The 48525-nt window shown below is 31.7% G+C and carries 39 protein-coding genes, 2 rRNA genes, 1 pseudogene and 1 other annotated feature; of the genes and pseudogenes, 7 read left to right on the top strand and 35 right to left on the bottom strand.

Translation table 11 applies throughout. The annotated features are described in order from the left end of the window. Window positions 1–113 precede the first annotated feature (113 nt). Window positions 114–1058: an ABC transporter substrate-binding protein gene (locus tag ACREVU_RS01565; RefSeq protein WP_431549881.1), complete on the top strand. Its 945-nt coding sequence runs from the start codon at window positions 114–116 to the stop codon at window positions 1056–1058. A gap of 137 nt (window positions 1059–1195) precedes the next feature. Here ACREVU_RS01565 and gpmA read toward each other — a convergent pair whose 3' ends face one another. Further along, a complete protein-coding gene (gene gpmA, locus ACREVU_RS01560; protein WP_431549880.1) occupies window positions 1196–1933 on the bottom strand; it encodes a 2,3-diphosphoglycerate-dependent phosphoglycerate mutase in 738 nt (245 codons plus the stop codon). 292 nt (window positions 1934–2225) lie between these two features. On the opposite strand from gpmA, the gene ACREVU_RS01555 reads away from it, so the two are divergent. Then, window positions 2226–3302, top strand: a complete 1077-nt coding sequence (locus ACREVU_RS01555; RefSeq protein WP_431549879.1) for an NAD(P)-dependent alcohol dehydrogenase — start codon at window positions 2226–2228, stop codon at window positions 3300–3302. Between the two features lie 124 nt (window positions 3303–3426). On the opposite strand, the gene ACREVU_RS01550 is transcribed toward ACREVU_RS01555, so the two are convergent. From ACREVU_RS01550 to ACREVU_RS01475, 16 genes are all read right to left on the bottom strand, one after another. After that, a complete protein-coding gene (locus ACREVU_RS01550; RefSeq protein ID WP_431549878.1) occupies window positions 3427–4545 on the bottom strand; it encodes a TFIIB-type zinc ribbon-containing protein in 1119 nt (372 codons plus the stop codon). A gap of 64 nt (window positions 4546–4609) precedes the next feature. Then, on the bottom strand, window positions 4610–5740 hold the full coding sequence (locus ACREVU_RS01545; protein WP_431549877.1) for an SPFH domain-containing protein: 1131 nt from the start codon (window positions 5738–5740) through the stop codon (window positions 4610–4612). A 289-nt stretch (window positions 5741–6029) separates the two neighbouring features. Beyond that, window positions 6030–7403: a sensor histidine kinase gene (locus ACREVU_RS01540; protein WP_431549876.1), complete on the bottom strand. Its 1374-nt coding sequence runs from the start codon at window positions 7401–7403 to the stop codon at window positions 6030–6032. Next, window positions 7394–8053, bottom strand: a complete 660-nt coding sequence (locus tag ACREVU_RS01535; RefSeq protein ID WP_431549875.1) for a response regulator transcription factor — start codon at window positions 8051–8053, stop codon at window positions 7394–7396. Before ACREVU_RS01535 ends, ACREVU_RS01540 begins: the two co-directional genes overlap by 10 nt. A gap of 115 nt (window positions 8054–8168) precedes the next feature. Next, window positions 8169–8912: a lantibiotic immunity ABC transporter MutG family permease subunit gene (locus tag ACREVU_RS01530; protein ID WP_431549874.1), complete on the bottom strand. Its 744-nt coding sequence runs from the start codon at window positions 8910–8912 to the stop codon at window positions 8169–8171. 1 nt (window position 8913) lies between these two features. Next, window positions 8914–9648, bottom strand: coding sequence for a lantibiotic immunity ABC transporter MutE/EpiE family permease subunit (locus ACREVU_RS01525; protein WP_431549873.1), 735 nt, complete (start codon window positions 9646–9648; stop codon window positions 8914–8916). After that, window positions 9648–10370 carry a lantibiotic protection ABC transporter ATP-binding protein gene (locus ACREVU_RS01520; RefSeq protein WP_431549872.1) on the bottom strand — a complete coding sequence of 241 codons (723 nt, stop codon included), beginning with the start codon at window positions 10368–10370 and terminating at the stop codon, window positions 9648–9650. Before ACREVU_RS01520 ends, ACREVU_RS01525 begins: the two co-directional genes overlap by 1 nt. A gap of 221 nt (window positions 10371–10591) precedes the next feature. Continuing rightward, a complete protein-coding gene (locus ACREVU_RS01515; RefSeq protein ID WP_431549871.1) occupies window positions 10592–11974 on the bottom strand; it encodes a sensor histidine kinase in 1383 nt (460 codons plus the stop codon). A gap of 14 nt (window positions 11975–11988) precedes the next feature. Then, window positions 11989–12672 (bottom strand): response regulator transcription factor, encoded by a 684-nt coding sequence (locus tag ACREVU_RS01510; protein WP_431549870.1) that lies wholly within the window; start codon window positions 12670–12672, stop codon window positions 11989–11991. 21 nt (window positions 12673–12693) lie between these two features. Then, window positions 12694–13881, bottom strand: a complete 1188-nt coding sequence (locus ACREVU_RS01505) for a tetratricopeptide repeat protein (RefSeq protein ID WP_431549869.1) — start codon at window positions 13879–13881, stop codon at window positions 12694–12696. A gap of 159 nt (window positions 13882–14040) precedes the next feature. Then, window positions 14041–15183 (bottom strand): YecA family protein, encoded by a 1143-nt coding sequence (locus ACREVU_RS01500; RefSeq protein WP_431549868.1) that lies wholly within the window; start codon window positions 15181–15183, stop codon window positions 14041–14043. A gap of 113 nt (window positions 15184–15296) precedes the next feature. Further along, window positions 15297–17291 carry a methyl-accepting chemotaxis protein gene (locus ACREVU_RS01495; protein ID WP_431549867.1) on the bottom strand — a complete coding sequence of 665 codons (1995 nt, stop codon included), beginning with the start codon at window positions 17289–17291 and terminating at the stop codon, window positions 15297–15299. Window positions 17292–17518: 227 nt separating this feature from the next. Continuing rightward, window positions 17519–18733: a hypothetical protein gene (locus tag ACREVU_RS01490; RefSeq protein WP_431549866.1), complete on the bottom strand. Its 1215-nt coding sequence runs from the start codon at window positions 18731–18733 to the stop codon at window positions 17519–17521. Window positions 18734–18903: 170 nt separating this feature from the next. Then, window positions 18904–20394 carry a nicotinate phosphoribosyltransferase gene (locus ACREVU_RS01485; protein WP_431549865.1) on the bottom strand — a complete coding sequence of 497 codons (1491 nt, stop codon included), beginning with the start codon at window positions 20392–20394 and terminating at the stop codon, window positions 18904–18906. 51 nt (window positions 20395–20445) lie between these two features. Beyond that, the gene (locus ACREVU_RS01480; protein WP_431549864.1) at window positions 20446–21087 is read right to left on the bottom strand and encodes a cysteine hydrolase family protein; all 642 of its coding nucleotides are present in this window, start codon (window positions 21085–21087) and stop codon (window positions 20446–20448) included. Window positions 21088–21181: 94 nt separating this feature from the next. Then, on the bottom strand, window positions 21182–22105 hold the full coding sequence (locus ACREVU_RS01475) for an NUDIX hydrolase (protein ID WP_431549863.1): 924 nt from the start codon (window positions 22103–22105) through the stop codon (window positions 21182–21184). A gap of 262 nt (window positions 22106–22367) precedes the next feature. Here ACREVU_RS01475 and ACREVU_RS01470 point away from each other — a divergent pair, with 262 nt between their 5' ends. Beyond that, window positions 22368–23093: a YARHG domain-containing protein gene (locus ACREVU_RS01470; RefSeq protein ID WP_431549862.1), complete on the top strand. Its 726-nt coding sequence runs from the start codon at window positions 22368–22370 to the stop codon at window positions 23091–23093. A gap of 335 nt (window positions 23094–23428) precedes the next feature. Here the strand turns inward: ACREVU_RS01470 and ppaX are convergent, their stop codons facing one another. The 14 genes and pseudogenes from ppaX to ACREVU_RS01400 form a co-directional block, all read right to left on the bottom strand. Further along, window positions 23429–24076 (bottom strand): pyrophosphatase PpaX, encoded by a 648-nt coding sequence (gene ppaX / locus ACREVU_RS01465; protein WP_431549861.1) that lies wholly within the window; start codon window positions 24074–24076, stop codon window positions 23429–23431. Window positions 24077–24251: 175 nt separating this feature from the next. Further along, window positions 24252–24416, bottom strand: a complete 165-nt coding sequence (locus ACREVU_RS01460; protein ID WP_431549860.1) for a hypothetical protein — start codon at window positions 24414–24416, stop codon at window positions 24252–24254. 511 nt (window positions 24417–24927) lie between these two features. After that, entirely contained in the window at window positions 24928–25218 is a 291-nt protein-coding gene (locus tag ACREVU_RS01455; protein WP_431549859.1) for a DUF2651 family protein, read from the bottom strand. Between the two features lie 165 nt (window positions 25219–25383). Then, on the bottom strand, window positions 25384–26829 hold the full coding sequence (locus tag ACREVU_RS01450) for a DEAD/DEAH box helicase (RefSeq protein WP_431549858.1): 1446 nt from the start codon (window positions 26827–26829) through the stop codon (window positions 25384–25386). A gap of 47 nt (window positions 26830–26876) precedes the next feature. Next, window positions 26877–27731 carry a DUF1186 domain-containing protein gene (locus tag ACREVU_RS01445; RefSeq protein ID WP_431549857.1) on the bottom strand — a complete coding sequence of 285 codons (855 nt, stop codon included), beginning with the start codon at window positions 27729–27731 and terminating at the stop codon, window positions 26877–26879. Window positions 27732–27952: 221 nt separating this feature from the next. Beyond that, window positions 27953–29011: a serine hydrolase domain-containing protein gene (locus ACREVU_RS01440; RefSeq protein ID WP_431549856.1), complete on the bottom strand. Its 1059-nt coding sequence runs from the start codon at window positions 29009–29011 to the stop codon at window positions 27953–27955. Window positions 29012–29163: 152 nt separating this feature from the next. After that, window positions 29164–29289: pseudogene (locus ACREVU_RS01435) on the bottom strand (ice-binding family protein); the annotation flags it as partial. Between the two features lie 21 nt (window positions 29290–29310). Continuing rightward, a complete protein-coding gene (locus ACREVU_RS01430; RefSeq protein WP_431549855.1) occupies window positions 29311–30093 on the bottom strand; it encodes a folate family ECF transporter S component in 783 nt (260 codons plus the stop codon). Window positions 30094–30170: 77 nt separating this feature from the next. Continuing rightward, window positions 30171–30791, bottom strand: a complete 621-nt coding sequence (locus tag ACREVU_RS01425; RefSeq protein ID WP_431549854.1) for a cyclodeaminase/cyclohydrolase family protein — start codon at window positions 30789–30791, stop codon at window positions 30171–30173. Window positions 30792–30817: 26 nt separating this feature from the next. Then, window positions 30818–32497, bottom strand: a complete 1680-nt coding sequence (locus ACREVU_RS01420; RefSeq protein WP_431549853.1) for a formate--tetrahydrofolate ligase — start codon at window positions 32495–32497, stop codon at window positions 30818–30820. Between the two features lie 43 nt (window positions 32498–32540). Further along, window positions 32541–33437 carry a glutamate formimidoyltransferase gene (gene ftcD, locus ACREVU_RS01415; RefSeq protein WP_431549852.1) on the bottom strand — a complete coding sequence of 299 codons (897 nt, stop codon included), beginning with the start codon at window positions 33435–33437 and terminating at the stop codon, window positions 32541–32543. A gap of 39 nt (window positions 33438–33476) precedes the next feature. Next, complete coding sequence (gene hutI / locus ACREVU_RS01410) at window positions 33477–34730, bottom strand: imidazolonepropionase (protein ID WP_431549851.1); 1254 nt, start codon at window positions 34728–34730, stop codon at window positions 33477–33479. A 21-nt stretch (window positions 34731–34751) separates the two neighbouring features. After that, entirely contained in the window at window positions 34752–36779 is a 2028-nt protein-coding gene (gene hutU / locus ACREVU_RS01405) for a urocanate hydratase (protein ID WP_431549850.1), read from the bottom strand. 173 nt (window positions 36780–36952) lie between these two features. After that, the gene (locus ACREVU_RS01400; protein ID WP_431549849.1) at window positions 36953–40006 is read right to left on the bottom strand and encodes an AAA family ATPase; all 3054 of its coding nucleotides are present in this window, start codon (window positions 40004–40006) and stop codon (window positions 36953–36955) included. A gap of 385 nt (window positions 40007–40391) precedes the next feature. Here ACREVU_RS01400 and ACREVU_RS01395 point away from each other — a divergent pair, with 385 nt between their 5' ends. Next, window positions 40392–41699, top strand: a complete 1308-nt coding sequence (locus ACREVU_RS01395) for a Na+/H+ antiporter family protein (RefSeq protein ID WP_431549848.1) — start codon at window positions 40392–40394, stop codon at window positions 41697–41699. A 60-nt stretch (window positions 41700–41759) separates the two neighbouring features. Then, window positions 41760–43289 (top strand): histidine ammonia-lyase, encoded by a 1530-nt coding sequence (gene hutH / locus ACREVU_RS01390; protein WP_431549847.1) that lies wholly within the window; start codon window positions 41760–41762, stop codon window positions 43287–43289. Between the two features lie 91 nt (window positions 43290–43380). Here hutH and hutG read toward each other — a convergent pair whose 3' ends face one another. Then, entirely contained in the window at window positions 43381–44394 is a 1014-nt protein-coding gene (hutG, locus tag ACREVU_RS01385) for a formimidoylglutamase (RefSeq protein ID WP_431549846.1), read from the bottom strand. Between the two features lie 283 nt (window positions 44395–44677). On the opposite strand from hutG, the gene ACREVU_RS01380 reads away from it, so the two are divergent. Then, the gene (locus ACREVU_RS01380) at window positions 44678–46126 is read left to right on the top strand and encodes a glycosyl hydrolase family 28-related protein (RefSeq protein ID WP_431549845.1); all 1449 of its coding nucleotides are present in this window, start codon (window positions 44678–44680) and stop codon (window positions 46124–46126) included. Between the two features lie 70 nt (window positions 46127–46196). Here ACREVU_RS01380 and ACREVU_RS01375 read toward each other — a convergent pair whose 3' ends face one another. After that, window positions 46197–46358 (bottom strand): YvrJ family protein, encoded by a 162-nt coding sequence (locus ACREVU_RS01375; RefSeq protein ID WP_431549844.1) that lies wholly within the window; start codon window positions 46356–46358, stop codon window positions 46197–46199. Window positions 46359–46520: 162 nt separating this feature from the next. Then, window positions 46521–46756: a binding site (T-box leader), on the top strand. A 54-nt stretch (window positions 46757–46810) separates the two neighbouring features. Here ACREVU_RS01375 and ilvA point away from each other — a divergent pair. Next, window positions 46811–48055 (top strand): threonine ammonia-lyase, encoded by a 1245-nt coding sequence (gene ilvA, locus ACREVU_RS01370; RefSeq protein WP_431549843.1) that lies wholly within the window; start codon window positions 46811–46813, stop codon window positions 48053–48055. 155 nt (window positions 48056–48210) lie between these two features. Here ilvA and rrf read toward each other — a convergent pair. Next, window positions 48211–48327: ribosomal RNA gene (gene rrf / locus ACREVU_RS01365) — 5S ribosomal RNA — on the bottom strand. A gap of 82 nt (window positions 48328–48409) precedes the next feature. Next, a 23S ribosomal RNA gene (locus tag ACREVU_RS01360) occupies window positions 48410–48525 on the bottom strand; the annotation flags it as partial.

Raw genomic sequence — 48525 nt, 5'->3', positions numbered from 1 at the left:
AACTAGCAATGTAATAAAAGATATATTGACTAGAGAGGCTGGAATAGCCTTGATAGCTTGGGTAAACTTGCTACAGTAGTAGTATTGACCAAGAAGCTCCCACCTCTTAGGTGGTGAGTAGTTCACGTACCCTAATTATTTTAACTTCTTTTGCTGGATGTGCAGCAAAAAAAACAGAAACTGTATCAAAAGTAGAAAACCCCAAGGTTCTTAACATTTCCTATGTAAAAGCACCCCTAAATGTACCATCCATAATTGAAAAGAAAAAACAGCTTTTTGAAAATGAATTTTCAAAAGATGGTATTACTATCAAATATCCAGAAATAACAGAAGGTTCTAAGATGACAGAGGCACTAGCAGCTGGCTCACTTGATTTTTGCAATGCCATTGGTGCAACTTCAGTTATTCTCGCAGGCGCCAATGGGGTTGATATTAAAATTATTGGAATATACAGCAGAGCTCCAAAAGCCTTTACAATAATGGTAAAGGATCCCGCTATAAAAACTATAAACGATCTTAAGGGTAAAACAGTAGTTGGTCCTAAGGGAACAATACTTCATCAGTTACTTCTTGGTGCCCTTACAAAAGAAAATCTAAAAGCAGATGATGTGCAGTTCAGCAATATGGCAATACCCGCTAGTGTATCCGCTCTTCTAGCTGGAAAAGTAGATGCAGCTCTTGTGGCAGGTCCCTCAGTGGCAAATGCTGAGAAAAATGGTGCACGAGTACTTACAACCGGTGAAGGAATTTTAGATGCAACAATTGTAATAGCAGCAAGTGGAAAGTTTTTAGAAAAATATCCAGACATAGCAAAAAGGTATCTTGCAGTTCATGAAAAAAGCCTTCAATTTATGAACGATAGTAAAGATGAAACTTATAAGTTAACTGCCGATGAGACAAAGCTTACATTGGATCAGGTTAAAAGTATGTATGGCTTATATGACTTCAATCCTACCATCACAGAAAAAGATATAGCTGAACTAAATAAAACTCAAGATTTTCTAAAACAAAATGGAATGTTAACTAAAACTATTGATATTAAAAGCTTAATAGAATAGTGCCACCCACGTGGCAAGTGGCAAAAGTGACAAGCTTTAACTACAGCCACTTCCACAAGCCGTTTCCTATATAACTAGAAAAAACTGCTGAAATATATTTAAATATTTCAGCAGTTTTTTTTATTGCGTCAAGTATTTTATTCCGCAAATGTTTTTGGAATTGCCTCTTCAGGCAATTCGCCATGTAGCTCTAAATAATAGTGCCTGATAGGCTTCAAATTATCATCTAGTTCATATACAAGTGGAACTCCCGTAGGTATGTTCAAACTTACTATATTATCACTTGATATATTATCCAAATATTTCACTAATGCTCTTAGTGTATTTCCATGTGCAGAAATTATAATCTTCTTGCCCTGTTTAATTTGGGGTGCTATTTCCTGAAACCATTCTTCCATTACCCTCTTTATAGTATCCTCTAAATTTTCAGTAGTAGGAATCTGATCTTCTCTTAATTCGCTATACTTTAATTCCGTGCCAGGATATCTGTCATCAGTTTTCAAAAGTTCAGGTGGTCTTACATCTACATATCTTCTCCATCTATGAACTTGTTCATCTCCATATTTCTTTGCTGTTTCAGCCTTATTTAACCCTTGCAAAGCGCCATAATGTCTTTCATTTAGCTTCCATGACTTAATTACAGGAATCCACATCAAATCCATCTCATGCAGTGCAATCCAAAGAGTTCTAATTGCCCTTTTTAATACAGAAGTATATGCTAGGTCAAAAGTATATCCATTTTGTTTTAGTATTTCACCCGCTTTCCTTGCTTCAATTAAACCATTCTCTGATAAATCTACATCTGTCCAACCGGTAAATCTATTTTCTTTATTCCAAAGACTTTCGCCATGTCTTAATAAGACTAACTTAATCAACCTAATCCCTCCCCTTATAATTTAAATATTTTGATTATTTGTATTTAGATTATTATACTCCAAATCATTATACATATCCATTAATTGTGAAAACGTAATATTTATAAAATGAATAGTTTCTTGATTTTATAATAGGTAAAATAAATAGGCTTTATACTTATATAGCTTAAACTAATATTCCAAATTATAACATGAAAAAGTTTTTCCTATATATCGCCTTATGATTGATATTATTTTGTCAAAGTTGTACAATAGTGGTATTAATAAAAAACATTGAAAGAAGGCCTATATTATGAAAGTATTAGCTTTAATAGAACCAAATAGAATTGCTTGGATAGATAAAGAAAAACCTATTGCAGGACCATATGATGCAATTATTCGTCCCACTGCAATAGCTCCATGTTCCTCAGATGTTCATACTGCTTTTGAGGGTGGCGCTCAAAAACCTTCTGGTTTTGTTCTTGGACATGAAGCACTTGGAGAGGTTGTTGAAATTGGCAACTTAGTACAAGACTTTAAAGTTGGCGACAAGGTTGTTGTTCCTGCTGGAACTCCTAATTGGCGTTCCAGGGGAATTCAAGAAAATAATTTTAAGCACTCTGATGGTCCATTCTCTAGTCTTAAATTATCTGGAACAAGGGATGGAGTTTTTGCTGAATTTTTCATGGTAAATGATGCTGATAATAACATGGCTTTGCTACCAGAAGACGTTTCTGTTGATGATGCTATTATGGCCGTTGACATGGTAACTACAGGTTTTAGCGGTGCTGAAATGGCTGACATTAAATTTGGTGATTGTGTTTGTGTTATTGGGATTGGACCTGTTGGTCTAATGGCAATTGCAGGAGCTAAACTTCGTGGTGCTGGTCGTATTTTAGCAGTAGGCACCCGTCCTAATTGTGTAGCTTTAGCTAAAGAATACGGTGCAACAGATATCATCAGCTACAAAGAAGGTAATATTGCAAAGCAAGTTCTTGCTCTTACTGGTGGGCGCGGAACTGATGCAACTATCATCGCAGGTGGCGATGCTGAAACCTTTGGTTTAGCAATTGCAATGACACGTTTTGGTGGCGGAAATATCGCAAATATAAACTATTTTACTGGCTCAGAATATTTACCAATTCCGACTCTAGCCTTTGGTCGAGGAATGGCAGGTAAAACCATCCGTGGTGATCTTTGCGAAGGTGGACGTGTTCGTATGGAACGTATTCTTAATATGATTCGTTATGGACGTATTGAGCCAGGTAAAATGATTACTCATAAATACTACGGCTTACACAAGCTTGAAGAGGCTTTTTATGTTATGAGGGACAAGCCTAGGGATTTAATCAAGCCTGTGGTTTATATTGATTGGAGTAAAGAAAAATAGTATTCTATCTAATATTATGAAAATAAAAAAGTTGCCTTACCAAGAAATTTTTTCTAGGTAAGGCAGCTTTTTTTATTTGCAGTTTAGTTCTTACACAAAGCTTATTTACGAAATAGGCATTAACCTACTTATTTGAAAAATAGAAATACCCTCCACCAATCACAGCTAAAATAAGTATAATTAGTAGCATTACTTTTATAATACTAACTGGAGATTCTCCATCAACTTCGCCTGTTTGTCCGTTTACCATAAATCTATAAACTTTAACTTTATAAACATATGCAGAGATCCATATAGGGAGTAAAATATGTTTAAATTTTATTGCATCATAGGAAGTTGAAAAGTTTAAGCTTCTCACTTCATCTCCACCTATATGATGCCTAATCTCACCCCTTAAATCACTCTCTATTTTCCCCTCTGCTAGTTTCCAACCTGATTTTAAATCTATACTATATCTTTCTGCTAAAAAACCTGATAAAAATTCTGGTTTATACTGGACCAGCTCATTTAAATTAAAGGGTTCTAATTTACTTATTATATGCTTATTAATTTGCGATGACGCATTAATTAATATATCATCGAAGAACTTAGAATAATCACCACTTACATAGCTCCATGATGTTTTTCTAACTTGCTTTGAAACCTGCTTTCTTTCAGCGCCCTCACCAACCCATTCAGTTTCTGTTACATAATAGTAGGTGCCTCTTTCTGCAGTATAATCTGAAAAGGTATTGCTATCATATGTCCAGAAAGGTATGTATACCCCATTCATTTTGTTCATGTTATAACTAGATTTAAGTGCCCTGGGGGCAAAAAATAGTTTCTTTATCCAGTTTGTAAACAATTCACCCGCTTTATCTTTGGATATAACAAAGGGAATTAGTGACTCTGGTACTATACCTGCTGCTTCCTGCGTTTTTACTATATGTGAAGAACCACAAAAGGCACAAAATTGTGCTGTACTATTTTCATCTAATATCGTCTCAGCACCACAACTCTCACACTTAATTATTCTTTTTTCATTTCCCCAATTTTTACTTTTAGTATTCTCTGCAGTGTAAAAGTCATTTTCAATTATATTTGTTTTATCAAATTTAACTTCATTTTCATTTGAACAATACAGGCAAACTAATTTTTGTTTTTTAGGCTCAAATACCATATTACCACCACAAGCGGGGCAAAGAAAACGTTCTGTTTGTTCCTGCTTTATATTACTATTTTCAACACTAGGTGTTTCCCCCATATACTCTCCCCCTAATATATTGCTTAAAAAAATTGTTAGTATTTTATATTGTTTTTATGAAAACTTAATCATTTGCGTTACCACATTCTGGGCAGAACTTTGCAGTTGGAGACATTTTAGCATTGCATTTTGAGCATAGCTTTTCTAAGCTTTGAGCACAACCACATTCTGGACAAAATTTTGTATTCTTATTAATTTCTGCTCCACATTTATTACATTTATTCTTTATTTCTTCTAATGGTTTTCCACATTCCGGGCAAAATTTATTATTGCTTGGAACCTGTGAATGACAGTGAGGACATTCAATAGTACTAACCTCAGGCTTATTTTGTGAATAGGAATTTCCTTTTAATGATTCTGTCATAACATTTCCAATAGCAGCACCAGCTCCTATAGATGCTCCTATTCCACCCATACCTGGATTTTGTGCGGCATCTCTTATTGCCTCTGCTGCTTGATACTGAGCATATTGATTTAGATTTCCTAGTACCCTCATAGAGGTCCTCTTGTCCAAAACTTTTTCAACTTCTTCAGGAAGAGATAAATTTTCTATTATTAGAGTTTTAAGCTCAAATCCAAACTCATAGAATTTGGGTTGTAATTTATTTTTAGCTTGCTCACTTAACTCATCATAATTCATAGCAAGATCCAGTGCAGGAATTTTAGATTCACCTATTAAATCTGTAATACCTGATAGAATAGTACGTTTTAATTGTCCTGAGATGCTTTCCGTATCAAACTTCTGATTAGTTCCAAAAACCTCTTTTAAAAATATTTCGGCATTAGTAACTCCATAGGAATAAATGCCATATCCTCTTAATCTAAGCATGCCAAATTCTTTGTCACGCATCATTATAGGATTTGAAGTACCCCATTTTTGATCTGTAAATTGTTTTGAATTAACAAAATACACCTCTGCTTTAAAAGGAGAATTAAAGCCAAACTTCCATGATTTTAGTTTAGTAATTATAGGCATATTTTCAGTAGATAATGTATATCTGCCTGGATAAAATACATCTGCTATAACTCCCTCGTTAATAAACACTGCTATTTGAGATTCTCTTACAGTTAACTGCGCTCCCATTTTTATCTCTTTGTTTTCTACCGGAAATCTATATACCATTGTATTTGTAGTATTATCAGTCCATTCTATTACCTCAATAAATTGACTTTTTATAAATCCAAATAATCCCATATTTACGCTCCCCCTTGTATTCCTTAAATGTACATTTATTCCATAGTATAAATATAATACTATATATATTATTTTCAATTATATATATAGAACCACGGATAATTCTAAATTAACCTTATCTATTAATTATACCATAACCTGCTGTTTATATAGCACTTATATTGTCGAGTTTAGTCTTATTGACATAAACAAAAAACTTGTAAATGCCTAGTTTAATGACATTTACAAGTTTCAAAACCATTATCAACTGCTTTTTTTATGATTCTTTCCAGACCGCATGTCAAATGTTCTATTTGCAAATTGGGATCTCTATTGTTACCTGTCCGCCACCAGTGACAGTGGAGTTATCCACATGAAGTGTTCCCCCATGGAGGTTAACAAATGATTCTGTAATGTACAAGCCTATCCCATAATGGCTTTTCGATGCACGACTAGAGTCTCCCATATAAAATTGCTTTGTGGCTGATTTAATATTCTCGCTTGAAAATCCTTTACCGCTGTCTGTTGTAATAAAACATATTTTATTATCAAACGATTTTACCTCAAAATAAATTTTTCCGCTATTGGGGGAGTAATCCACCGCATTTGAAATAACATTCATAATGGCACGGTAAAACAGAGCTTTATCAAGTGTAATTGACTTAGGCACTTTATTTTTAGTAAATTCAACTTTTAGTCCCTTGGTATTTGCAATGGCTTCAAGCTGCTGGTGAATTGTATTAATAAAATTCTCAGAATCTATGCTTTCCAGTTGTAGAAAAACAGCCTTTTCTGAATTTGAAATCTCAAGCAATGTTTTGATATATTTATCTATTTGACCAGCATTTTTTGAAATATAATCAATGTATTCCCTCTGCTGCTTATCTAATGTTGAATCAGAAAGTAGTTCAGCATTTCCTTTGATAATGGTTAAGGGAGTTTTAAGGTCATGGGCAAGAGCTGAGATTTGCTCCTTCTTCGCTCCTTCAAGATTCCATTGCTGCTCTAAAGATTTTTTTAATTCTGTTTTCATGTCGGAGATTGATAAAAGCACATCATTGAATTCTTTAACCCCTGAATATTCTATGTCAAATTCTAAATCTTGTTCCTTAATTTTTTCAGTAGCCCTCAGGAGAGGCAATAGATTTTTATTTAGTTTTTTTGCATGAATAGTAGTAATTATTAAAACAATGAAAAAATATAAGACCATAAAGGTTACAGTCATACTTATTTCTGGATCTGGTAAATGTTGATTTAAAAACTCAGATTTGTAGCTCATTCTAATATAGTATTGTAAAATACAAAACCCATCTTGCCTTTCAATGAAATAGTAGTACTTTTTGCTTTCATTCTTTGAGAAAGTACCCTTAGCATATTCTGTTGCGGTGATTAAGTCCTTACCCTCTAAATTTGTTTTTACAACTTTATATTTTTTATCAAGAACAGCAAATTTACATCCATAGGGTATCATATTCTCTGTTATTCGGGGTGCAGATGTAAGTAATGCTTTAGCACCTCTAGCCAAATCCTCGCTGTAACTCGGTATAAAAATCACTCCGCTTTGTGTGCATAAGCCCAAAACCACAAAATATAATCCAGCGAACAAAATAAATGTAACTCCTAAAGTTAATAGGTATTTAAAAAGGACTGTCTTTAGAGTAAAAGCTTTTTTCTTTATTTCCATTTGTATCCTATCCCCCATGCTGTCTCAATGGGTAACAGTTCAAAAACAGCCAGCTTTGCCCGTATGTTTTTAACATGCTCCGTAATAGTTGAGCTATCACTTTCACCATCATACCCATAAACACCTTCATATATTTTGTCCTTTGAAAAAACCTGTCCCTTATTTCTGGCAAGAAATTCGCATATGTTATATTCACTTTTGGTAAACGGAATTTTTTTATCATCAACTAAAATTTCCTTACCAGCTAAATCAAACTTCACCCCGGATACGCAAAGAGTACTTCGCCTTTCACGGTTTTCCCGCCTAAGATAAGCATTTACTCTAGCTCTAAGTTCCCCCATACCAAATGGTTTTGTAATGTAATCATCCGCACCAAGGCCTAGTCCGTACATAATATCTGCTTCCATGGTTTTTGCTGTAAGAAAAATAATAGGGCAATCCACAATGCCACGAATTTCCTTGCAAAAGGTGAATCCATCCATACCAGGCATCATGACATCCAGTAAAATCAAATCAAAATTTGAAAATTCACTAGATAAAATTTTTTCAGGATTTACAACTGTAGTTACCAAATGATTATCTTTATGAAGAATATTTTTAATTAAAGCCAATATATCCGGTTCATCATCGATAACCAAAATTTTTGCCATGCTTCCCACCCCTTTATGTTGTCTATAAATAGTATAACGTCAAAATATTTTCAAATCAACCTTTATTATCCATAGATTTCAAAACAAAACTCAGATTCTAATTAACAAATTATCCTTAATCATTGGACTTTCTGCCTTCCCACTTTCTAAACCAAAATAGACTTACTAATACGGAAAGACAGGTGACAGGTACTAGCACAAGAAAACCTTTATGCATTTCTGGTGATACAAAAGCAGAAAGAGATGGCTCTGCTATTTTCACAGTAATATAATCACAAAGCCTAACGCCCCAGGCACAAGGTATCCACTGCCATCGCCCATTACCGAGGCCAGTGATCATAAGCGCAGAAATAAGACTTTCTGCAACTCCAAGGCCTACGGAGGCTCCCATTCCAAATTGAAAGCTTATAAATATGTGCAGTATATAAAGAAATAAGTTTCCAATCAATAATGCTACCGCTACTTTCAAGTAAAATATTGGAGGCGCTGTTTTATATACAAGTGCAAAGGTTCCAACAGCAAGTGTAATAGAGAAACTTCCAAGTGAAAATAAAAGAATTAACTTGCTTAAGTATGTTATGGCTTTTGATTTTATACTACATAACAACACTTGAAAATTTCCCGCCTGTTCCTCCTGTTCAATTACCATGCTAGTTAGCAATCCTATCATAAATGGAAATGCAACTGCTAGTACCTCAATATATGCATTTACTTTGGAAATCGAAGGCGCTCCTACTAAGGCATAATATCCCAAAAACATTAAAACTCCTGCCATTGGTATTATTAGGTGAAGCCATAGAATAGAAATATGTTTTAATTTATAAAAATCAGACTTTATACAACGAAGTAAAACACTCATATTATTTTACCTCCTGATTTTTGAACCAATTAGAGGTGAGGACCAGTAACAACGCAAACAAGGCAAGGGACAGAACAATTCCAATAGGAATAACTATAGGATTTAATAAATTGCTTCCAGCTTCTACAGGTAGTCCATTGGGTAATATACCAAGAGTAGCACACATAAGTCGTGATGCCCAACTATAAGGACAAATCCACCATAACTCTGTGTTTGCAACGCTTATACTTAATAAAATTCCACCACAAACATTGATTAAGAGGGTTGCCATAAATCCGAATTTTTTAGCAAGAAACAGACAAAGAGGGATTTGCCATAAAAATGTAATTGTAATTAAAACAGCTGCAGCCAATGCATGAAAAATTGTTATGGTGACAGTAACTGGCAAAATAAGACCTCCTAAAATAATTTCAACTGACAAAACTATGGAGGCGAAAAGGACATAAATAGCAATTACTAAATTTTTTGAAATCCATACTTTTTTTAAAGAAATTGGCAAAGTAAATACAGCCTGATAGTGCAACTTTTTTTCTTCCTTTTGGTTAATCAAGGCTGCCATCAAAGAAATGTATCCAAATAGTATTAGCATGTACCAAGAATTGAATGCATTGGATTGAACTCCAGAAAAAGATAAAAATGCTATAATCAAAGTCGCTACTGGTGCAAGAAAAATCATTTTTTTTATAAAAGTTCGCTTGTATTTTAGATTTTCAGCTTGCAAATATTTTAGCATCATTACTCCTCCTCCCTGTTCTTTTTCACAACCTCTGTGAAAAGCACTTCCAGATCTTCCCCAAGATTAATTTTGCCGTTATACCCGAGCACCCCATTACTTATAATACCGATATGATCTGCAATAAGTTCAACCTCAGACAATATATGGCTAGATAAGATAACTGTTATTCCCTGCGCCGGAAATGAACGTATTAACTCCCTTAAATCTTGTATTCCAATAGGATCAAGACCATTTGTAGGTTCATCTAAAATCAATAATTTAGGTTTGTTTAGTAGTGCAATTGCGATTCCAAGCCTTTGCTTCATCCCCATAGAAAACTGTCCCGCTTTCTTCTTGCCTGTATTCGTCAAAGCCACCGTTTCCAGTACTTCTTTAATACGAGAATCGGGTAGCCCTAAAAGAATAGTTCGTACTTTCAGATTTTCAACGGCCGTAAGATTTTCATAAAGAGGTGGCGATTCAATCAAAACTCCTATATCAGAAAGATCCTTCCTACTCCAAGGATGCCCTTCAAAAATAATTTCTCCTGATGTGGGGTGAAGCATTCCCGTAATCATTTTTAATAGAGTTGATTTCCCGGCACCATTTGGTCCTAGCAATCCATATACAGAATTTTTCTCAATGGATAGCGAAATGTTATTTACCGCAGATTGTTTTTTAAAAGACTTGCAAAGATTTTTTGTTTGTAAAATGTAATTATTCTTATTCATAATCTTAATCATCTTCCTCTCATTTACTATAGTTTTATAATACTAAGTAATTATAAGGATTCTATAAGGATTTCAAAAATTCTTCTTTTACATCATAATCTGCGTATAAACAGAAAAAATATATAGACTAGCTTCTTAGCTAGTCTATATATTTTTTGTAAATCATACTAAACAAGGTCACCTTATCACTAATAATTCATTTACCACAATAAAAATGACAGTTTATGCTCTATTTATTTCTTAGGCAATTTCACTTCTACCACAGTTCCCTTTCCATACTCACTTTCAAAACTTAATTCACCTTTATGTAGGTTTATTATTTCATTTGATATTGCAAGTCCCAGTCCACTTCCTGATTTCTTAGAATTTCCTTTGTAAAACTTTTTAGTAATGTTTTTTAAATCTTCTTCACTTATTCCTATACCATTATCTTTTATGGTTATTGCTATACTTTCCTTATTCTCTACATAGCATATACAAATTTCATCCCCCTCCTTTGTAAACTTCAATGCATTATCTAGTATATTGATAAAAACTTGTTTTAGCCTGTTTTTATCACCATCAATAAGTTCAGTTTCATAAATATTATACGTTAATATAATTCCATTTTTCAGTGCTCTTGGCTCTAACTCCATAATTATATTTTTTAAAAGTTTACCTATATCAATTTCATCTATATGAAGAGTAATCCTACCAGATTGAAATCTTGAAAAGTCTAAAAGTTCCTCAACCATTAGTGATAATCTTTCACTTTCTTCAACTATAATATTAAGTGCCTCTGCTTTTTTAATCTCATCTGTAAATTCTTTTCTTTTTAATGTTAATGCCCAGCCTTTTATAGAGGTTAATGGTGTCCTAAGTTCATGGGATATGGATGAAATAAATTCATTCTTCAATTTATCATTTTTTAATATTTCCTCGGACATATAATTCAAAGTATCCGCCATTTTACCTACTTCGTCATTATATTTTTTATCTACTCTTATTGAAAATTTACCGCTGGCCATTTCATTAGCGGCATTTGTTACAGTTTTTAAAGGTTCTATAATAGTTTTAGACATAATGAGACTGAGTATTGTTGTAGCTAAAATAACAAAGATTCCTATTAACACAAATATGAAAAATATATTTTCAAGCAGTTTATTTACCATTTCCATTGAGGTTATAAATCGTATAACTCCAACTGATCTACCACTTGATGTTAAAACCTTTGAAACTGCCATTACACTTTCGCTACTTTCTTTATATTCGCCCTTGAATACTGCTATTTCACCATTTAGTGCTTCATCAATATCTGGTGAATTTATCTTAATTCCAGTTGAAACACCTTTACTATCATTAATTACTACTCCATTTAAATCCACTATCTGAATTTCCGAGTTTGTTAAATAAGAAAAATTATCTAATATATCATTAGATGCCTTTGAAATATCTGTATCCGCAAAATATTTCTTGTAAAAGTTACTTGAAATTTCAGCTTGATTTTTCAATGTATTTTCAATGCTATTGTAATAATATTTTTTTATACTAACCATAAATATAGTCTCAAATGTAACTACAATTAAAATTATAAGTATTAAGTAACTTACTGTAAGCCTGGTCTTAATACTTCTCAATGCACTGCCTCCTCTCATTTTCCAAACCTATATCCCACTCCCCAAACCGTTTGTATATAAATAGGTTTTGATGAATTATCTTCTATTTTTTCTCTTATTCTCCTTACATGCACATCAACAGTTTTTATTTCCCCAAAAAAGTCCTCTCCCCAAGATAAATCTAAAAGGTTTTCCCTAGAAAGTGCTTTATTTATATTTTCCATAAATACTTCTATAAGTGAAAACTCTCTAAAGGTGAATTCTATTTCAACACCATTTTTATAAAACTTTTGTGATGATTTATTAAGTTTCAATTCTCTATAGGTAAGCACATCTGAAGTAATGTTATTTCTTTTTGTTTTTCTTAAATTAGCATTTATTCTTGATATAAGTTCCATAGGATTAAAGGGCTTGACCATATAATCGTCAGCCCCAATATCAAGCCCTATTATTTTATCCATATCCTGTGCCTTTGCTGTTAGCATAATTATACAACAATCGTAACACTTTTCTCTTAATCTTTTACATACCTCATAACCATCCATATTAGGTAGCATTATATCGAGAATTACTACATCTGGTTTTTCAGCTTCACACTTAATTAATGCTTCTTCCCCCGAGGATGCTTCTATAACTTGAAATTTACTTAAAGATAAATTTAAGGTTATAAAACCCCTAATATGTTTTTCATCCTCAACAACAATAACTTTTTCATTCATTTACCCCCACACCCCGAATTATTATTTTATTTCACCCAACTCTACATGGTCTTTTACAATTTCATTTTTAAAATATTCCTTTTTTTCAAGGTTACTAATTACGTCCAAATATTTTTGATAATATCCCATTCCCTTATCATCTTGTTTTAGCTTATAGCATGACTTTGCAAGTTCCAAATAAATATCTCCTAATGTCACTTCTTCTTTGCTGTATTCAAGACTATCTTTATTTTCTTTATCCTTTTTATTTACTTCTATCTTCTTAAGTTGTTTTGCTGCTGCATCTTCCAAAACATTCTTTGCCTCATCATATTTTTTGAGCCCATTTAGTGCCTGTGCCTTTAGCACATAAAATTCAGTGTCAGTAAAAAATTTAAACGTTCCATTTTTATCATTATTTGCATCAATACCTATCTTTATAGAGTTAATAGCATCATTGTACATATTTGCTTTCACCTGTGAATCAGCTAAATAGTACCAGTGTGTAACATCCTTAGAGTTCTTAGCCATTATATCTTTATAGTATTTCACTACATTTTTGAAGTATTCTGGATATAAATCTTTAGCATAAGTAAATTTCCTACCATCATATCTAATTAAGTCAATTCCATAGGATTTATCTGGTCCACATACTCTCCACCCTGCAAAAACAAATCCCTTTTTATCATTTTCTAAAGAAGTATTTAATATCTCCATCTTATTCCATGATCCTAAATCTACTTTATTCATTTCATCATCATTAAACGTAAATAAGTTATAGTTCACCCCTGCAAGAGTAGAAATTAGATTCCCAAACAGCAAAGTTTTTTTACCATTTCCATATAAATCTATAAATTCACTTTTTAATATATTATTTCCTTGACTTTTGTACTCATATATTTTATTCCATTTTCCGTCTTTTTCTTTAATTACCACAAACCCCTTTTCAAAGGATTCTGGAATATCAAAAAATCCTATAATTTCATCTTTTTTATCATTATCAAAATCCACCTTAATAACAGTCTTTCCTGTAGCTATTTTTGATACATCCACTAGCTTCGATTTGTTAGGTAAAAATTGTTTTGCTATTGCGCTTATGTCTTCCTTTTTAACCTGTGATTCTAAAATTTTAGGTGACTTTATTAATGCACTTGGACTTGATGCACTGCACCCTCCTGTAAACATTAAAGATGCCACTAGTGACAAAATTATTATAGATTTTCTATTCATTTAAAACACCCCTTAATTGTTTTTTTCTTTCTATGTTACTATTCTAAACCTTATTTGTTATTAAATAGTTACGTAGAAGTAAAGAATTGATAAGGGACTATCTCAAAATAGAAATTAACTTCTATTTTGAGATAGTCCCTTTTTAAGAGATGACAAAACTTATTTTAAACAACAATTTTTATATTTCTTACCGCTACCACAGGGACAAGCATCATTTCTGCCAACTTTAGTATTTAAACCCTGTATAGTACTACTTAAGATGGGCTCAATTTGATTTTTTTTTGTTTTTGAAACATTTCTGGGACTATGCCCCTTTAAAACCCATTGTATAGAATTATTATAAACTGCAATAATCAAATCTATTGGTTGCTTTAACTGTTCTAGATTTTCCACTTCAAATTTTACTGAAAATTTTTCTACTATATCATTAAATTCATATCCAATTTTAAAACTCAATTTAATACCTTGGATATAGTCTAAAACTTGGTCTTTTGAAACTTCAAAATTATCACATAGAAAAGTACTTAATTCTCTATCATATTCGTTCCATTCCACAAAATCAAATCCAGCGGCATCTAGTACTTGCTTTTCAGTAAGCGACATATAATTAATATTACTTTTAATTTCCTGTTGATTAATTAATTTTTCTGGATCAATAACTTGTTTTGAACACCAATAATTATCACGAAGATATACTTCATCGTCTTTTTTACAACTTTCGTAAATAATATTAAATATAGTAACCATATCGTAATGTTTTTTGGTATAGTTAGTTATCATATCATGAGCTTTCTGAAAAGGTATCACTCCATAATAAAACAACAGTCCCTTTAAAAGTTTAGTTACTTTTTCATTTTGCTTTATTTCTGAAACAATATTTAGATTGTTTATTAATAAACTACTACTCATTAGTATATCTTCAGGTATAAAAATATAATTTTCATCATTGTTATTTTTAAAGCACCCTATTATACCAAATCGTCTTAAATAAGAGAAAACATCAGAAAATTCATCTTTATATTTTAGTATCCCCTTATGTTTCATCAGCTTTTTGAGTAATTTATATTCACTATCCGTAAATTTTTTCAATATTTCAGGAAGTAATGCTTTAATATTAGCATCAAGAGCCATAGCAAGCTTTTGCTTATTTAATGAGCTAATCCCTGAAATACATAAATTCTTCCTTACCTCATCCAAATCGTTTTTAGTATATGTAGCAAGTGTTTCATATAACGATACTTGTTTGTTTAAACTTGCAAACATTTTACAAAAATTATTAGCATTTAATTGATTTATATTCATTTCTATCACCACCACTACATACATTATTAACTTTTATAGCTAATAAATCAAGTATTAACATAATTAATATTATTTATTCCACTAATTTTGGGTGTTTGATAGTTAATAAATTATTACAATTTAAAATTTCTCATAGAATTTTGGAGCTCGGCGGCCATTTTAGTTAAATTTTCAGCCGCATTAGCTACTTCCTTCATTAATGCTGTCTGCTCCTCAGAGCCAGCTGCCACATTTTGAGAGTTCCCTGATGCCTCACTAGATATTCTCGATACATTTTCAACACCCTCAAGCATATTATGAGTACCTGCACTTATTTCTTCTACTACAGCCGATACATCTTGCATCTCGGATGCCATATAATTAACATCATGCAATATATCACCAAATGATTTGCCAGCTTCATTAACCTTCCTAATCCCATCATCTACCGCTAAGGTGCCATTATTCATAGCTTTTACCGCATTTATAATTTCATTTTGAATTTCATGTATTAACCCAGAAATATTTCCTGCTGCCTCTGCCGATTGCTCTGCGAGTTTCCTTACTTCATCAGCAACAACAGCAAATCCTCTACCTTGCTGCCCTGCTCTAGCCGCCTCAATAGCTGCATTTAAAGCTAATAAATTAGTTTGCTCTGCAATAGATGTTATTGATGATACTATGCCTCCTATCTTAGTAGACTTATCTCCGAGTACTGAAACTACCTGCGAGGAAACAGCCACTTTTTCACTAATATTATTCATATAATCAATAGCAGAATTTATAATTTCATTACCTTTTTCAGCTTTAGCAGATGTGGCTAGAGATGCATTGGTAACACCTTGCACATTTTGCGATATTTGCTCTATACCCGTAAATATCTCTTTTGCTACTCTTGATGCATCAAGGGCAATCACTACCTGTTCTTCGCTTCCCTGAGCAACCTTTTGAATAGCTAGTGATATCTCTTCTGCCGACTGCTGGGTTTGGTCTGAACTTGCTGTAAGCTCTTCTGATGTTGCTACAACCTGCTCTAAGCTTTCTATAGTACTCTTAACTAACACTCTTAAATTATTAGTCATTTTATTTAAATGACTTCCCATTTCCCCTAGTTCATTTTTATTATTAACCTCTAATGTTTTCGTTAAATCACCTTCTGCAATAGCAAAAGAAAGATCATTTACTCTCTTTATATTTCTTGTTATATATGAACTAAATAAAAGAACTACAACAATAACTAAAACGGAAGCCACTAATAGAATTGAAATAATTTTTATTAATAAACTTTGAAGTGATGCATAAAGCTCCCTTTCAGGCATTACTAATGCAACTATCCATCCAGTTTCAGGAATTACTTTATAATAAACTTGTTTTTCACCATCTACATCCTTGTACCCAGCATTACCATTTTTATCTTTTGTAATTTTTTTACCTACCTCAGCTATATTTTTATTAGGATTTTCAGCAATCTTCATTTTCATTATCTTTTCAGCGCTGTCTCCTGCTAAATATGTGCCATCACCACTCAAAAGCACAGCCTTCCCAGTATTACCAACTTTGATTTCAGATATTTTCTTTTGAATTTGTGCTAACCCCATATCAGCTGTTGTAACTCCAATAAAATTATTATTTTCATCATAAAATGGTGCTGTGGCTGTTACCATAGCAATCTTAGTTACAGGATCAACATATGCAGAGGACCACACAACAACCTTATCAGTATTTTTGCCTAAAGTATACCATTCTTCTTTAGTGTACTCATATTGTGTTGTTATGTACTCATCTGAATATTTTGCTTTTCCATTTTCTTTAAATGCATATGGAGAAAAATACTTTAAAGCCTTATCATATTTATAAGGTTCAAACCATATTCCAAGTCCAAAAGTATCTTCATTGATACTTATACTCTTTTGTGTAAGAGAAACAAAATTATCTTTTTTCATTATTTTATCCATAGATTCCACACTTCTCGATACTGAAGCCGGAATTTGACCATGTTTTTCTAAGTCTGTTTGAATGGAGTTTACTGTTTCCTTTAATTGATGATTCATTTTTTGCTCAATCTCAATATTTATCGTTTTTTTCGAATTACTATAAGCAAAGATTCCTATAGCCGTAAAAGTTAACAAAAATACTGGTAAAATTGAAGCTAATATAATTGTATTTATCTTTCTTGGCTTTATTTAAAAATTTAAAATTTGTATCTTTTGTTTTTTTCATATTTTTCCCCCAATATTTTTTCTTTTGTTATATTATCGTTTTTATTTTTAAATTCTTTAGATGTTTTTTTACCATAATACTGGTAACTCAAAAAACTGCTGAAATATTTGACTATATTTCAGCAGTTCCAGAATCCCTAATATAAAATTAAATACTCATCAAAGACTTTACTCTCTCTATTAAAACTTTTTATGCTATTATTTTCAACATCTATTACAGAAGTTTTTTTATTATTCACACAGGCAATTAAATATTTTTCTTCAATGTAATTTTGGATAGTTCCCAAATCATTTGAGTAAGTATAGTTAATATTTCCATTAATAACTTCTTTCATTTCAATTTTATCATTTGTCAAATTCTTAAGTTGAAAAATAGATTTATACTTATCCCCTAAGCAGCATATATATCTAAAATTCTTAATTTCTTCCTCATCATATTCTTCAGGCAATTTTATTGTTTTCTTTGATAAGTCCTGCTTATTAAGCATAACCAAAACATTTGCTTCTTCTTCTCCAAAATCTCCCACAAGATAATATATATTATTTTCGTCAGTTCCAGAAAATATCTCAAATCCTTTAATGCCCCTTGATTCAATATCTATAAAATATATCTTCTCTTTTCCCGACTTAACCTCTGTTAAAAACGTTTTCAAAGGAGAATACTTAAGACAATCTTTGTAAAAGAATTTTTCTTTTTTCGGTACCCTATTCATATGATCAAACATATATATTTCTTCTTTTTCAAAAGATTCCAAATAATTTTCTTCATACACCACACACATCTCATTCATAATTGTACTTTTAAAAAAAACCAGGCGAAATCCTCTTAAAAAATTAGTATCTTTGATTTCATATTCTTCCCCATTACTAATATTATAAAGGATACCCCTATCATAACCATAATGATCTTTACCGTAATCAAAGTTTTCAAAATCATATACTTCTTCCGGTTTATAAAAAACTAAAATATGATTATCATCTAAAACCTCAAATTCTAAATTTGGATACTTGTTATCCATTTTAAATTCAAAAATAGTATCTGATTTTTCCTCTTCAATACCAATCTTATTTAAAAAATACTGATTTTCAAATAATTGCTTTTTCATGGTTATATAATAGTGGGCATCCTCTCCATCTATCTTTTTTTCATGAAAGACATCCGCTAATATTGGATATTTATTCCTATCGATTTTACTTAATTTTTCATCCTTAAAATTGTAAAAATAATAATTTAAAATCCCTGACTCAGTAAATTGATACTCTTTATTCTCACTAATTAATAGTAAATCACCATACTTACTAATTGGCATCAATTTATTTTTAGAATATTTCTTCAAATCTATAATTTCCATAAACCCACCCCTACATATAAATAATTTAAGAGCAATGCTCTCCCTAATGATTATTTACATATATTGAGATATTAATCATATTTACTATAATTTTCATGTAATAATATTATAATACTTACTATATAACTAAGTGCCCTTTTTTCTCAGCTACAATAACAGTAGAAATTTTTTTATACTTCGTTTTCGTCTTCTGAATTTTTATACCTTTTAATTAATTCCTGTTTAACAAGCCAAAGTTCCAGAGATAAATCCACATAGTATTTATGAGGATTAGAGAATCTTCTAACTTCCTCCCATATACTGTCTACTTGAGTTTTACAATACGATCTTATTTCTTCTATTGTTGGTAATTCATATACACATTCTCCCTTAAGGAAAACTGGAACTTGAAGCTTTTTAGCATAAAAATTAGTGACTTTTTTCTTCTTCCAAATAGAAACTGGATCAAAGATAGTATAAGATGCTGCTTCATTTATAGACTCGCCAGCCAATGTGATAACATCAGCAATTGCCTTATGTGTGTTCTTATCATACAATCTCCAAATCATTTTGTATCCTGGATTAATAATTTTTTCTTCATTTTCGCTTAATTTAATTCTAGGCGAAATCTCTCCATTTTCTTCAACAGCTACTAATTTATAAACTCCACCAAATACTGGTTCTGATTTAGCGGTAACCATTCTTTCACCAACACCAAATATATCTATTTTTGCATCTTGGTTTAATAAATCCGTAATTATATATTCATCTAGACTATTTGAAGCTACTATCTTACAATCTGTAAGTCCAGCTGCATCAAGCATTTTTCTTACTTTTTTAGATAGATATGCAAGGTCTCCACTGTCTAACCTAATTGCTTTTAATCTCATTCCAATTGGTTCAAGCACATCTTTCGATACTTTAATCGCATTCGGAATACCACTTTTTAAAACGTTATAAGTATCAACAAGCAGTGTGCAGGAATCTGGGTAAGTTTTTGCATAGGTTGCAAATGCCTTATATTCATCTCCAAATAATTGTATCCACGAGTGAGCCATGGTACCCATTGCAGGGACTCCAAACATTGTTTCTGCCATTACAGTGGCTGTGCCCGTTACGCCTCCAATATAAGAAGCTCTAGCACCCATTATAGCTCCGTCCGCTCCATGCGCTCTTCTAGCTCCTAGTTCCAAAACCGGTCTTCCCTTTGAGGCTCTAACTATTCTATTGGCTTTCGTAACTATTAAACTTTGATGATTAATTGATAACAGAAGCATTGTTTCAATAAGCTGTGCATCAATTACCTTTGACCTAACAGTTACAAGTGCTTCATTTGGAAATACTGGTGTTCCTTCAGGTATAGCATAGATATCTCCAGTAAATTTAAAAGTTAATAAGTATTGTAAAAATTCTTCTGATAAAATTCCTTTACACCTTAAGTAATCAATATCTTCTTTCGTAAACTTGAGTTTTTTAATAAAATCAATAAGTTGCTGGAGTCCTGCTACTATTGAGTAGCCTGCTCCATCTGGATTTTTCCTGTAAAACATATCAAAATAAACGATAGTATCTGAAAGCCCATTTACAAAATATCCATTTGACATTGTTAATTCATAAAAATCCATTAACATTGAAAGGTTTCTTTCATCTTTAATATTGAATTTGGTTATTGTATTACTCATTTGCATTTTTCTCCTTAAACGTATTTTTTATTTTATCATTCTTTTAATATTTTATAATATTGTATCAACTACCTCTATACCATTGGACTTCATTTCCCAAAGGGATATAACTTTCATCAAATCTCCATCATGAGTTTCAAAATCAAAGGTTTCTACTGAATCTATCGGCACAATAATTCTTCTATCAAGATTCTTTTCATTAAAATATGTTTTTAATGTTTCTGCAAAATGCTTAACACATATATCACTGGAGCATCCTTCTATTATATAATTTTCGATTTGCTGCTCATTTTCATCTAACCACATTTTAAATTCTGGTGCATGAAATCCATTAGTACTATTCTTATGAATTATTGTGGTATTACTATGAAGTGTTGCTCCACAATTCAATGAAGGTATAAGTTCTGCCTCTTCACTATTTTTTATGCAATGCTTTGCGTAAGTTTTAAACTCCGTAGAATCTTCATCATGTTGTTCTAAAAAGAAAATCTTCTTATAAGCATATGTTCTTTCATTAATAGCTACAATATTATCTATGATTTTTACAACTCTAGGTGAAGACATTATTCCTGCATGAACAAATCCATTCACCATGTCTACAACTATTAATGCTGTTTTTTCTTTAGGTAGGTCAGTTAAATTAATTACTTCACCCTTTATTTCATTTTCCATATCAAATATCTTATTTATCATTAAATTTATCATTTATATCATTTCCTTTCAAATATATCTGGTGTAGAACATGCTACACAGATTGATTTTATAAATTGGGCTACATATAATCTCTTTATTCATCGAAAAAGCTGTGTTCCCATCCTTCATTAAAAGTATAGCAAATTGCAGGTCTTCCTGAAGTTAACTTTTCTTTTTCAGTCTTTATCACCATTTTTTTAATCTTTCTTCTAAAATTAGCCCTTGAAAATGGCTTTTCTAAATGTAATATTGTCTCATACAGTTTTTGAGCCTCTCTTAAAGTAAAATATTCAGGTAAAAGAGTAAATGCTATTGGTGTATATTCTATTTTATTTTTTAATCTTTCAATAGCATAATATACCAAATTAATATGATCAAAGGCAAGTTCCTCACTGCTCCATTCCAGTGGTTCATAAGAGGGTACTTTAATTGAAATAATTCCGTTTTTAATAAATCTTTCAGTGACCAGGTATCCTATCTTAATATCATCATCATCAGAAATAAAGGTTAAATTGTAAGAATCAACTCTAGAAGTTCCTGAATTATTAGAAGAAATAAAATCTTTTCTTACGGTAAACCATTTAGCCTCTGTAGCATCATCTCCGGCTATCGGCTTAATACTCGCTTTATTAGCCAAGGCCAAATAAGCTATTGACATAACTCTCATTCTTGGATCTCTTTCTACTGAATCACCGAAAGTTTTTAGTTGTTCAAAATATACATTATCAATATTAGTTTCTTCTTTTAATTCTCTAAAGCAAGCATCATTTAAAGCTTCATCAATATGTACAAACCCTCCTGGAATAGCATAGCAACCAAGGTATGGATGATCTGCCCTCTTTATTAAAAGTATTTTAAGTGCTTTATCAGGATCTTTTCCCTCTACAGGTACATCATCTACTGTAAAAAGCAACATATCCACAGTATTAGATGGTCTATCATAGTTCCCTGGTATGTAACTGTCTAAAAACTCTTTTTCTGTTAACCCATCTTTATTTTTTATATTTATATTTCTCATAATCATGTTCCCTTTCTTATTTATATTTTTTATTTTATGACTATGTACGTCAAAATGCTTTGTACTACTTTGATACTATAACCTTAGCACCATTATAGTACAAAGTCAATACCTTTTCTACTTTCTTCTTTTAATACTTAGAATTTATTAACTTAGTATAAATTCAGCATAATTCATTAGTTTTTTCCTGCTATAACCTTTAAACACTAGCTTTTTTTTAGTATAATATTTATTATAAAGCTCAAAAAGGAGAAGATTATTTATGTATTGTTCTAAATGTGGTTATGAGTTGGAAGATGGCACAAAGTTTTGTAGAAAATGTGGTAGTAAAAACATATATAATAATTTAATACCTAATGAAAAAAAGTCAACTTTAAACACAAATATCACTTCAAAAGAAAATAATATTAAACAAAATAATTTAGAAGAACCCATTATTAAAAAATCTATTTTAAATGAAACTAATTCAAAAGAAATTGTTACTAAACAAAATAACCATAAAGGTTTTATTATACTTGGTATTTTAATAGTAGTATTATCTGTAGGCTTTGGAAGCTATTATGTATCGATTTCAAAATTTTTCTCTGATAATTCTAAAAGTTCAGATAAGACTTCCACCAAAAATAATGTTAGTCCTAATAATAACACCACTAATAAAAGCTCTGAAATAAAAAAAGAGGTTGTTCCGACTAAAAATAATAATGATATAAATAACATTGATTCCCCTACCTATTTTATTTTCCCTAAAAGTGAAAGTGAGAAACTTTTAGTTTCTGACGTATCCGTATTAGAAAAGGACAATCTAACACTAGCTAGAAATGAAATCTATGCTAGACATGGATTTGTATTTAAAACAGAAGCATATAGGAAATATTTTAATGGGAAATCTTGGTACACAGAAAACCCTAATTTTAAAGGGTCTGATGGAGAATTAACTGATGTAGAAACATATAATATAAAAATAATTTCAGAATATGAAAATAAATAAAAAATAAAAAGTATATATTACTACTAATGCATTCATTTCGCTAAGAACTACTAATTTTATTTTAAATTAAGCTGCTAAAAAATATAAACTCGCTTCGCTCAAACATATATTTTTCTTAACGCAGCTTAATTTAAAATAAAATAAGAAGTTCTAAAGCTTATTCAAATGCATTATACGTAATATATACTTTTTTTGCGACTAAAAACATTTGATAGAAATATTAACTCTCATCTATAAAAAAGTTATCCACATTATTTTCCGCAAGCTGTTTCCTATATAATAAAAAAAGCGTATAAAAAGACTGAATTTTACCTTTCTGCCGAGTAGTGCCATTATTAATCCTTTAATTTCCGCACCAATTCCACTAGTTCTTCCATACTTTCTACAACATAGTCAGGTTCATATTTGAGAAGCATGTCCATAGGTAGCGCGCTCCACCCAACAATCACCGAGGTAATCCCTGCATTTTTTGCGCATAATATATCATAGGGACTATCCCCCACAAGCATGGTTTCCTCTGGTTTTCCTTTAAGTTCCTTTAAAGCCATAAATGCTGGAGTAGGGTCTGGCTTATGTATTTCTGTGTTATCTGCTCCTACGATACTTTCAAAGTAATCTACAAGTCCAAAATGATTTAATCCCCTCATAGCGGAATCATTAAGACGAGAAGTGACAATTCCCAGCTTGTAGCCTTGGTTATAAAGCTCAATTATCCCTTCCTTTATCCCACTGCGAATGGTAATTAGCTTTTCAAAGTTCCCAACTTGGAAACTCCGATATGTTTTAATAGCTTCTCCTCCAGCATCACCAAATTCTCTGTCTAATGTAATTTTTAAAATTTCTCCAAAGTTTTTAATAATTTTCTCTCTATCTACCTGTTTATTCAAATGTGTTTGATAAGTATGTTGAAACGATTGTATAATTAACTCATTGGTATCTACTAGCGTCCCATCAAAATCAAACAAAATATTGCGAATAGCCATAATTTTTTCTCCTTCTTAACTCCTGAGCAGCTGAGTTATTATGATAATTTCATTTTATCAAAAATCCAGCAGTTTTAAAAGAAAAACTTGAATCGGTGTTTTAGCATAGACTTTGGATATTAACGACTTCAAAAGGACAGTCGTTAATATTGTTCTTATCAAGAAGATATCTTTTCTAATGAAATTTATCATTTATATGAGGTACCTGATTAACCCATACCTTCTCTAAATAATCCTTTTGTTCCACTATATTTTCCTCCAAATTTTCTACTGCAGCTTTAGTAAAGTTACCTACCTTTGCAATATTAACTAATTTCTCTTCATTACTTTTTGGGTTCATAAAAAGTCCTCCCTGCTAAATTATTTTTTTAAACATCTATATAATATTTCAAGTAAAAAATATTTATTAGTAGTATATCCCATGAATTAATATTTTATAACTATTTACTGTAGTAAATAAAACAAACGCCATTCATTAGTAGGAATACCTGCCATTTATAATCCTCCCTTATTTTTTACATAAAATAAATTTTTAGGTATAGAAAAATAGGCCTCTTGCCCATTGGGGCGAAAAGTCTATCGCGATACCACCCATTTTTATATCTTCATTTAATAACGATATATAATTACTATACACCTGCACAGCTTAGCACATATTATGTTTTCAGCCTACAACTCAAGGGTGAGATTCAACATCTGAAATTATGGGTTCACAACGCTGCCCACTCTCTGAAAAATATGCAAGATGTTTACCTAATCCATCTCAGTTTTCTCAATATTTAAATTTATTCTATGTATTGTTGACTAGTATACTGCGCTAATTTTTTTTGTCAATACTTATTTATTTATATTTATAATTTTTCCCTTTTGCTAATTACAACTTCCTTATGTATAATAATTAAATCTCCAATAAGTGTTCCAAACATAGAGATAAACGTATATATAAAGCACCAAATCAAAAAACTGGAATTAAATATAGTAAATGTAGCAATAACCCAAAATACAAAGTTAATCATTAAAATAACAAACATTTTCTTAAATATAAGTTGCATTGCTAAAGATACTATAAGGACTAATACTGGGTATGTGAATAAAATCATTTCCATTGATTCATTGGTATAAATATTAAAGCTATTAAACATATCAGTATCACCGCCTTTAATTATTCTAATAATTAAAGTTTACTTTTTATTTTTATATAATACAACTCATGGACCTCATAACGTATGTTTTAGTACATAAACGGAATATAATAGGTAAAAAATATAGAGTAGAAACTGTATTCAGTGTCTACTCTATATTTTTTATTAGTATATAACTTTGCTTACGCTACGAAGTCTTCCTTTAATAGGTGTTTCTTGCAACTCCTGAAATACTAGTTCACCTTTGTTATTTAATATCTCCACAAAGGTAGATATATCAATTATATTGATAATCCCTATATCATCCTTAGTCATGCCCTCAATACTGCAAAGTGTACCTACTATATCCATGGCCCTCATCTTTGTTTTCTTACCTGCATTAATATGTAGTTTCATAATTTCTTTGCTTAGCTCCGCACCTTTTTCTTCTTTAAGTTCAGGTCTAGTATTCATCTTGTCTTGGAATTCTTCCTTGGCATCATTTACAATTTCAACTTCAGGTTTCGTCTTAAGTGGAATCTCTTTACCGATATATTCTTGTACATCATCTAAAAACCTGTTTTCATTTGGCGACACAAAAGTAATTGCGTGGCCAAGCTTACCTATACGGCCAGTTCTTCCTATCCTATGAACATAACTTTCCTTATCTTCAGGTATATCGTAATTAATTACAAGTGAAATATCATCTATGTCTATCCCTCTAGCTGCAACATCTGTAGCTACCAAATATCTAAAATAACCCTTCTTAAAATCATTCATTACTTCTAATCTATCGGTTTGCTCCATTCCACCGTGGATTTTCTTACAAGTATAGTTAAGATTTACCATATCACCATAAACCTCATCTACCTTAAGTTTTCTATTACAGAATATCATACAACTATCTGGGTTTTCTACTACAGTTATATCTCTTAAAAGTTTTATCTTATCCTGCTCATTTACGTTATATCTTTCTTGCAATATACTGTCTGCTGCTTTATTTTCATCTTCTATATCAATACGTATAGGATTCTTCATGTATTTGCTACACAAATTCTTTATATTTTTAGGCATTGTGGCTGACAATAACATGGTGACACGATCTTTGGGTAAGCTGTTTATTATGATTTCAATCTGATCTACAAATCCCATATTCAGCATTTCATCTGCTTCATCTATGACAAGATACTTTATATTTGACATATCAATTGTGCCTTTATCTAAATGATCTATAATACGACCAGGTGTGCCAACTACCACATGTGTCTTTTGTTTAAGTTCTTTTTTTTGATTGTAAAAAGAATTCTGCCCATAAATTGCCGCTACTTTAAGTCTTTTAAACCTACCGATATTAAAAATATCTTCTTTGACTTGGATAGCAAGTTCTCTAGTTGGTGTAAGCACTAATGCTTGAGGTTTATTTTCTTCCCAATCTACAAGCTGACAAATAGGAATGCCATATGCTGCAGTCTTCCCACTGCCAGTTTGGGACTTTACTACTACATCCTTACTCGCCAATACAGCAGGTATAACCTGCTCCTGGACCTTTGTTAAATCTGTGAAACTCAGCAGACTAATTGCTTTTAATAAATCACTGTTTAGTTCAAAATCTTCAAAATTTGCTTTTGTCATTAGATCATCTCTTTTCTTATATTTCCATTACTTTTAGACCTTCTCGATTATTTTTTTCTTTGCTTTTTTTTAGTAGCTTTTACTTGCTTTTTTTTACCTTTATTTTTATTGTTTTTATTCATCTTATTAATTCCTTGCATAAATTGTGATTTAGGATCATTACTCTCTCTTTTAAAACATCTCCAGCATCCTAACTCTTCTATAGTATCCATAACAAATGAATACCCTTCATCTTTTAATTTCGGGAATTTTTCTTTATCATGGATTTTTACAGCACCCTCCACTTCTTCTAGGGATATACACTCTACGTCAACTAATTCATCTACATACGCTTTTTTTATGTATTCATACAATTCACTAGGACCCACTTCACAAGAATCATATATAAGCTCATTCCAAACTTGTGAAAATTCTCTCTCAAGTTTTCCTTCAAATAAACTTTTATAGTACTCAAGAACTTCACTTTGAGATATATCCCCTTCGCCTAGTAGTACAATAAAGGATTTAATAGCAGCACATCTAACATATTCATTAACATTACTATCTTCCACTAATCTTTTTATTGGTCCCATATTGCTTCCACAAACTGAAGCTAAAATTTTATGTAAATCCTCTGTAAGGAAATCACCAAAAATATCATCTGGAATTTCCTTTGGCATACTAACTAAATCTATAATCGGCATATAACTTTGTTTTTCTCTAAACTGTGCTAATAAAAAGATTGCATATATATGTGCAAAATAGCTGTGTTTTTCTAAAATCTCTTCATAATTTTCCTTGACATTTCTTAATATATCAAGTAATTCAGGTATAAATTCTTCTCTATGGTTTATTATTTCCTTTAATTGAGCCTTTGGAAATTTGCCATTATTATATTCAATTTCTTTAATTAATTCATTCATTATAATAAAACTCCTTCTTCATTTGAATTTTTACTAAAATACCATTTATTGCTCCTAAAAGGGCCCTAACTCCCTAATCAACCTATTATATTATATCCTTTTTTCTTACTTTATGCACTAATGATTAATTGTTTTGTTTTTTAATTATGTAACTCCTTCGATAATCTTTACCTTGAGTTTGGTGATTCCTATATGCCAAATTACAGTATTTTTTATTGTCTTTACTCTACTGCTGAAATTACTGCATTATGAAACAACCTTCTAAATCTTAATATATGAGTATTGTTCCGTGTTGGATGGACTCTATTGGTCAGTAGTATTGCATATATATCATTTTCTATGTCCACCCATATAGATGTTCCTGTAAATCCTGTGTGACCAAAGGCACTAGGTGATATTAGTTCACCACCTGAGGACATTTTATCTGCTTTTAAAAGCCATCCAAGTGCCCTATCCTCATTAAGCGAAGAGGTATAATTTCTAACCATGCTGTTGAATCCATTTTTAGATATGAAAGATTGCCCATCTATTTTTCCTGAATTTACTAGCATTTTTGCGTATTTTGCAGTATCTTCTATAGTAGAGAAAAGTCCTGCATGACCGGAAACTCCTCCAAAAAATCTGGAATTCTCATCATGAACACTCCCAAGTAACATCTTACCTGTTACCTTATCCATTTCAGTAGCTACAACGTTTTTACTTATTGGGTTAAATGTAGTATTCTCCAAACTAAGTGGCTGAAAAACATATTTTCTACATAAATTATCTAAAGTATCTCCACCTATCTGCTCAAGAATATAACCCAGTAGTATAAAACTAAAATCGCTGTACATAACTTTGCTTCCAACCTCACATTCTAATGGTTCATTAGTTATATATTTTATCGCATCTTTGTATGAAGTACACACCTTTTCAAATAACACAAAGGATTTAAATCCTGCTGTGTGAGTTAAAAGATCTAAAATGCTAATTTCTTTTTTTTCTTCTGTTACTTCCACATATTCAGATATTTTATCATATAATGATATCTTTCCGTCCTCAAGAAATCTTATTAATAATGGAGTAGTGGCCATTACCTTTGTTAAAGATGCCATATCAAACAGTGTGTCCCTCTCTAAAGAGTGGTTTTCAGGGTAAAGACTTCTATTTCCAAAGTGTTCAATAAAATACAAGTTTTTTCTACCCCCAACAGCTACTGCTGCTCCAGGAAAGTATCCCTTATTTATACCTTCTTTTACAAGCTGTATTGCTTTATCTAGCTTTTTAATATTAACTGTCATTTATCTATTCCTCCATTTACAACAACCTTAATTTATCTAACCGTTCATCTTATATTAATAATATCATATTTTTTAAAAAATAAGCCTATCCAATGAAGGAAAGGCTTATATATTAAAACTGTTTTTAGAGCTATATGGTTTGATGTCATAAATTAATTTTCGATGCTATTGTTGTCTAGTGTAACCGCACCATTCCGTGCCAACAACTGACCTTTCACCGTAGCACCCCTATTCACTGTGATGGATGTCAATGCAAAAATACGTCCCTGGAAATGAGAATCTGTTTGTAATTAGCCAATTTAATATTTAGGATGTGTTCTAAACACCAATTCATAAACATTTAAAAGTAAAGATATTATATATGACTGAATTAATACCATTAGACATGATTCTGCAATTCTAGGAATCCATAAAACCATGAATCCTATACTTGAAAGTCCCGGCACAAATAATACTAGAAAATAAGTGTTAATAGATGAAATTACTAAAGTAGGCAATCCTATAGCTAACATCATTTTAATATAGTTGTCATATAGTTTATTTTCACTATTGTTTCTTTTAATCAAAGTATTAATAAACAAAATTACAAAACCAAACAGTGCAATAACTTCCAGTCCAATCCCAATAAACTGAGTTTTCTTTCCCAGCGAAAAAATCAATTTTCCTAAATTTGATTTTGGAAATACAAATATTACAACATTATTAATAATTCCTATTAGTCCTAAAGTTACAAAACAAGAAATATAGTGTTTTACTAATTTTTTAGAATTAACAATCTTTGCGTATCTCCATATTAATCCTGGAATAAAACCTGAAAGCATTGTTGTTAAAGTAAATAGAGGAATATAAGGTCCCATAGGTTTTAAAATATATGCAAGAATGTCCGTAATGCCAGCAGCAAATGCACCATAAATTGGTCCATAAATAATTCCAGGAAGAATATAGAAAATCCCATCAAAACTAATTCTCATAGCTCCTGCACCACCAATTGGTATCATTATACCCATTGACCTTGTAATTACGGCAATTGCAATAAAGACAGAAGTTGAAACCAAAATTCTTGTGCTCATCTTTTCTCTCATTTAAATACCTCCAACATATTAAAAAACAACCTGAAGCAAATGATAATCTACCTCAGGTTGATGTTTATTGTATCTCCTTACATAACTACTTTGCTAAGTATTTGTTTTTCTCTTTCAACTACATTGGTTTCAAGAACAGAAACTTTTTTTTCAAACTCAGCTACAAATTCACTATCCTTAATTGAGGATAAATTTATTTTCACATTGTATAGTGCTGCTAAAACTGCACTTCTTGCCATCATAGCAGATACAGCACCATCAGTTACTGCATTTTTATTTCCATGTTCTACTGCTTTTTCTGAGTAATCCATAAGTTTATATGCATCTTCTGCTATCTTATATGGAGTCTGAGATGCATACTTTAGTGCATTTTGAATAGTTTCTTTTCTTATGGTTTTTTCTTCATCATTTTCTTTTGGTAATTTAAAGGCATCCATCACTCTGTGAAAAGCCTCTGAATCCTTATCAATATACCCTATAAACTTTTCTTTATATATGTTAGCTTGTTCATAAACTTCACTCATCTCTACTTCAAAACTTTCATAACCTTTTTTACCAATAGTTAAGCTTGCAACCATGGAGACAAGTGCTGCTGCAGATGAAGCTACTAGTGCCGCAATGCTTCCACCTCCTGGTACAGGACAATTTTGGGAAGTTTGGTCAATAAATTCTCTAACACTTTTATCAACTAATAACATAGTGATTTTCTCCTTTCTGCATCTTTTTAAAATAATCCTGTTATAACTCCATTCTTATCTATATCCATCTTTTCTGCAGCGGTAACCCTAGGAAGTCCTGGCATAGTCATTATGTTGCCAGCTTCGCATACTATAAATCCAGCGCCTGCAGAGGCTCTTACTGTTTTTATTGTAATCTTAAATCCTGATGGAGCTCCGAGAAGTTTAGCATCATCAGACAGAGAGTATTGAGTTTTAGCAACGCATATTGGCATCTTATCCAGTCCTAATTCTTCGAGTTTTTTTATCTGTTTTTTAGCATTTGCTTCAAACACTACTCCATCTCCACCATATATTTCGCGAACAATTGTGTCTATTTTTTCTTTTATAGAACTATTTACATCATAAATAGGTTTAAAGTTGGACTCCTCAGTTTCTATAAGTTTTACAAGCTTCTCGGCCATCTCAATTCCGCCCTCTGATCCTTTAGCCCATACTTCATTAAGTGCTACTTCAACTCCAAACTCCTTGCATTTTGCTATAAGAAGTTCTATTTCACTTTCCGTATCTTTACTAAATCTATTTACGGCAACCATTACAGGCACATTAAATTTTCTTATATTTTCAACTTGCTTTTTTAAGTTCTCAAATCCACTATCAAGAGCTTTAAGATTTTCTATTCCTAGATCTGCTTTAGCTACTCCACCGTGCATTTTTAATGCTCTTATAGTAGCAACTATAAGTGTAGCCGCTGGTTTTAATTCTCCATATCTACATTTTATATCAAAGAACTTCTCTCCACCAAGGTCCGCACCGAACCCTGCCTCAGTTACTAAATAATCACAAAGTTTAAGTCCAAGCTTTGTAGCTATAAGACTATTGCATCCATGAGCTATATTTGCAAATGGTCCACCATGTATTATTGCTGGTGAATTTTCTAATGTCTGAACTATATTTGGCTTTATAGCATCCTTCATTAGTAGTGCCATTGCTCCATTAATCTTAAGATCCTTTGCAGTTACTGGATCACCATCCATGTTATAAGCTATTATTATTTTACCAAGCCTCACTTTAAGATCCATTAAATCCTTAGAAAGACAAAGAATAGCCATAACCTCAGACGCAACACTAATCATGAAACCATCTTCTCTTGGGAAACCGCACACTTTTCCACCAAGGCCAACAACTATATTTCTAAGAGATCTGTCATTCATATCCATAACTCTTTTAAATACAATCTGCCTAAGGTCAATTTTCAGGATATTACCTTGATGAACATGATTATCTATTGCTGCTGATAGAAGATTATTTGCTGCAGTAATAGCATGCATATCTCCTGTAAAGTGAAGATTAATGTCTTCCATAGGAACTACTTGCGCATATCCGCCACCTGCCGCTCCTCCTTTAATCCCAAACACAGGGCCCAGTGAAGGCTCTCTTAATGCTATACATGCTTTCTTACCTATTTTATTTAAAGCATCTCCAAGACCAATAGAAGTTGTTGATTTTCCCTCACCTGCAGGTGTTGGAGTGATTGCTGTAACAAGTATCAATTTCCCATCTTTTTTATCCTTTAATCTATCAAATATACTTAAAGAGACTTTTGCCTTGTACTTACCGTAAGCTTCTAATTCATCCTCTTCAATTCCTAATTTTTCAGCTATTTTTGTAATTGGTAGCATCTTTGCCTTTTGAGCTATTTCAATATCACTTGGAACGATATTCATATAATTCAACTCCCCATCATATTTAATAATATTTTAGAATTTTTTATTCTGATAGTTTCTTTTCAAGTATTTGGCTTATATCAAAGTTTTCTATTTGAAGATAATATTCTGCGCAATCAATTAATGCTTTCATAGGCACGAGTCCAATAACTTCGCTCCCTACAACTGGAACGCCATATCGCTTTGCTTCCATTTTAACCATTTCATGTGCTCTATATACTGCAGTCTTTTCATAATTTACAAGATTCATAGAAATCTGAACTATATTTCTTTCTTCAAGTTTAACTCCCATAGCCTTTACAAATTTAAGTCCACCGCCTATCGCTCTTACCTTTTTACCAATAGCAGTTGCTATTTCCATATTATCTGTACCTAAGTTAACATTGTATGCTACAAGTGGAAATCTAGCACCAATAACTGTACATCCGCTTTTTTCATTCATTTCACATGGACCAAAATCAGGTTTCCATTCTGGAAGTTTTATTTTTTCAAAAAAACCTTCATATTGTCCTTTTCTAATTTTTGCAAGATTTGTTCGTTCTTTACTACTAGCTGCATCTTCATAAAGATAAACTGGAATATTTAATTCTTCTCCAACCTTCTTACCAAGTTCTTTAGCCATTTCAACACATTCCTCCGTAGTAACATCTTGAATTGGAATAAACGGAACTACATCTGTAGCACCCATTCTTGGATGGGCACCTTTATGATGCCTCATATCTATAAGTTCTGATGCTCTTTTTATTAACTTAAAAGCAGCATTTTTAGCATCTTCAGGTGTAGCAACAAATGTAACAACTGTCCTGTTATGGTCTTTATCTGAGGAGTAGTCAAGTAGTTTTACATTTTCTGTATTTCTTATCTCATCAACTATGCTTTCGATTATCTTCTTATCTCTTCCTTCACTAAAATTTGGAACACATTCTACTAATTTTCCCATATTATTTTTATCTCCTTTACTACTGTATTTTTTATATTCTTATACACTAACAACTAAATTTCCATCTTTTATTACTTTCTCTACAATATTTATGCCAGTATTATATGGTATAAAATTATAAGAAGGATATTTTAAAATAACAATATCACCCTTTTTACCTGGGTCTATACTCCCTATGGAATCTGCTCTACCAACAGCAGCCGCACCGTTTATTGTAAGCGCTGTTATAGCCTCTTCCATATTCATCTTCATGTAGATAGCTGCTACTGCAAATACCAAAGGTATTGAATATGTAAAACAGCTTCCTGGATTAAAATCTGTTGCCAGTGCTACTGCGCATCCGCTATCGATCATTTCCCTTGCCCTAGCATATGGCTCTTTTAAGCAAAATGCAGTACAAGGAAGAAGAGTAGAAATTACCTTTTTCTCTGCCATGGCTTTTATACCATCATCTGACGCATGCAATAGATGGTCTGCTGATATTGCTCCAACTTCTGCTGCAAGCTCCGATCCTCCAAGAGTTACTATTTCATCTGCATGGAGTTTGAGTTTAAAACCCATTTCCTTTGCTTTTAAAAGAAGTTTTCTTGATTCCGCTACTGAAAAAACTTTGTCTTCACAAAAGACATCGCAAAACTCTGCAAGATTTTCATCTTTAATCACGGGGAGTACATTCTTTATAATAAAGTCAATATACTCATTATTTTTCCCTTTATATTCAGGCGGAACTGAATGTGCACCTAAAAATGTAGTTACCACGTCCATAGCATGCTCTTCGTTAAGCTTCTTCATAACCTTAAGTTGCTTTATTTCTGTGTCTAAATCAAGGCCATAACCGCTTTTACCTTCTACAGTTGTTACTCCAAGCTTCATCATTTCATTAACCCTATCAAACCCTACATTATAAAGTTCCTCAAAAGAAGCATTCTTAGTTGAATTTACGGTGTTTTGTATACCACCGCCTCTCTCCATTATATCCATATAACTGTCGCCACGAAGTCTCCAAGCAAATTCATCTGCCCTGTAGCCGCCAAATATAAAATGAGTGTGAGAATCTACAAATCCTGGAAGTACACATTTGTTAGAAGCATCTATAACTTCATAATCCTCTTCATTGTAGGTTTTCAATATTTCCTGCGTAGTATTAACAGCTTTAATTATGCCATCTTCAATGACAAGTGCTCCATTTTCAATGGTATGAAGGTTTTTCATTTCTTCGCCGTATTTTGCACTGCTACCACTGCAAGTAACAAGTTGCGAAGCATTTTTTATAAGTAAATTCCCTTTCTTCATAAATGCATCCTCCTAAATATATTACTTATCAAAATACTTACTAACTGCATCCACTACACTCTTTTCATTTGTTAAAAAAGGAATAGTAAGATGATCTGTGCCTATATGTGTATTATTAAATTCTATGGCTGTCTCTATAGAATGCTCATTTCTAGCCCATGAACGTCTTGCAACTCCACTCATAACATCCCATGAAAGTGCAGATTTAATTATTTCATCTACTCTAAAACTTCCGTCAAGTACAAGTCCAAATCCTCCATTTATTGATTTTCCAATTCCTACACCGCCACCGTTATGAAGTGCTACAAGACTCATACCTCTTGCTGCATTTCCAGCAAAACACTGCACAGCCATATCTGCCATAACGTTACTTCCATCTTTTATATTAGAAGTTTCTCTAAATGGTGAATCCGTACCACTTACATCATGATGATCTCTACCCATCATAACAGGTCCTATCTCTTTATTTCTTACCATTTCATTGAATTTAAGAGCTATTTTTATTCTTCCTGTAGCATCTTGGTATAGTATTCTTGCTTTGGTACCAACTACAAGATTATTCTTTTCTGCATCCCTTATCCAGTTATAGTTATCTCTATCTTGATATCTTCTATTTGGATCTATGCATCCCATTGCAGCATGATCTGTCTTTATTAAATCTTCATTTTTACCACTTAAACATACCCATCTGAATGGTCCATACCCATAATCAAATAGTTGTGGTCCCATTATATCTTCTACATATGATGGGAATATAAATCCATCTTTTTCATCTATTCCATTTTTAGATATTTCCACAACACCCGCATCATAAATTGCTTTCATAAATGAATTGCCATAATCAAAGAAATACGTTCCTCTTTCAACTAATATTTTTATAAGCTCAAAATGACGTCTCAAACTCTTATCAACTAATTCACAAAAAGTATCTCTGTCTTTTGCAAGAAGCTCAGTTCTTTCCTCAAATGTTACTCCCTTAGGACAATATCCACCTTCATATGCTGCGTGACAAGATGTTTGGTCAGATAATAAATCAATCTTCTTGTTGTTTTTTACTGCATACTCCAAAAGATCAACTATATTCCCATGATATGCAATTGATATTGGCTCTTTCTTTTCCAAATATTCCTGCGCAATTTTAAATACCTCATCAAGATCTGAAGATTGCTTCATAACCCAACCTTGCTCAAGTCTTGTGCCAATTCTTGATTCATCAACCTCAGCTACAATTCCTACAGCATTTGCTATTTCGATTGCCTTTGGCTGAGCACCACTCATGCCGCCTAGTCCTGATGTTACAAATATATGCCCTCTTAAATCACCATCATTTGGAATTCCAAGCTTCATTCTACCTGCATTTAATAACGTGTTATAAGTACCATGAACTATGCCCTGAGGTCCTATATACATCCATCCGCCTGCAGTCATTTGTCCGTAGTTCGCAACACCCATTTCCTCTGCTATTTCCCAATCCTTTTGATTATCGAACATTCCTATCATTAGTGCGTTTGTAATTATTACTCTTGGTGCCTCAGGTTTTGATTTGAAAAGTCCAAGAGGATGTCCAGATTCCAAAACCAAAGTTTGATCCTCCGTCATTATTTCTAGATATTTCTTTATTAATCTATATTGCATCCAATTTGGACATACACTTCCTGTTTCACCGTAAGTAACAAGCTCATAAGGATATAAGGCTACAGCAGAATCAAGATTGTTATCAATCATAACCTGAAAAGCTTTACCTTCAATACATCTTCCTTCATATTCATCTATTGATTTTCCATATATTCTGCCTTCGGGGCGAAATCTATACCCATATATTCTTCCTCTTGTAGTAAGCTCTTCCATGAATTCTGGTATAAGCTGTGCGTGGTACTTTTCTGGAATATAACGAAGTGCATTCTTAAGTGATATTTCTGTCTGTGATTTTGAAAGGTGGAAGCCTCTATCTGGAGCTCTCCTTATTCCCTTAGTGAATTTAGGCATATTAGGTAAATAATCATCTAAAGTAATTGTCATTGCATTTTTAATATCAATATTATTAATCATTACTTGTCACTCCCCTCTTTATAATCCTATCTTAATACTAAATCGTCATTAAAATGTCTATTTTTTAAATTTAGAATTTTACTCATCAATTTAAAACCCTTATATTTGTTTTATTAGCAAATAACATTATAATCATTCCATGCAAAGAATACCTATGTAGTAACGTTTATCTATTATCTTTTATTATCTTTTATTAAGTTTTTTATAAGTTCTATTTCATAATTATCCTTTGATACAGTTAAAAATTTAATGCTGTTATCACAATAATATTGTAAGTTTTCATTCAAATATGTATTAAAAACTTTATGTAACTTATCATTATTTTTCATTTCACTTTTAATTTGAGCTTTTACCATACATACTATTCCAATTTCATGAGGATTTTTTAGTAATGTTGAATGTAAATCTGAATTCTTTAAATATTTTAAGGCACTTTCATAATTTCCTTCACTAATTATTATTTTAGACATAAATGCTTCTACAATAGACTTTTCCCACATTAGATCAAATTGCTTATATATATCCATAGCATTTTGGAAGTATTTTTTTGCCTGAGGATACTCCCCCATATTGAAACATGTTTCACCTGCATTAATATTAAAAATAGAAAGACTAGTAAATACATTTTTTTCTTCGCATATTTTTATGGCTCTAGTGAAAAATTCTAAAGCCTCTTGAAATTTCATGTTTTGTCTTCTTATATCTCCAATGTAATTATAAGCAGCTGCTATACTCAGGGCATATTTATCTGCTACACTTTTAGTTACATTAAATATATCTATGGATTCATTAAAGAGTTTTTCTGCTTCACAATATTTCCCCTGCATTTTTTTATATAAGGCCTTAAATCTTAGAAAGACACCTATTTCCATAGGATAACTACAATCTGTGGCTTTATCTAAGCCAAGCTTTACATATTTTATCATATCATCAATGTTATTGGTCTGTATACAATAATATATCATCTGTTTATACCCTTCTAAAGAGTACTCTGAATCCTCAATCTCATTAGATTCTTCTATCATTTCATTTATAAACTCAACACCTTTTTCATAATCTCCTTCTCTTATAAGATATCTTCCTTTAATATGTAAAAATCCTATTTCTAATTTTAAGACTTCTTTAGAATTTTTACAGTCATTTTTTGCTTTTAAAAGTAGATTTTCTATTTTCTTTATGCTTTTAATGGTTTTACTATTGCTAAAATATAAGTTATTATAAAAATTCACATCTTTATAATATAGTACCGGATAAAGTTCATGACTAAAATTTAAATAAACATTTAAACTTTTTATACTATATTTTAGTGTTTCTAAATTATTATCTGAGTTTGAAAAATGATAAACAAGCTTATTATAGGTGGTTACATCGCTTCTATTACCAGCTAAACTTTTTTCTATAATATATCCAATCTTATTATGAAGAATTTTTCTTCTTGCCAAAGATTGATTGATATAAATAAATTCTCTTAGCTTTTGATGAGTAAACATAAAGCTTATTATATTATTGTTATTAACTTCTTTTAATATGAATTTATCTTCAAGTTCTTCTATTTCGTCAATTATCCTAAGTTCATCTTCTCCGGTAAGTTCAACTAAAATATATAAAGGAATTTCATCAAAAAACAATGATGCTATTCTTAGAATGTTTTTGCATTTCTCTGATATGTCTAAAAATCTACTCTTCATTATATCTTGCATTTTAGACGACATAATATTTATATCACTATTAAACTTTATAGTATTAATATATTCTGTTAAAAAAAATGCATTTCCTTCAGTTTCGTTGTAAATTTTATTTAATACTTCTTTAGTGAAATTATTTTTCGGAAGACCAATTTTAATGAAATTTTCTGCTTCATCATTATTAAATCTTAATAAATCTAACCTTAAAATTTTATTATGTTTATTTGCTGTAACTAGAAATTTATCTATCTCTATATTATATTCATTCCTAGATGTCATAAAACACAAAATGTTAGTATGTCCATGCAAAATCAAACTGCTTAAAAGAGTTAGACTCCCATAATCAATCCATTGAATATCTTCAAAAATAAGCATTATTTTCTTTTTATGTGCTATTTTAGTTAATATATTATTTATTATATTACCGATAAATTCATATTTCAATGTATATTTACTCTCTAAAATTTCAATGCTTTGTTCTTTGTTACCTACTTCATCAAACTCTGAAAAACAATTCTCTATAATATTTTCCCATAAGGTTGGAATTTCAATGCTTTTATCTTTCATAATTTGAGAAATTTTAGATAATATAACATTCCAAGGTTTTAAAATACAATCCTTTTCAAATTGAAAACAATAAGTCTCTAAAACATAGGTTGCATTCATATCTACTATTTCTAAAAATTCATCTTTCAATTTGGTTTTCCCTATACCGGCTTCACCTACCAAAAAAACAGATTTAGAGGATTCATTTCCTATGAAATTATTGTAATTATTTTGTAATATTCTCATTTCATTATATCTTCCATAGAAAAATTCATCAGTGTTTTTATTATCTTTCCTTGTATTCATAATATCTATTACTTCATTTACTATATTTAATATCTTATCATCAAGAGAAATAGACAATTCGTCTTTAAATAAATTTTTAACATTATTGTATGTTTCAATTGCCATGTTATATTTGCCTTGATTTTTATAACTTTCTAGTAAATATACGTAAGCATTTTCATTAAATTCATCTATTTTTATTAATAGTTTTGAATATTTTTCAACAATATCATAATTATTATTTTGTAATTCCACTTCTATTTTCTTATTCAATCTACTAATATACATACATTCTAAATTTTCCCGCATTTCGAGAAGCCAAACTTCAAAGTTTTCTGCATTTTTAGGACAAAATCCTTGTAGAAATTCTCCCTTGAAAACATCTATTTCATTTTCATCATTCATAAACTTATATACATCTACTTCTATTTCCATATCTGGATTAAGCATAATTATTGATTTTTGAGGAGATACCAATACCGGAATATTAGAACATTTATTTATTTTATAGATAGCATTTCTTAAATTTTTTTTAGCATTGCCTTCTTCTTGATTAGCCCAAAAAAGTTCCGATATATGTTCTCTGTTATCTTGTTTATTTAGAAGTAAGTAACAAAAAAGCCCTTGAGCTTTACTATATGGTAAAAATATTTCTTTTTTATTGACAGTTACACAAAAATTACCAAACATTTCACAACGTATGTAATTCACCAAATCACTCCTTTATAATACCATAAACTCTCTTATACAAATTATACTACAATATAAATAAAATGCCATAACAATGTTCCTAATGGTGCTTTTATGTGAAATTTCCGAATTAATATACACTTATTTGACGTTTTGATGTTAATCAGAACTTATAATAATAATATAAAGGGAAGTGATAAAAACAAAGTTGTATTTCATTAAAGTAAATCCAGTAGAAAATATGACAGTTTTTATTTTAATTGCCTTGGTACCGTTTACAATAAAGTCTTTGATGTTTTAGTTAGGCAGCCAGGTGGAGTGCTCCAAGTAACTACTAAATAGTAATGTTAAAATTATTGCTAAATGAAAATTTTATCTATAATAACTAGTCAAGAGGAGGAAATATATGTTATTACTTAACCCAGTTGTTGTATCAGTTTTGGTAATGATAATTTTATGTCTTTTTAAACTTAATGTGCTACTGGCTATATTAATTGCAGCTATGACAGCAGGCCTCGTTTCAGGTATGCCTTTAGGAGAAACTATGGCCACACTCATTGGAGGAATGGGTGGAAATGCTGAAACTGCATTAAGCTATATATTACTTGGTGCCTTAGCAGTCGCAGTAAATAAAACTGGACTAGCAGGAATATTGGCTAAGAAAATTTCTAAAATTGTTGGGCAAAAGAAGTATGTATTTATAATGTTACTAGCATTTTTGGGTTGTTTTTCTCAAAACCTTATACCAGTTCATATAGCATATATTCCAATATTAATACCACCCTTGCTTTTATTAATGAATAAACTTAAAATAGACAGAAGAGCAGTAGCTTGTGCACTTACATTTGGATTAAAAGCCCCCTATATTGTTTTACCAGTAGGATTTGGTCTAATTTTCCATACTGTTATAAGTACTGAAATGGTAAAAAACGGTATACCTATTGTAACAGCTGATGTAGCTAAAGTACTATGGTTTCCAGGTATTGGAATGGTTATAGGTCTTCTTGTAGCTGTATTTTACACCTATAGAAAACCTAGAGAATATAAGGATATTAAAATAGAAGGCCTGGAGGAAATCAAAGGTGAAGATATTAAAATGAATTCAAAACATTGGCGTGTTCTAATTGGAGCTGTATCTGCATTTGTAATTCAAGTTCTTACAGGATCTCTTCCCCTTGGAGCATTGGGAGCATTAATTATAATATTTGTTTCAGGAGCAGTTAAGTTCGAAGATGTTAATGGGTTAATTGATGGAGGCATCAAAATAATGGGTCTAATAGCATTTATAATGCTTGTTGCATCAGGTTATGGTGATGTTTTAAGAAAAACTGGAGCAGTAGAAGCTTTAGTTTCATCACTTGCGGTTATAGTAAATGGGAGTAAACTGTTAGGTGCAGTGTTAATGTTACTAATCGGATTATTAGTAACTATGGGCATAGGAAGTTCATTTGGTACTATTCCTATAATAGCTGCAATTTATTGTCCATTATCAATAAAACTCGGGTTTTCCCCACTAGCTACTATAGTTCTAATAGGTGTTGCAGCCGCACTTGGAGATGCAGGTTCACCAGCATCAGATAGTACACTTGGGCCAACATCCGGCCTTAATGTAGATGGTCAACATGATCACATTTGGGATACATGTGTACCAACGTTCTTACATTATAATATACCGCTTATGATATTTGGTATTATAGGCGCTATGATATTCTAATTACATGACGACAGTTTTTAGTTTTAATAAAATACCAATTAATTTTTAGGAGGAATAAAAATGAAAGAAATATTTTTAACAGGAAATGATTTAACTTTAGAAGATATGGTAACTATAGCTAGAGATGGATGCAAGGTTTCTATAAAAGAAAGTGCTTTAGAAAGAGTTATAAGATCAAGAGCAATAATTGATGATATAGTTGAAAATGAAAAGGCAGTTTATGGTGTAACTACAGGCTTTGGTGAATTTTGTAATGTAAGTATTTCTAAAGATGATTGTAAAATGCTTCAAAGAAACTTAATTTGTTCACATGCTTGTGGGTATGGTCCTAAATTTTCAAATGAGGTTGTACGAGCTATAATGCTTTTAAGAGCTAATGCGCTATCAAAAGGATTTTCGGGAATAAAACCAGAAACGCTGCAAACACTGATTGAAATGATCAATAAAGGAGTTTATCCAATAATTCCTGAAAAAGGATCTCTAGGAGCATCAGGAGATTTAGCACCACTTGCACATATGGTTTTACCTATGCTTGGTGAAGGTGAAGCAGAATATAAAGGAGAGATATTACCAGGCCGTGTTGCTATGGAAAAAGCAGGAATTCCTATAATAGAACTTGATGCTAAAGAAGGTTTAGCACTTATAAATGGCACTCAAGTTTTAACTGCAACAGGAGCTTTAGCTACTTATGATGCTATAAGATTATTAAAAACTAGTGATATAGCAGCAGCTTTATCAATGGAAGCACTAAGGGGAATTACAGATGCTTTTGATCCAAGGCTTCATGTACTAAGACCACAAGCAGGACAATTAGCAACAGCAAGAAATATATTAAAACTAGTTGAAGGTAGTACTTATGTAACAAGACAAGGTGAAATAAGAGTACAGGATGCTTACTCATTAAGATGTGTACCACAAATTCATGGTGCAAGTAAAGATACTGTAAACTATGTAAAAACTAAAGTTGAAATAGAAATAAATTCTGTTACAGATAACCCTATAGTAACAGAAGAGGGCGACGTAATCTCAGGAGGTAATTTCCACGGAGAACCTATGGCATTAAGCTTTGACTTCTTAGGAATTGGAGCAGCTGAAATTGCTAGTGTATCTGAGCGAAGGTTAGAAAGACTTATCAACCCTCAATTAAATGATTTACCAGCATTCTTAGCTAAACATGGTGGATTAAACTCAGGATTTATGATTACCCAATATGCAGCTGCAGCTTTGGTATCTGAAAATAAAATATTAGCTCATCCTGCATCAGTAGACTCAATACCTTCTTCAGCTAATCAAGAAGACTTAGTTAGTATGGGAACTATAGCTGCAAGAAAGGCTAGAGATATAGTTGATAATGCATCAAGAGTAGTCGCAACAGAAATACTCGCTGCATGTCAAGCTATAGATTTCAGAAAAGGAGCTGGATTCAAACTTGGCAGCGCAACACAAGAAGCTTACAACTTAGTTAGAAAAACTGTCGACTTTATTGAATATGATGTAGTTATGTACAAATATTTAGATAAAGTTACTGAACTCGTTAAAAGCGGAAAATTATTAGAAGCAGTAGAAAAAGTGGTTGATATAGAATATTAATTATCAATGGGTAAAAAACAGAGAGTTGCAAACCAGAAAACAATTTTTGGTTTGCAACTCTCTCTTTTTAGTTAAAACCATACACGTTTATTTATATGGATAAACCATTTAGTTCACAAAGGGTATTTACAACAGAAAAAATCAATACAGCTGCTAAATTTGCCGTAATATTATCTTGATCAAATCTTGGTGAAACTTCAGCTATATCAAAGCCTACTACTTTGTTTGACCTTAAAATGTATTTAACAAACTTTAATACACCCTCGGGATCAAGCCCAAGTGGCTGTGCTGCACTTACTCCTGGAGCATATGCTGTAGAAAATACATCTGAACATATAGTTACATATATGTGATCTCTCGATTTTATGAAATCATCTATTTCCTCAATGAATTTCCAATTATCATTAGCTACCATATCCTTTGCAAGTATGTATTTAGCGCCTAGTCTATCTGCAGTTTTAAAAAGATCTATTGTGTTACTGTGCTTTTGAACTCCAATGCACAGATAAGAATATTTAAGTTTTCTCTCACTGCAAATATCTGCTATTTGCCTAAACATTGTTCCAGAACTTGCTCCCTTTTCATAAGGTCTCAAATCAAAATGAGCATCGAAATTTACTATTCCAATACTAGGCTGTTTATTATTTTGTGATAAATAATTTAAGATACCACTATAATTTCCAAAAGCGACTTCATGACCTCCACCCAAAACAATAGGAAATAGATTTAAGCATAAAACTCTTTGGACGGCTTCCGCTAGACGCTCTTGGCTTTCTGAAAGAGTGCAATCCGTGCATAATATATCTCCTACATCAAAAAGCTTTACCTCTTGTGAGAAATTACATGGAAGCTTAGCTAATTCTTTTCTTATATACTCAGGACCCTTTTCTGCCCCTGTTCTTCCACCGTTAATCCTTACACCCTCATCACAACAAAACCCTATAAAAGCAAATCCCAGTTTTCCGGTGTAGACAGTTAAATCCTCTCTTTTTAAATCCAATATGTTTATACATTGATGCCATCTAAAAGCATCATAATTATCTTCGCTATCAGTTCTTCCTGTCCAAACTGTTTTATCTGTTATTTTGTAGTTTTTATCAAACATATTATTTATCCTCCCTCATCATTACCATAGTTTATAATTATAGTAAAATAGCAATCCATTTTAATTCTATTGTCTATAAATACTTACCTTATTTTATATAATACTATTAATACATCAAAAAAACGTCTAAAAATCCACATCACCGATATAAACTTAACACTTTTATCCACAAGTACTTATTAAAATATAAAGTTTTAAAACTAAATTTAAATAAACCTAAATAAACCAACTTATAAAACGATATAGTATTATACTAACTAACCATTACAAGGGGGATAAATAATTGTTTAAAAACAAATTCACTGCAATTTTATTATGTACTTTTTTAATAATTACTTCTTTAGGTTTTTATCAAAATACAACAGTTGCTTCTGAAATAGGGAATTTAGAAATTAATGTAAAACAGTTTGGAGCTAAAGGCGACGGACACACAAATGATACAAAATCCATATTAAACGCATTTAAATCTATATCAAAAACAAAATCAAAGGGAATTGTGTTTTTCCCAACTGGGGATTATATAGTAAATACTACTATTACTATTCCTGCTGGTATATCCATTACTGGTGATGGTAAAGATTCTACAACAATCAAACGTATGGATACTAAACTCACCGCAATATTTAATTTAAAAGGAACTCAAATTATTAGAGATATAGGCTTTAAATCTCGTATTAATTTATACCCCAGTGGTGACGATATTACTATAGTAGATTGTAAAATAAGTGGCACATCACAAGGCATACAAAATGCTTCAACTATTGAAAGATTAACTATATCTAACACCTTATTTGATGGTTGCGGATATGGTATTTTATCAAATAAAGCACCGTCCTATGACACTACTATTAGTGATTGCAATTTTATAAATTCCACAGCTGACGACATAGAGATTAATTCTCCTAGTAAAAGTTGGATAATAGAGAATTGTAACTTTAAAAACAATGTATCAAAATCAATTTTCTCAGGTTTTGGAATAGGAGTTGCAGTACATGCGAGTGAAATTACTATAAATAACTGCAATTTTTTAAACATGGCTTGTCAATCAATCCATTGTGAGGATTATTCAGAGGTAACTATAACTACATGTACCTTCAAGAACTCTGGTAGAGATAAGCACCCAGGAAATCCACATTCAGACATTGCTGTATTATCAAGCGCTAAGGCTAATATTTCAGATTGTGTGTTTCTTAAATCTGGTAGTGGATATTCGTCGTTAGGTATATATAGCAATAATTCCATAATAAAAGGGTGTAAATTTTACGAAAAATGGTGTGGTTATTCTTCTAACTATTATAATTGTGAATTTTACGGTGATGAAGCACTATCCGCTGGCAGTCGTTTAGGTAAAGGAGTCGATAGCCCAAGTACACAAAAGATAGTTTCTAATTGTAAGTTTTTTAATCTAAATGTAGGTGTTGAATTTGGTTATCTTGCTGCTGGCTCCTATGGAGGTACAGTAGAGAACTGTGTATTCACTAATTGTGACAGTGGAACAGCATCTAAACGTACTCCTACAATGATATATGCAGGTGGTAGCGAGACAGTAAAAAACAATCTATTTAATTCATGTATTGTAGGTGTAAGTTTACCTAATAGTGGTAATGCCCCAAGAAGAAATTACACAGTAATCAATAATGTGTTTTCCAGTTGTAAGACAGACTTAATTTTAGGTACTTATATTCCAGGTTTTAAATGCTTAGTATCTAATAATTTAAAAATAATCCCATAATATGAATCGGATTAATTGGATTATAAAAAAATTTATCTCAATAAAAAAATAAGGATACCATTGGATACCCTTATTTTTCAATTTTTCCTATAACGGTGGATATAACTACTATTAAATCAGAGATAGATTTATTGAGATCTTCAATTTTCTTCTCAAATCTTACTAGCAAATATATACTCACACCTATAGGGAAGCCAACTGTATTAACCAGTTTAACAAATGCATCATACATGAAGCATTACCTCCCTCACCGTTATAAATTATATATATGCTTATTCCAATTATTTTGCATAAGTTTATTAATATATTTTAAGTTTCTATTAATTCAAATTTAATTTTTTTCTTGACAGTATTAATGTTTAATGTTATATTTACTCTTAAAATTAAGTATATTAATATTGCTAAGACGGAGATAGTTATTTTATAACCATCAGTTACAGAGAGTCGATGTTTGATGAAAGTCGATACTGAGTATAAACTACAAATCACTCCAGAGCTGCTTGTCTGAATAAAGTAAGATAAGCCGGTGAGCCCCGATAAAAGGCTTAGGTTTGAAAGAACTGAAAAGAGAGGTATCTTTTTTTTTAAGATACAATTAAGGTGGTACCGCGATTTACACTCGTCCTTGAATTTATTTTCAAGGGCGGTTTTTTTTTGTAAAACAAAAAAATGGAGGTTTTAAATATGTTAAACACAGTAAAAAATTCATCTTCCGATCAAGAATTAGAATTTCACCTTTCTGAAATAAAAAAAGCACAGGCAAATCTAGAAGGTATATCTAAGAAAACTGCCCTTATATACAGTGATGTTTTTAGTAATGAATCTGGTAATGAGGTTTATATTAAACCTGAAAATTTGCAAATTACCGGTGCCTTTAAAATTCGTGGAGCTTATAATAAGCTCTGTACGTTACCAGTTAGCGAAAAAGAAAGAGGTGTCATTGCATCTTCTGCTGGGAATCATGCCCAAGGTGTTGCATATTCAGCTGAAAAATTAGGTATTTCCGCTACTATTGTAATGCCTAAGACCACCCCTCTTATTAAAGTTGAGGCCACAAAAAGCTATGGTGCTAAGGTAATTTTATTTGGCGATTGTTACGATGAGGCTTATACAGAAGCAAAACGATTAGAAAAAAAGCATAATTATGTTTTTGTACATCCATTTGATGATTTGGATGTAATGTATGGTCAAGGCACCATCGCTTGCGAAATTCTAGAGGAAATTGCCGATATTGATTGTATTCTTGTGCCTGTTGGTGGTGGTGGCTTAATCGCTGGAATTGCATTAGCAGCAAAGGCCCTAAATCCTAACATTAAAATAATAGGTGTAGAACCAGAAGGTGCAAAAGCAATGAAGGATTCTATGGACAATAACGGAATCGTCCACCTTGCAACTGTTCGTACTATAGCTGATGGTGTTGCTGTAAAAAAGCCTGGGAACCTAACTTTTGAAATAATCCAAAACTATGTAGATGAAATTGTAACAGTATCCGACTTTGATATCATGGAATCCTTTCTTCTTCTTTTAGAAAAGCATAAACTTATTGCAGAAGCTTCCGGTGCCTTGTCCTTCGCTGGATTAAAAAAAATACAAGAAAACGGCAAAAAAATAGCCTGTATTTTAAGTGGAGGCAATATTGATGTTGTTACAATTTCCTCCATGATAGACAGAGGTTTAGTTTCAAGGGGAAGACTATTCTGCTTTAGTATTGAAATGCCAGATATACCCGGAGAACTTGTGAAAGTCTCAACAATCCTTGCAAATGCAAATGCAAATGTTGTGAAACTCGATCATAATCAATTTAAAACTAAGGACCGCTTTATGCAAGTGCAACTTGAAATTACTGCGGAAACAAATGGCCATTCCCATGTGGCTACCATTATAAATGATCTAAATAAAGGTGGATATAAGGTTCATAAAATCTATTAATTCACTGTTTTAAATCAACTATGTGGCTAATCATTAATTGATTAGCCACAAGTACTCAACTAGAAATTACACTTTTGGGGATTGTGACTGCATTAAGAAAATAGAATAGACGAAAATAAAAGCCACTAAGTTAAACTTAGTAGCTTTTATTTATAACCTAGCGACGACCTACTCTCCCACAAAGTTACCCCTGCAGTACCATCAGCGCATTGAAGCTTAACCTACCTGTTCGGTATGGGAAGGGGTGTTACCTTCATGCCATAATCACTAGATAGAGAATATAATATTCTCTGAAAATTGCACAGTGAACTTATCTTCTTCTCAGAAGCTTTATTTTGCAATATTTTAAATAACTTGGTCAAGCCCTCGACTTATTAGTATTAGTCAGCTGAACATGTTACCATGCTTACACCTCTAACCTATCAACCTGGTGTTCTTCCAGGAGTCTTACTTACACCGCACTTACGTGC

It is taken from the genome of Clostridium sp., from assembly GCF_050717535.1.
Lineage (GTDB): Bacteria > Bacillota > Clostridia > Clostridiales > Clostridiaceae > Clostridium_AD.
Note: the sequence above shows the minus strand (reverse complement) of the source record. Positions and strands in the feature narration are given on the sequence as shown.

What these genes read in the sequence shown, in the direction of transcription:
- ACREVU_RS01530 (WP_431549874.1), bottom strand. Translation starts at nt 8,912, where the DNA reads ATGAGTGTTTTACTTCGTTGTATAAAGTCTGATTTTTATAAATTAAAA.
- ACREVU_RS01460 (WP_431549860.1), bottom strand. Translation starts at nt 24,416, where the DNA reads ATGAACCCAAAAAGTAATGAAGAGAAATTAGTTAATATTGCAAAGGTA.
- ACREVU_RS01395 (WP_431549848.1), top strand. Translation starts at nt 40,392, where the DNA reads ATGTTATTACTTAACCCAGTTGTTGTATCAGTTTTGGTAATGATAATT.
- ACREVU_RS01555 (WP_431549879.1), top strand. Translation starts at nt 2,226, where the DNA reads ATGAAAGTATTAGCTTTAATAGAACCAAATAGAATTGCTTGGATAGAT.
- ACREVU_RS01545 (WP_431549877.1), bottom strand. Translation starts at nt 5,740, where the DNA reads ATGGGATTATTTGGATTTATAAAAAGTCAATTTATTGAGGTAATAGAA.
- ACREVU_RS01510 (WP_431549870.1), bottom strand. Translation starts at nt 12,672, where the DNA reads ATGAATGAAAAAGTTATTGTTGTTGAGGATGAAAAACATATTAGGGGT.
- ACREVU_RS01505 (WP_431549869.1), bottom strand. Translation starts at nt 13,881, where the DNA reads ATGAATAGAAAATCTATAATAATTTTGTCACTAGTGGCATCTTTAATG.
- ACREVU_RS01440 (WP_431549856.1), bottom strand. Translation starts at nt 29,011, where the DNA reads ATGACAGTTAATATTAAAAAGCTAGATAAAGCAATACAGCTTGTAAAA.
- ACREVU_RS01550 (WP_431549878.1), bottom strand. Translation starts at nt 4,545, where the DNA reads ATGGGGGAAACACCTAGTGTTGAAAATAGTAATATAAAGCAGGAACAA.
- ACREVU_RS01485 (WP_431549865.1), bottom strand. Translation starts at nt 20,394, where the DNA reads ATGAGTAATACAATAACCAAATTCAATATTAAAGATGAAAGAAACCTT.
- hutI (WP_431549851.1), bottom strand. Translation starts at nt 34,730, where the DNA reads ATGAAGAAAGGGAATTTACTTATAAAAAATGCTTCGCAACTTGTTACT.
- hutU (WP_431549850.1), bottom strand. Translation starts at nt 36,779, where the DNA reads ATGATTAATAATATTGATATTAAAAATGCAATGACAATTACTTTAGAT.
- ACREVU_RS01540 (WP_431549876.1), bottom strand. Translation starts at nt 7,403, where the DNA reads ATGGAAATAAAGAAAAAAGCTTTTACTCTAAAGACAGTCCTTTTTAAA.
- ACREVU_RS01375 (WP_431549844.1), bottom strand. Translation starts at nt 46,358, where the DNA reads ATGTATGATGCATTTGTTAAACTGGTTAATACAGTTGGCTTCCCTATA.
- ACREVU_RS01490 (WP_431549866.1), bottom strand. Translation starts at nt 18,733, where the DNA reads ATGGAAATTATAGATTTGAAGAAATATTCTAAAAATAAATTGATGCCA.
- ACREVU_RS01420 (WP_431549853.1), bottom strand. Translation starts at nt 32,497, where the DNA reads ATGAATATCGTTCCAAGTGATATTGAAATAGCTCAAAAGGCAAAGATG.
- ACREVU_RS01520 (WP_431549872.1), bottom strand. Translation starts at nt 10,370, where the DNA reads ATGATTAAGATTATGAATAAGAATAATTACATTTTACAAACAAAAAAT.
- ACREVU_RS01455 (WP_431549859.1), bottom strand. Translation starts at nt 25,218, where the DNA reads ATGTTTAATAGCTTTAATATTTATACCAATGAATCAATGGAAATGATT.
- hutG (WP_431549846.1), bottom strand. Translation starts at nt 44,394, where the DNA reads ATGTTTGATAAAAACTACAAAATAACAGATAAAACAGTTTGGACAGGA.
- hutH (WP_431549847.1), top strand. Translation starts at nt 41,760, where the DNA reads ATGAAAGAAATATTTTTAACAGGAAATGATTTAACTTTAGAAGATATG.
- ACREVU_RS01425 (WP_431549854.1), bottom strand. Translation starts at nt 30,791, where the DNA reads ATGTTATTAGTTGATAAAAGTGTTAGAGAATTTATTGACCAAACTTCC.
- ACREVU_RS01470 (WP_431549862.1), top strand. Translation starts at nt 22,368, where the DNA reads ATGTATTGTTCTAAATGTGGTTATGAGTTGGAAGATGGCACAAAGTTT.
- ftcD (WP_431549852.1), bottom strand. Translation starts at nt 33,437, where the DNA reads ATGGGAAAATTAGTAGAATGTGTTCCAAATTTTAGTGAAGGAAGAGAT.
- ilvA (WP_431549843.1), top strand. Translation starts at nt 46,811, where the DNA reads ATGTTAAACACAGTAAAAAATTCATCTTCCGATCAAGAATTAGAATTT.
- ACREVU_RS01450 (WP_431549858.1), bottom strand. Translation starts at nt 26,829, where the DNA reads ATGACAAAAGCAAATTTTGAAGATTTTGAACTAAACAGTGATTTATTA.
- ACREVU_RS01500 (WP_431549868.1), bottom strand. Translation starts at nt 15,183, where the DNA reads ATGAATATAAATCAATTAAATGCTAATAATTTTTGTAAAATGTTTGCA.
- ACREVU_RS01535 (WP_431549875.1), bottom strand. Translation starts at nt 8,053, where the DNA reads ATGGCAAAAATTTTGGTTATCGATGATGAACCGGATATATTGGCTTTA.
- ACREVU_RS01430 (WP_431549855.1), bottom strand. Translation starts at nt 30,093, where the DNA reads ATGAGAGAAAAGATGAGCACAAGAATTTTGGTTTCAACTTCTGTCTTT.
- ACREVU_RS01480 (WP_431549864.1), bottom strand. Translation starts at nt 21,087, where the DNA reads ATGATAAATAAGATATTTGATATGGAAAATGAAATAAAGGGTGAAGTA.
- ppaX (WP_431549861.1), bottom strand. Translation starts at nt 24,076, where the DNA reads ATGGCTATTCGCAATATTTTGTTTGATTTTGATGGGACGCTAGTAGAT.
- ACREVU_RS01475 (WP_431549863.1), bottom strand. Translation starts at nt 22,105, where the DNA reads ATGAGAAATATAAATATAAAAAATAAAGATGGGTTAACAGAAAAAGAG.
- ACREVU_RS01525 (WP_431549873.1), bottom strand. Translation starts at nt 9,648, where the DNA reads ATGATGCTAAAATATTTGCAAGCTGAAAATCTAAAATACAAGCGAACT.
- ACREVU_RS01445 (WP_431549857.1), bottom strand. Translation starts at nt 27,731, where the DNA reads ATGAATGAATTAATTAAAGAAATTGAATATAATAATGGCAAATTTCCA.